The sequence below is a fragment of the Allobosea sp. 117 genome (assembly GCF_000702305.1).
Taxonomy (GTDB): Bacteria; Pseudomonadota; Alphaproteobacteria; order Rhizobiales; family Xanthobacteraceae; genus Ancylobacter.
The window spans coordinates 1-54,507 of the sequence record NZ_JNLC01000017.1; the positions used below are offsets into that span (position 1 = coordinate 1).

Consider the following 54,507-nt stretch of genomic DNA (forward strand, 5'->3'; position numbering starts at 1 on the left):
TGGCCAAAGAGAAGTTTAACCGTTCGAAGCCGCACTGCAACATTGGGACGATTGGGCATGTTGACCATGGCAAGACGTCCCTGACGGCGGCGATCACGAAGGTATTGGCGGAGTCGGGCGGGGCGACGTTCACCGCGTATGACCAGATCGACAAGGCGCCGGAAGAGAAGGCGCGTGGGATCACGATCTCGACGGCGCATGTGGAGTACGAGACGACGAACCGTCACTACGCGCATGTCGACTGCCCCGGCCACGCGGACTATGTGAAGAACATGATCACCGGTGCGGCGCAGATGGACGGCGCGATCCTGGTGGTTTCGGCGGCGGACGGCCCGATGCCGCAGACCCGCGAGCACATCCTTCTGGCGCGCCAGGTCGGCGTTCCGGCGCTGGTGGTGTTCCTGAACAAGTGCGACATGGTGGACGATCCGGAGCTTCTGGAGCTGGTCGAGCTCGAGGTCCGCGAGCTTCTGTCGAAGTACGACTTCCCGGGCGACGACATCCCGATCATCCGCGGCTCGGCGCTGGTTGCGCTGGAGAACGGGGATCCGGAGCTGGGCAAGAACGCGGTGCTGAAGCTGATGGAGGCGGTTGACGCCTACATCCCGCAGCCGGAGCGCCCGATCGACCAGCCGTTCCTGATGCCGATCGAGGACGTGTTCTCGATCTCGGGCCGCGGCACGGTGGTGACGGGGCGCGTCGAGCGCGGCATCGTGAAGGTCGGCGAGGAAGTCGAGATCGTCGGCATCCGCCCGACGGTGAAGACCACGGTGACCGGCGTCGAGATGTTCCGCAAGCTTCTGGACCAGGGCCAGGCGGGTGACAACATCGGCGTGCTGCTGCGCGGCACCAAGCGCGAGGACGTGGAGCGCGGCCAGGTTGTGTGCAAGCCGGGTTCGGTGAAGCCGCACACCAAGTTCAAGGCCGAGGCGTACATCCTGACCAAGGAGGAGGGCGGCCGCCACACGCCGTTCTTCACCAACTACCGTCCGCAGTTCTACTTCCGCACGACCGACGTGACGGGCGTGGTGACGCTGCCGGAAGGCACGGAAATGGTGATGCCGGGCGACAACATCTCGGTTGACGTGCAGCTGATCGTGCCGATCGCGATGGAAGAGAAGCTGCGCTTCGCCATCCGCGAAGGCGGCCGCACCGTCGGCGCCGGCGTCGTCGCCGCCATCATCGAGTGAGCGGAAAAGTCCCGAGGGGCGCCTCGGCCTGCCGGCGCGCCCCTTTTTCGTGGAGCTCAAGGGAGCTCCCTCTGGGAGCCTGAAGAGAAATGAACGGCCAGAACATCCGGATCCGCCTCAAGGCGTTCGACCATCGCATCCTGGACGCCTCGACCCGCGAGATCGTGAACACGGCGAAGCGCACCGGTGCGCAGATTCGCGGACCGATCCCGCTGCCGACGCGGATCGAGAGGTTCACGGTCAACCGCTCGCCCCACGTGGACAAGAAATCCCGTGAACAGTTCGAGATGCGCACGCATAAGCGCCTGCTCGACATCGTTGACCCGACGCCCCAGACGGTGGACGCGCTGATGAAGCTCGACCTCGCCGCCGGCGTCGACGTCGAGATCAAGCTCTGAGAGAAGGCGAAGGGACACGGCCATGCGGTCAGGCGTCATCGCCCAGAAGGTCGGAATGACCCGCATCTTTACGGATGCAGGTGAACACGTTCCGGTCACTGTGCTGAAAGTCGATAATTGCCAGGTGGTTGCCCACCGGACCCTCGACAAGAACGGTTATGTGGCTCTGCAGCTCGGCGTCGGCCGGGCCAAGCCGCAGAACACCACGCGCGCCATGCGCGGGCACTTCGCGGTGGCGAAGGTCGAGCCCAAGCGCAAGCTCGCGGAGTTCCGCGTCGAGGAAGACGGGCTGATCCCGGTCGGTGCGGAGCTGACGGCGGACCATTTCGTGGTCGGCCAGTTCGTCGACGTGACAGGCACCTCCACCGGTAAGGGTTTTGCCGGCGGCATGAAGCGCCATAATTTCGGCGGCCTTCGCGCCACCCACGGCGTGTCGATCTCGCATCGTTCGATCGGTTCGACCGGCGGTCGTCAGGACCCCGGCAAGACCTTCAAGAACAAGAAGATGCCCGGTCACATGGGTGTCGAGACGGTGACCACGCAGAACCTCAAGGTGGTTCTGACGGATGTCGAGCGCGGCCTGATCGCGGTCGAGGGCGCCGTCCCCGGCCACAAGGGCGGCTGGATCTTGGTCGCCGACGCGGTGAAGAAGAAGCTGCCGGCCGAAGCGCCGAAGCCGGGCAAGTTCCGGCTGCCGGGCGCCGACGGCGACGCGACCGAAGGTTCGGCGACCGAGGCTCCGGCCGACGTCGCTGCGGCCGAGGCCGCTGCTGAGGAGGCTGTGTGATGGAAATCGCCGTCAAGACGCTGGAAGGGACCGAGGCCGGTTCCGTCACGCTGTCGGATGCCATCTTCGGCCTCGAGCCGCGGCAGGACATCCTGCACCGCTGCGTGGTGTGGCAGCTCTCGCGCCGACAGGCCGGCACGCACTCGACGCTCTCGCGCTCGGAAGTCAACCGCACCAAGCGGAAGATGTACAAGCAGAAGGGCACCGGCGGCGCCCGCCACGGCGCGGCTTCCGCTCCGCAGTTCCGCGGCGGCGCCAAGGCCTTCGCGCCGGTCGTCCGCAGCCATGCGAGCGAGCTGCCGAAGAAGGTCCGCGCCCTCGCGCTGAAGCATGCGCTGTCCTCCAAGGCGAAGGACCAGCAGATCATCGTCCTCGACGATGCGACGCTGGCCGAGCCGAAGACCAAGCTGCTCAAGGAGCGTCTGGCGGGACTCGGCCTGTCCAACGCGCTGATCGTCTCGGGTGCCGAGGTCGATGCCAATTTCGGTCTCGCCTCGCGCAACATCGTCCATCTCGACGTGCTGCCCGTCCAGGGCATCAACGTCTACGACATCCTCCGCCGTCAGACCCTCGTGCTGACCAAGGCGGCTGTCGACGCTCTGGAGGCGCGCTTCAAATGAGTCTCGATCCGCGCCACTACGACGTGATCGTGTCCCCGGTCATCACCGAGAAGGCCACGACCGCGTCCGAGCACAACCAGGTCGTCTTCAAGGTCGCTCTGACGGCTACCAAGCCGCAGATCAAGGAGGCGGTCGAGAAGCTCTTCGACGTCAAGGTGAAGAGCGTCAACACGCTGGTCCGCAAGGGGAAGACGAAGTTCTTCAAGGGCCGCAAGGGCGTGCAGAACGACGTGAAGAAGGCGGTCGTGACCCTCGTCGAGGGCCACACCATCGACATCACGACGGGTCTGTGAGCCGGGAGTAGGGAACAGAGTCATGGCACTCAAGACCTTCAAGCCGGTTACCCCTGGTCTGCGCCAGCTGGTCATCGTCGACCGTGCGGGCCTCTACAAGGGCAAGCCGGTCAAGACGCTGACCGAGGGCAAGAACGAGGCCGGCGGTCGCAACAACACCGGTCGGGTGACCGTCCGCTTCCGCGGCGGCGGCCACAAGCAGGCCTATCGTCTGGTCGACTTCAAGCGCGCCAAGCGTGACGTGCCGGCCGTGGTGGATCGGATCGAATACGACCCGAACCGCACCGCCTTCATCGCGCTGATCAAGTACGAGGACGGCGATCTCGCCTACATCCTCGCGCCGCAGCGCCTGGCGGTCGGTGATACCGTGGTCGCCGGCAAGAGCGTCGACGTGAAACCCGGCAACGCGGCTCCGCTCGGCAACCTGCCGGTCGGCACGATCGTGCACAATGTCGAGCTGAAGATCGGCAAGGGCGGCCAGATAGCCCGCTCCGCCGGCTCGTATGCGCAGATCGTCGGCCGCGACCAGGGTTATGTGATCATCCGCCTCAACTCGGGCGAGCAGCGCCTGGTGCACGGCGAGTGCTTCGGCACGGTGGGCGCGGTCTCGAACCCTGACCACATGAACACGAGCCTCGGCAAGGCCGGCCGCAAGCGCTGGCTGGGCCGTCGCCCGCACAACCGCGGTGTCACCATGAACCCGGTCGACCACCCGCATGGCGGCGGCGAAGGCCGCACCTCGGGCGGCCGTCATCCGGTCACCCCGTGGGGCTTCCCCACCAAGGGCAAGAAGACCCGGAAGAACAAGTCGACCGGCAAGTTCATCGTGTCCAGCCGGCACGCACGCAAGAAGTGAGCGAGGGAACCTGAATTATGTCTCGTTCGGTCTGGAAAGGTCCGTTCGTCGACGGCTACCTCCTCAAGAAGGCGGAAGCCGCCCGTTCGTCCGGGCGTCATGACGTGGTCAAGATCTGGAGCCGTCGCTCCACGATCCTCCCGCAATTCGTGGGCATCACGTTCGGCGTCTATAACGGCAACAAGCATGTCCCGGTCTCGGTGAACGAGGACATGGTCGGCCACAAGTTCGGCGAGTTCGCCCCGACCCGTACCTATTACGGGCACGCGGCGGACAAGAAAGCCAAGCGGAAGTAGAGGCAAGGGTCATGGGTAAGGCAGCTCGTCCGCGCGCGCTCGCGGATACGGAAGCCAAGGCGGTTGCGCGGAATCTCCGCGTCAGCCCCCAGAAGCTCAACCTCGTCGCCGGGCTCATCCGCGGCAAGAAGGTCGCGACTGCGCTCGCCGACCTGCAGTTCTCGCGCAAGCGGATCGCCGGCGACGTGAAGAAGTGCCTGGAATCGGCGATCGCCAATGCCGAGAACAATCATGAGCTGGACGTCGACGATCTGATCGTCGCCGAGGCGCATGTCGGCAAGGGCCTCGTCATGAAGCGGTTCGCCGCGCGTGCCCGTGGCCGCGCCAGCCGGATCGAGAAGCCGTTCTCGCATATCACCATCGTGGTGCGTGAAGTCGGGGAGAAGGCCTGATGGGTCAGAAGGTCAATCCGGTCGGGCTGCGGCTCGGCATCAACCGCACCTGGGACTCGCGCTGGTTCGCCGGCAAGGGCGAGTACGGCCAGTTGCTGCACGAGGACATCAAGATCCGCGAGATGCTGATGAAGCTGCTGAAGCAGGCGGCCGTCAGCAAGATCGTGATCGAGCGTCCGCACAAGAAGTGTCGCGTCACCATCCACTCGGCGCGTCCGGGCGTGGTGATCGGCAAGAAGGGCGCCGACATCGACAAGCTGCGCAAGAAGGTCGCCGAGATGACCAACTCGGAGGTCTTCATCAACATCGTCGAGATCCGCAAGCCGGAAATCGACGCGCGCCTCGTCGCCGAATCGATCGCCCAGCAGCTCGAGCGTCGCGTCGCTTTCCGCCGCGCCATGAAGCGCGCGGTGCAGTCGGCGATCCGTCTCGGCGCCGAAGGCATCCGTATCAACTGCTCCGGCCGCCTCGGCGGCGCGGAAATCGCGCGTCTGGAATGGTATCGTGAAGGGCGCGTGCCGCTTCACACCTTGCGCGCGGACGTGGATTACGGTACGGCCACCGCCTTCACGACCTACGGCACCTGTGGTGTGAAGGTCTGGATCTTCAAGGGCGAAATCCTCGAGCACGATCCGATGGCGCAGGACAAGCGCCAGGCGGACTCGGAGCCGTCGGGTGGTCGCTCCTCGCGCCGCGACGCGGCGTGAGGCGAATAAAGGAATAAGAGGCGCGACATGCTGCAACCGAAGCGCACGAAGTTCCGCAAGCAGTTCAAGGGCCGTATCCACGGCGCTGCGAAGGGTGGAACTGACCTCAATTTCGGCCAGTTCGGCCTGAAGGCCCTGGAGCCGGAGCGCGTCACCGCGCGGCAGATCGAAGCTGCCCGCCGCGCGCTCACCCGTCACATGAAGCGCGCGGGCCGCGTGTGGATCCGCGTGTTCCCGGACGTGCCGGTTTCCAAGAAGCCGACCGAAGTCCGCATGGGTAAGGGCAAGGGCGCTCCCGAGTTCTGGGCGGCCAAGGTGAAGCCCGGCCGCATCATGTTCGAGATCGATGGCGTGAGCCAGGAGATCGCCAAGGAAGCGCTGACGCTGGCGGCGGCCAAGCTGCCGATCAAGACGCGCTTCGTCGAGCGCATCGCCGAGTGACGGAGGGAATCATGACGAAGGCTTCCGACATTCGGACGAAGACGGCCGACGAGCTCGCCGACGAGCTGCTGGCCCTCAAGAAGGAGCAGTTCAACCTGCGCTTCCAGCGCGCGACGGGACAGCTTGAGAACACGGCGCGGGTGCGTCAGGTCCGCCGCGACATCGCGCGGATCAAGACCGTCGCCGCGCAGAAGGCCGCTTCCGCGGCCAAGGCGAAGTGAGGAGATAACGATGCCGAAGCGTTTGCTGCAGGGCGTCGTGGTGAGCGACAAGCAGGACAAGACCGTCGTGGTCCGTGTCGAGCGTCGTTTCACGCATCCGCTGCTGAAGAAGACCGTCCGCCGCTCCAAGAAGTATCACGCCCATGACGAGGGCAATGCTTGGAAGGAAGGCGACACGGTGTGGATCGAGGAGAGCCGTCCTCTGTCCAAGCTGAAGCACTGGGTCGTGGTCCAGGGCGAGAAGCGCGTAGAAGTCTGAGGTTTCCCGGAAACGGGACGGTAGTGCGCCGGTCTGACTGAGCGCGCAGGATTACGAGAAAAAGGTGCGTCATGATCCAGATGCAGACCAATCTCGACGTGGCGGACAATTCCGGCGCGCGTCGCGTCATGTGCATCAAGGTGCTCGGCGGTTCGAAGCGTAAGTACGCCCATGTCGGCGACATCATCGTGGTGTCGGTGAAGGAGGCGATCCCGCGCGGCCGCGTGAAGAAGGGCGACGTGATGAAGGCGGTCGTGGTTCGCACGGCCAAGGACATCCGTCGCGCCGATGGTTCGGTCATCCGTTTCGACCGCAACGCGGCTGTTCTGATCAACAATCAGAAGGAGCCGGTCGGCACCCGTATCTTCGGGCCGGTGCCGCGCGAGCTGCGCGCCAAGAACCACATGAAGATCATTTCGCTGGCGCCGGAGGTGCTGTGATGGCCGCGAAAATCAAGAAGGGCGACAAGGTCGTCGTTCTCGCCGGCCGCGACAAGGGCCGCACCGGCGAGGTGTTCGAAGTGCTTCCGAAGGACGGCACCGCGAAGGTTCGCGGCGTCAACCTGGTGAAGCGCCATCAGCGTCAGACCGCGAACCAGGAAGGCGGGATCATCTCCAAGGAGGCCCCGATCCACCTGTCGAACATCGCGATCGCCGACCCCAAGGACGGCAAGCCGACCCGCGTCGGCTTCCTCGTGCAGGCGGACGGCAGCAAGGTCCGGGTCGCCAAGCGCTCGGGGGAGAAGATCGATGGCTGAGACCAGCTACACCCCGCGGATGAAGTCCCTCTATGAGGACGTCGTCCGCAAGCAGATGATCGAGCAGTTCGGCTACAAGAACCCCATGGAAGTGCCGACGATCGAGAAGATCGTCATCAACATGGGCGTGGGCGAAGCCACCGCCGACACCAAGAAGGTGCAGACCGCGGCGGGCGACCTCGCGCTGATCGCCGGCCAGAAGCCGGTTGTGACGCGTGCGCGCAAGGCGATCTCGAACTTCAAGCTGCGCGAGAATCAGCCGGTCGGCGCCAAGGTCACTCTGCGCAAGACCCGCATGTACGAGTTCGTGGACCGTCTCGTGAACATCGCGCTGCCGCGCGTTCGCGACTTCCGCGGTCTCAACCCGAAGAGCTTCGACGGCCGCGGCAACTATGCCCTTGGCATCAAGGAGCACATCGTGTTCCCCGAGATCAACTACGACAAGGTTGATCAGATGTGGGGCATGGACATCATCGTCTGCACGACGGCGAAGACGGACGAGGAAGCGCGTGCGCTTCTGAAGGCCTTCAACTTCCCGTTCCGGCAGTAAGCATCCCCTTCCGGCCGTGGGGCGACAGCCCCAAACGCGGAGAGCTAGGAGCAAGAGCATATGGCGAAGAAGAGCGCGGTCGAGAAGAACGAACACCGCCGCCGGCTTGTGAAGAACAATGCGGCGAAGCGGGCTCGTCTGAAGGCCCTGGTCAACAACAAGGAACTGCCGATCGAGGAGCGCTTCGCCGCGGTCCTCAAGCTGGCTGAGCTTCCGCGCAACTCGGCGAAGGTCCGCATCCGCAACCGCTGCGAGGTGACCGGCCGTCCGCGTGCGTTCTATCGCAAGCTGAAGATGTCGCGCATCGCGCTGCGCGAACTCGGTTCGCAGGGCCAGATTCCTGGCCTCGTGAAGTCGAGCTGGTGAGGGAGGGCTGATCCATGTCCACGACCGATCCGATCGGCGACCTGATCACCCGCATCCGCAACGCGCAGATGCGGCGCAAGGAAAAGATCTCGACCCCGGGCTCGCGGCTGCGCGCCTCGGTGCTCGACGTGCTGGCCTCCGAGGGCTTCATCCGCGGCTATTCCGCCTCGGAGCCCGTCAACGGCCGCACCGAGTTCGAGATCGAGCTGAAGTACTATGACGGCGAGCCGGTGATCCGCGAGATCTCGCGCGTCTCCAAGCCGGGCCGCCGGGTGTATTCCTCGGTGAAGACCCTTCCGCGCGTCGCCAACGGTCTCGGCGTCGCTGTCGTCTCCACGCCCCAGGGCGTGATGGCGGACCACGAAGCCCGCGACAAGAACGTGGGCGGCGAAGTCCTCTTCACGGTCTTCTGATCGGGAGGCAGAGAGCATCATGTCCAAGATCGGCAAAGCCACCATCACCGTCCCGGCCGGCGTCACCGCCGCCATCGACGGCCAGACCGTCAAGGTCAAGGGTCCGAAGGGCGCGCTGCAGGTGCAGCTCGTCGAGGAGATCGGCGCGAAGCTGGACGGCAACGTCATCGCCTTCGCGCCGCGCGGCGAGACCAACCGCCACAAGGCGATGTGGGGCCTGTCCCGCACGCTGGTGGCCAATCTCGTCGAAGGCGTCACCAAGGGCTTCGAGAAGAAGCTGGAGATCAACGGCGTCGGCTACAAGGCGGCGGTGCAGGGCAAGAACCTGAACCTCTCGCTCGGCTACAGCCACGACGTGATCTATCCGATCCCGGAGGGGATCCAGATCGTGACGCCGAAGCCGACCGAGATCGTCGTCACCGGCATCGACCGCCAGAAGGTCGGTCAGGTCGCCGCCGAGATCCGCGAATTCCGCGGTCCCGAGCCCTACAAGGGCAAGGGCGTGAAGTACGCGGGTGAGTTCATCTTCCGCAAGGAAGGCAAGAAGAAGTAACGGAACCGAACCATGGCTCAGTACAAGGACGCTACCGAGCGCCGCAAGGCGCGTGTCCGTCGTGCTCTCCGCACGGCGGCGAACGGGCGGCCGCGCCTTTCGGTGCATCGCTCGTCGAAGCACATCTATGCGCAGGTCATCGACGACGCGCGCGGGGTCACCGTGGCCTCCGCCTCGACGCTCGAGAAGGATCTGCGCGCCAGCCTGAAGACCGGCGCGGACGTCGCGGCGGCTCAGGCCATCGGCAAGCTCGTGGCCGAGCGTGCCGTCGCTGCCGGCGTGAAGGACGTGGTGTTCGACCGCGGCGCCTTCATCTATCACGGCCGCGTCAAGGCGCTCGCCGATGCCGCCCGTGAGGGCGGCCTCAACTTCTGATCACGAGCGGGTCGACCGCGGAAAGACGAGGATAAGATCATGGCTCGTGAACGTGAGCGTGAACGCGAGGATCGCGACAATACGTTCGTGGACAAGCTGGTCCACATCAACCGCGTCGCCAAGGTGGTGAAGGGCGGCCGGCGCTTCGGCTTCGCCGCCCTCGTCGTCGTCGGCGACCAGAAGGGCCGCGTGGGCTTCGGCCACGGCAAGGCCCGCGAGGTGCCGGAGGCCATCCGCAAGGCGACGGACGCCGCCAAGCGCGCGCTGATCCGCGTGCCGCTGCGCGAGGGCCGTACCCTGCACCACGACGTGCATGGCCATCATGGCGCCGGCAAGGTGGTGCTGCGCGCCGCCCCGGCCGGTACCGGCATCATCGCCGGCGGCCCGATGCGCGCGGTGTTCGAGACGCTCGGCATGCAGGACGTGGTGGCCAAGTCGTTCGGCTCGTCCAACCCGTACAACATGGTCCGCGCGACCTTCGAGGCGCTGAAGAACCAGGACAGCCCCCGCCTCGTGGCGGCGCGCCGCAGCCTGAAGGTCTCGCAGCTCCAGGCCCGCCGCCGCGTCGACGACGCCGAAGCGACCGACTGATCAGGAGCGCGCATCATGGCGAAGGAAAAGACCATCACGGTCGAGCAGGTCGGCTCTCCGATCCGCCGTCCGGGCGACCAGCGGGCGACGCTCGTCGGTCTCGGCCTCAATAAGCTCGGGCGTCGTTCCACGCTCGAAGACACTCCGGCTGTACGCGGCATGATCGCCAAGGTCGGCCACCTCGTGCGCGTCGTCGAAGCGTGACGCGGGCAGGGACGGGAGACAGACCATGACCAGCCTCAACGGCATCAAGGACAACGAAGGCGCGCGCAAGAAGCGCATGCGCGTCGGTCGCGGCATCGGTTCGGGCAAGGGCAAGACCGGCGGCCGCGGCGTGAAGGGTCAGACCTCGCGCACCGGCGTCGCGATCAAGGGCTTCGAGGGCGGCCAGATGCCGCTGCATCGGCGCCTGCCGAAGCGCGGCTTCAACAACATCTTCGCGCTCGACTGGAACGAGGTCTCGCTCGGCCGTATCCAGACCGCGATCGACGCCGGCAAGCTCGACGCCAAGGCGCCGGTCACAGAAGCCGCGCTGGTTGCGGCGGGCGTGCTGCGCCGTGCCAAGGCCGGCGTGCGCGTGCTCGGCTCCGGCGAGCTGAAGGCGAAGATCGCGCTCGAAGTGGCGCATGCCACCAAGTCGGCAGCCGCGGCGGTCGAGAAGGCGGGCGGCACTGTGACGCTGCTCAATCCGGCGGCGGACGCTGGCGAAACGGCTGCCTGACGCTTAAGTCAGGCATTCCGATTCTGATTAAGGGCACAGGCGAGGAGCGAAGCCATCATGGCCTCGGCAGCAGAACAACTCGCGGCTAACCTCAATTTCGGTGCCCTCGCGAAGGCCGAAGAACTGAAGAAGCGCATCTGGTTCACGCTGGGTGCGCTTCTCGTGTATCGGCTCGGCACCTACATCCCGATGCCCGGAATCAATCCGGACGCGCTCGCGGACGTGTTCCGCACCGCGCAGCAGGGCATCATCGGCCTGTTCAACATGTTCTCGGGCGGCGCGGTTTCGCGCATGGCGATCTTCGCCCTGAACATCATGCCGTACATCTCCGCCTCGATCATCGTGCAGTTGCTGACCACCGTGTCGCCGCAGCTCGAGGCGCTGAAGAAGGAAGGCGAGTCCGGCCGCAAGCAGATCAACCAGTACACGCGCTACCTGACCGTGGTGCTCGCGGTGTTCCAGTCCTACGGCATCGCCGTGGGCCTCGAAGGCTCGGGCGCCGTGGTCTCGGATCCGGGCTGGTTCTTCCGCATCTCGACGGTGCTCACGCTGACCGGCGGCACCATGTTCCTGATGTGGCTCGGCGAGCAGATCACCTCGCGCGGCATCGGCAACGGCATCTCGCTGATCATCTTCGCCGGCATCGTCGCCGAGCTGCCCTCGGCGATCGCCGGCACTCTGGAGCTCGGCCGTCAGGGCGCGCTGTCCACCGGCTTGATCCTGGCGGTGATCCTGATGGCGGTCGCCGTGATCATGTTCATCGTGTTCATGGAGCGCGCCCAGCGCCGGCTGCTGATCCAGTATCCGAAGCGCCAGGTCGGCAACAAGGTGTATGAGGGCCAGTCCTCGCACCTGCCGCTGAAGCTGAACTCGTCGGGCGTCATCCCGCCGATCTTCGCCTCCTCGCTGCTGCTGATCCCGACCACGGTCGCCAGCTTCTCGCAGGGGCAGGGGCCGGCATGGCTCACCACGGTGACGTCGCTGATCGGGCACGGGCGGCCGCTGTTCATGCTGCTTTATGTGCTGCTGATCGTGTTCTTCTGCTTCTTCTACACCGCGATCGTGTTCAACCCGACCGAGACCGCGGACAACCTGAAGAAGCATGGCGGCTTCATCCCGGGCATCCGGCCGGGCGAGCGCACGGCGGAATATATCGACTATGTGCTGACTCGCATTACCGTGATCGGTGCGGCTTACCTTGCGATAGTGTGCCTGTTCCCGGAGATCCTGATCTCCTACGCCGCGGTGCCGTTCTATTTCGGCGGCACCTCCCTGCTGATCGTGGTCAGCGTGACCATGGACACGGTGGCGCAGGTCCAGGGGCATCTGCTGGCGCATCAATATGAAGGCCTGGTCAAGAAGGCCAAGCTCAGGGGGAAGCGTCGATGAGGCTGATATTGCTGGGCCCGCCGGGGGCGGGGAAGGGAACTCAGGCCCAGCGGCTGGTGGCCCGGCACGGCATCATCCAGCTCTCCACCGGCGACATGCTTCGTGAAGCGGTCGCCAACGGCACGCCGATCGGCCTCAAGGCCAAGGCAGTGATGGATGCCGGCAAGCTGGTCTCCGACGACATCGTGATCGGCATCGTCGCCGACCGCATCGAGCAGCCCGATGCCGCCAGGGGGTTCATCCTCGACGGCTTCCCGCGCACCGTGCCGCAGGCCGAGGCGCTCGACAGCATGCTCGCCGAGAAGGGCCTCAAGCTCGACGCCGTGATCGAGTTCAAGGTCGACCAGACGAAGCTGGTCGAGCGCATCCTGAAGCGCGCCGAGGAAACCCGCGCGCGCGGCGAGCCGGTGCGCAAGGACGACGACCCGGAGGTCTTCAAGACCCGGCTCGAGGCCTTCAACCGCGACACCGCCGTGGTCGCTCCCTACTACGCGGAGCGCGGGCTGCTGGTCGCGGTCGACGGCATGAAGCCGATCGACGAGGTCACGCGGGACATCGCGGACGTTCTCGAGACCGTCTGATCGGCCGCGCGGCCGTTCACGATGCGGCGTTCTGAAGGTTGCGCGGCTTGACACGGGCCGCGATTCCTTTTATGTGCGCCGCTTCATTTCATCGAGCGCAGCGTTTCGACGTCTGTCACGGATGTCGGGAAATACCTGTGCGCTCATCCCTGCAGGGGCCGGCCTCCACCGGACGCAGGGCTAACCCCGTGCCGCGGCTCGTCGCCCGGCGATACATGGAGAAGACGGCGTGGCCCGTATAGCAGGCGTCAATATCCCGACCAACAAGCGCGTCGTCATTGCGCTCCAGTACATCCACGGCATCGGCCCGAAGAATGCGGCCGAGATCGTCGAGAAGGTCGGCATCCCGTCCGAGCGTCGCGTGAACCAGCTCACCGACCAGGAAGTGCTGCAGATCCGCGAAGCGATCGACCGCGACTACGTCGTGGAAGGCGATCTGCGCCGCGAAGTCGCGATCAACATCAAGCGTCTGATGGACCTCGGCTGCTATCGCGGTCTGCGCCATCGCCGCGGTCTGCCGGTGCGCGGCCAGCGCACCCACACCAATGCCCGTACCCGCAAGGGTCCGGCCAAGCCGATCGCCGGCAAGAAGAAGTGAGTTCCGGCGGGCCGCGTGCCCGCCGCTTTCCCGACGGCAGGCGGGGACGGCCTCAGGCACGTTCCTCCTGCCGGTCTGATTGTTTCATCCCGAGCGCCTGGCAATACGGGCGCGCCCGAAGGATCAAGGACCTATGGCCAAAGAAGCAGCCCGCGTGAAGCGCCGTGAGCGCAAGAACATCGCCTCCGGCGTCGCCCACGTGAACGCGTCGTTCAACAACACCATGATCACCATCACCGATGCGCAGGGCAACACCATTGCCTGGTCGTCGGCCGGCGCCATGGGTTTCAAGGGGTCGCGCAAGTCGACCCCGTATGCCGCGCAGGTCGCGGCGGAGGATTGCGCCCGCAAGGCGGCGGACCACGGCATGCGGACCCTCGAAGTCGAGGTGTCGGGCCCCGGTTCCGGCCGCGAGTCGGCGTTGCGCGCCTTCCAGGCGGCGGGCTTCACCGTCACGTCGATCCGCGACGTCACGCCGATCCCGCACAATGGCTGCCGTCCGCGCAAGCGCCGGCGCGTGTGACGCTATTTTCCTGTCCCCGCGGTGCCCCGGCGTCGCGGGTTCAGTTGCGTTTGGCATTCCTTCCCGCGTTGCGCGGGGGCGGTAATCCGGCGAATGGCCGGGTCCCGTCGAGAGCAAGGGTGACGTCGTGATTCAGAAGAACTGGCAAGAGCTGATCAAGCCCGAGAAGCTCGAGGTCGCCACCGGCAGCGACCCGAAGCGGCTTGCGACCGTGGTTGCCGAACCGCTCGAGCGCGGCTTCGGCCAGACGCTCGGCAATGCGCTGCGCCGCATCCTCCTTTCCTCGCTGCAGGGCGCGGCGGTGACCTCGGTGCACATCGACGGCGTGCTGCACGAGTTCTCCTCGATCCCGGGCGTGCGCGAGGACGTGACCGACATCGTCCTCAACATCAAGGACATCGCCATCAAGATGCAGGGCGACGGCCCCAAGCGCATGGTGGTGAAGAAGCAGGGTCCGGGCGTCGTCACCGCCGGTGACATCCAGACCGTGAACGACGTGCAGGTGCTGAACCCCGAGCTCGTGCTCTGCACCCTCGACGAGGGCGCGGAGATCCGCATGGAGTTCACCGTCGACACCGGCAAGGGCTATGTCGCGGCCGACCGCAACCGCCCCGAGGACGCGCCGATCGGCCTCATCCCGGTCGACAGCCTCTACTCGCCGGTCAAGAAGGTCTCCTACAAGGTCGAGAACACCCGCGAGGGCCAGATTCTCGACTATGACAAGCTCACGCTCTCCATCGAAACCAACGGCTCGGTCGGTCCCGAGGACGCGCTCGCCTATGCCGCGCGCATCCTGCAGGACCAGCTTGAGATCTTCGTGAACTTCGAGGAGCCGAAGCGCGAGACCGAGAGCCCGGCCATGCAGGAGCTGCCGTTCAACCCGGCCCTGCTGAAGAAGGTCGACGAGCTCGAGCTGTCGGTGCGTTCGGCCAACTGCCTGAAGAACGACAACATCGTCTACATCGGCGACCTGATCCAGAAGACCGAGGCGGAGATGCTCCGTACCCCGAACTTCGGCCGCAAGTCGCTGAACGAGATCAAGGAAGTTCTCGCCAGCATGGGCCTGCATCTCGGCATGGAAGTGCCGGGCTGGCCGCCGGAGAACATCGAGGATCTCGCCAAGCGTTTCGAAGATCACTACTGAGCATCAGGCGCGGCATTCGAGCCGCCTCACCCCCAATCGGCTCGAAAGCCGTCGCATTGTAGGAATGTTGCCATGAACCACGGCAAGGCCCATCGCCGGTTCAACCGGTCCGCCGAGCACCGCAAAGCCATGTTCGCCAACATGGCGCAGGCGCTCATCACCCACGAGCAGATCGTCACCACCCTGCCGAAGGCGAAGGATCTTCGCCCGGTCGTGGAGAAGCTGATCACCCTCGGCAAGCGCGGCGACCTGCACGCGCGCCGCCAAGCGATCGCCGAGGTGCGCGACGTCGTCGTCGTGCGCAAGCTGTTCGACGTCATCGGCCCGCGCTACAAGGAGCGCAACGGTGGCTACACCCGCATCATCAAGGCGGGCTTCCGCCATGGTGACTCGGCTCCGGTCGCGGTGATCGAGCTGGTCGACCGCGACGTCGAGGCCAAGGGCGCCGCCGATCTCGCCCGCCACGAGGCGACCAAGGCCGCCACCGAGGAGACCGCCGCGGCCTGAGCCGCGCGTCTTCCGGATCAAGATCAGGGCGGCCTTCGGGCCGCCCTTTTTGTTTGGCGCACGGGGACTGTCGAGAGCAGGGGCGCGGCCCTATCGAAGCCATGCTCGCGCGTCTATATCTCGCCGCATGAGACATGCTGCGAATCTCCTGTTTGCCCTTCTGTTCGCCGCCAGCCTCGCCGTGCCCGCGGCGCAGGCCGAGACGCCGCGCGTGCCGACCTCCCGCGCCGAGATTGGCCTCTCCTTCGCGCCGGTCGTGGCGCAGACGGCACCGGCGATCGTCAACGTCTATGCCGAGAAGACTGTGCAGCAGCGGCGCAACCCGCTGATGGACGATCCGTTCTTCCGCCGCTTCTTCGGCGGTCCCGGCGGCCCGGGCGGGCCCGGCTTCAGCACGCCGAACGAGCGGGTGCAGCGTTCGCTCGGCTCCGGTGTGATCGTCGGCGCGGCCGGTATCGTGGTGACCAACAACCACGTGATCGACGGTGCCGACGAAATCCGCGTCTCGCTCGCCGACAAGCGCGAGTTCGAGGCGGAGATCATGCTGCGCGACCCGCGCACCGATCTTGCCGTGCTGCGCCTGAATGCGAAGGGGCAGAGCTTCCCGGCGGCGACGCTCGGCAGCTCGGACGATCTCGCCGTCGGCGACATCGTGCTCGCCATCGGCAACCCGTTCGGCGTCGGCCAGACGGTGACGCAGGGCATCGTGTCGGCGCTCGCCCGCACGCAGGTGGGCATCAGCGACTACCAGTTCTTCATCCAGACCGATGCCGCCATCAATCCCGGCAATTCGGGCGGCGCGCTGGTCGACGGGGCGGGCCGGGTGGTCGGCATCAACACCGCGATCTTCTCGCGTTCCGGCGGCTCGCAGGGCATCGGCTTCGCCATTCCCGCCGACATGGTGCGGGTGGTGCTGCAATCGGCGATGAGCGGCGGCAAGGCGGTGCGTCGGCCCTGGCTCGGCGCCCGGCTGCAGAAGGTGACGCCGGATATCGCCGACGGGCTCGATCTGCCGCGTCCGGTCGGCGCGCTGGTGCAGAGCGTCTCGCCGGGCAGCCCGGCCGCCAAGGCGGGCCTGAAGACCGGCGACCTCATCGTCGGCGTCGAAGGGCTGGAGGTCGACGACCCCGACGCCTTCGGCTACCGCTTCGCCACCCGTCCGCTCGGGGGGGAGGCGAAGGTGAAGATCATCCGCCAGAAGCGCGAGATGGCGCTCGCCATCGCCCTGGAGGCGGCGCCGGAGACGACCCCGCGCGACGAGATCACGGTGACCGGTCGCACGCCGCTCACTGGGGCGACGGTGGTGAATCTGTCGCCGGCGGTCGCCGAGGAGCTGCGCACGGTCGATCTCGACAAGGGCGTGGTGGTGACGGCGGTTGCCGAGGGCACGCCGGCGGATGCCACCAACCTCAAGCCCGGCGACGTCATATTGGAGGTCAATGGCGAGACCATATCCGACACCGGCGATCTCGCGCGCGCAACGCGGCAGCCCTCGCGGGTCTGGCGCATCACGGTGCAGCGCGGCGGGCGCAAGGTGACCGCCATGCTGCCGGGCTGACCGGCGTGGCCGACCTCTTCTCCAGTGCCGGCCTCGACGACAGCGCGCCGCGCCCGCTGGCCGACCGGTTGCGCCCGGCCAAGCTGGAGGACGTGGTCGGCCAGGAGCACCTTACGGGACCCGACGGGCTGCTCAGCCGTATGCTGGCGACCCGCTCGCTCGGCTCGCTGATCTTCTGGGGGCCGCCCGGTACCGGCAAGACAACCGTCGCACGGCTGCTGGCGCAGGGCACCGACCTGTCCTTCGAGCAGGTCTCGGCGATCTTCACCGGGGTGGCCGAGCTCAAGAAGGTGTTCGACGCCGCCCGCGCGCGCCGCGTCATCGGCAAGGGCACGCTGCTCTTCGTCGACGAGATTCACCGCTTCAACAAGGCGCAGCAGGACAGTTTCCTGCCGGTGATGGAAGACGGAACCATCACGCTCATCGGCGCCACCACCGAGAATCCGTCCTTCGAGCTCAATGCGGCGCTGCTCTCCCGCGCGCGGGTGCTGGTGTTCCGCCCGCTCGACGAGGCGGCAATCGGCCGGCTGCTGGTCCGCGCCGAGGAACTCGAGGGCAGGGCCCTGCCGCTCGACGCCGAGGCCCGCGACATGCTCGCCCGCATGGCGGACGGCGACGGGCGGGCGGCGCTCACGCTGGCGGAGGAGGTGTGGCGCGCCGCGCGGCCGGACGAGATGTTCGATTCCGCGCAGCTCCAGGAGATCGTGCAGCGCCGCGCGCCGATCTACGACAAGAGCGAGGACGGCCACTACAACCTCATCTCCGCCTTGCACAAGTCGGTGCGCGGCTCGGACCCGGACGCGACGCTCTATTATCTCGCGCGGATGCTGGATGCCGGCGAGAACCCGCTGTTCCTCGCCCGCCGGCTGGTGCGCATGGCTTCCGAGGACATCGGCAATGCCGACCCGCAGGCGCTCGTCGTCGCCAATGCGGCGAAGGATGCCTATGACTTCCTCGGCACGCCGGAAGGCGAGCTCGCCTTGGCGCAGGCCGCCGTCTATCTCGCCACCGCGCCGAAGTCGAATGCGGTCTATACCGCCTGGAAGCAGGCTCTGCGCGTCGCCAAGGAGGGCGGCTCGCTGGTGCCGCCCAAGCACATCCTCAACGCGCCGACCAAGCTGATGAAGGGCGAGGGCTACGGCTCGGGTTACCGCTACGACCACGACCAGCCCGATGCCTTCTCCGGCCAGGACTATTTCCCCGAGAAGCTCGGTCGCCAGCATTTCTACGAGCCGGTGGAGCGCGGCTTCGAGCGCGAGATCAGGAAGCGGCTCGACTATTGGGCGAAGCTCCGGGCCGAGCGTGGCGGGCGGTGATCGCGTGGATGCTGGTCCCGTTCATCAGGCGTCGCCGTCAAGCTGGGCCGCAGCCGTGGTCTGGCGATTGCGTATTCGCCATAGCTGCACGACCATTCCGCGAATGTTCCAACCTCGATCCGATCGCATCATGCTCCCCATCCTTCTCGTCTTCGTCGGTGCCGGCATTGGCGGCGTGCTGCGCCATTTCGTGAACGTGCTCGGGCCGCGCGTCTTCGGCGCCGGATTCCCGGCCGGAACCATGCTGGTCAACATTTCGGGCTCGCTGCTCATCGGCGTCATCGTCGGCTGGCTGGCCTTCCGGGTGCAGTCGCCGTGGTCGCCGAACCTCAGGCTCTTCGCGGTGACGGGGATGCTCGGCGGTTTCACCACCTTCTCCGCCTTCTCGCTCGATTTCGCACTGCTGGTGGAGCGCGGCGAGCTCGGCGCGGCGGTGGTCTACGTCGCCGGCTCGGTCGGGCTCTCGCTCGTCGCCGTGTTTGCGGGGCTTGCCTTCGTGCGCGCTATGGCGTGAGCGGCGCGGCTCGTCTATCTCCTGAAGCTGAGGAGATATTCACATGGCCGTCGAGACACGCAGCGTCGATCGCGACGAGGAGGGGATGCGGCTGGACCGCTGGTTCAAGACGCATTTCCCCGATCTCGCCTTCGGTCATCTGCAGAAGCTGCTGCGCAGCGGGCAGGTGCGGGTCGATGGCGGGCGGGTGAAGAGCAATACGCGCCTTTCCGCCGGCCAGAGCATCCGCATTCCGCCGCTGGAGGAGAAGCCGCAGGCCTCCGCCGCCGATTTTCTCGACGCGCAGGAGGCCGAGGCGCGCGGCGAAGCGCCGCCGCGCGTGCCGCGTGCGGTGGCGCAGGGCGGCTTCCGTCCGGCGGCGCCGGCTGTGAAGCGCGCCGTGGCCGACGACAAGGACGCGGTCTTCCTCAAATCCATCACGCTCTACGAGGATCGCGATGTGATGGTGCTGAACAAGCCCTATGGCCTCGCCGTGCAGGGCGGCTCGGGCACCTATCGCCATATCGACGGTCTGATGGAATCGCTGCGCACCGAGGATGGGCAGAAGCCGCGCCTTGTGCACCGCATCGACAAGGACACCTCCGGCATCCTGCTCATCGCCAAGTCGCGGCTCGCCGCCTCGACGCTCGCCAAGACGTTCCGTTCGCGCGCCGCCCGAAAGATCTACTGGGCGCTGGTACCGGGCGTGCCGAAGCCGCGGCAGGGGCGCATCTCGACCTATCTCGCCAAGGACGAGGGCGCCGAGAGGATGCGCGTCGCTCGCCATGGCGACGACGAGGCGAGCCACGCCGTCTCCTACTACGCCGTGGTCGACCAGGCGGCGCAGAAGCTCTCCTGGCTGTCGCTGAAGCCGGTGACGGGGCGCACGCACCAACTGCGCGCCCATGCCGCCCATATCGGCCATCCGATCGTCGGGGACCCCAAATATTTCGACATCGAGAACTGGCCGCTGCCCGGCGGGCTGCAGAACCGGCTGCATCTTCTGGCGCGCCGGCTGGTCATCCCGCACCCGCGCGAGGGGGTGATCGACGTCTCCGCGCCGCTGCCTCCGCACATGCAGCAGAGCTGGGCGGTGCTGGGCTTCGACGCCTCGCACTACGACCCGATCGTCGACGCGCCGGAGAGCTGAGCGCGCGAAACCCGGCGCCGATCAGGGCAGGGAAACGAATCACCCGCTTTGTTCCTAAGTCGTTCTAATTCTTTTGTTCTATCCACCGGCCCGGCCACGATTGGTAACCGCTCGGTAACTTCCGCCCCGCAAAATTGCTTAAAATCCTATAAAGCGGAGGCTCTCCCGTGAGCGAGCAGTTCAGCAGGCGGTGCGGTCGTGGCTCGGTCGGCGCGGCGGCAGCCGCCGACGTCGCCTATTTGAGCCGGTCCATGTTCGAGGGCGGCGCGGCGAACCCGGCGGATGTCGCCGATCTCATCGCCTTCGACCGCCTGGTGGCGGCGGATGCGCCGGAATGGGCGGCGTTCTTCGCCGAGGCGGTTTCCTCCTATCTGCTCCGGCAGGCGAGCCCGGTCGACATCGTCGATGTCGAGAAGGCGGACTGGCTGATGAGCGAGCTGGCGCCAAACGGCAGCCTCGTCGAGAGCCCGCGGGGACTTCCGCTTCTCCTGCGCGTGATGGAAGGTGCGCGTTCGGTCGCGCCGTCGCTGCCTGCCTTCGCGTTGCGGCAGTTGCGCACCGCCATCATCACCGGCGAGGGGCCGCTGGCGGCGGGCCGCGTGCATTTCAGCCGGGTGGTCGATGCGGGTGACGTCGCGCTCATGCGCCGTATCCTGATCGCCGGCGGCGGCGGGGAGGGGCGCCCGGTCTCCCGCGCCGAGGCGGATGCGCTGTTCGACATCCACGACGCTACCATCGATGCCACCAACGACGCCGATTTCGAGCCGCTGTTCCTGCGCGCGCTGATGCAGCACCTGCGTGCCGCCTCCGGCCATGGCGTCGGCTCGCGTCGTGGCGCGCTGCAGGCCGAGATCTCGCGCAACCTGCTGCCGGGCCTTGATCTGCTCGCGGCGGCTGGCTATCGGCCGGATCCCGCCAGCCTGGTCGAGTCGGTGTCGCTTTCGCCGGGCAGCGCCAACTGGCTCGCCGAGCGCATCCTGCGCGACGGGCGGGTGAGCCGCGCGACGCGGGCGCTCAAGACGCTTCTGGTCACCGAGACGGTAATGCTGGAGGATTCGCTCCGCGCCCTGCTCGACCGCGCCGCCTGAGATCGTTCCGATCGGCCATGTCGCGCGGGGCCTCGGCGTCGCGCGGAGGCTTGAGACCATTTGCGCGCTGGCCGTGACGGCGCCCATGGCTTATGGGGTGTGCAGCGCAAATGGATGGACAGCCGATGTCTCGCCTCGCGCGGCGCGCCGCGCTTTTTCTCGTTCTTTTCAGTAGCTTGATCCTGAGCGCTGAACATGCCCGGGCGGCGCAGGCCTGCGAGGGCCGGCTCGGCACCGCGCGCACGCTCGCCATCGAGCCGGCCGGCCAGCAGCTCGGCCTCAAGCACTTCCCACAGAGCCTGCCGCTGGAGCAGGGCGAGGTGGTGCTCACCTTCGACGACGGTCCGCTGCCCAACCTCACGCCCAAGGTGCTGAAGGCGCTGGCGGATGAGTGCGTGCACGCCACCTTCTTCCTTGTCGGCCAGAACGCGGCAGCCCATCCGGCGCTGGCAAAGCGCATTGTCGCGGAAGGACATACGCTCGGCCATCACAGCATGACGCATCCGATGACGCTGGCTGACCTGCCGTTCGACAAGGCGGTCGCCGACATCGAGCGCGGCATCTCGGCTGACGAGAAGGCGGCCTATGGCAGCGTCTCGGCGCAGGCACGGGTGCCGTTCTTCCGCTTCCCCGGATTCGGTTCCTCCCCGGCGCTGCTGGACTACATGACGAAGCGCGGATTCGCGGTGTTCGGCGCCGACCTGTGGGCCAGCGACTGGAACCCGATGACACCGGAGGAGGAGCTCAAGCTGGTGATGGAGCGCCTCGACCATGCCGGCCGCGGCATCATCCTGTTCCATGACACGCGGGCGCAGACGGTGAAGATGCTGCCGGCCTTCCTGCATGCCTTGAAGGAGCGCGGCTACAGGATCGTGCACGTCGTGCCGAACGCCCCCATGGCCGCGAGCGGCATCGCGCAATAGCCCAAACGACGACGGCGGCCCGAGGGCCGCCGTTCCTGTCTGCTTATTCCTGAAATGGTGCGGTCGAGAGGACTCGAACCTCCACGGTGTTACCCACTGCCACCTCAAGGCAGCGCGTCTACCAATTCCGCCACGACCGCATTCCCGAATGCCGGGGCCGCCAAAGGCGGGGCCCGGCGCGGGCGGCCATCGTCTAACAGATCGACTCCGGCTCCACAAGGCCCGCGGCGGTGGTTCGATCGCGCTTCACGGCCCTATGCAGACATTCGCGAAGCGGATGATTATCTGTGCGCCATGAGCCATCTCGATATTCCGGCGCGACAGGCGCGCGACGATCTCGAAACGACCTTCCGTGCGCTCGACGGCTCGCCGCCGGTACGCTGGCGCGTGTCGGAGGGGCTGGTCGCCTATCCTGACGCGCTCGCCGAGATGGACCTTCTCGTCGACGCCATCGCCGCGGGGCGGGGGAAGGAGACGGTATGGCTGCTGGAGCACCCGCCGCTCTACACGGCGGGCACCAGCGCGCGGCCGGAAGATCTCGTGGAGGCGAACCGCTTCCCGGTGTTCCAGAGCGGGCGGGGCGGGCAGTTCACCTATCACGGCCCGGGCCAGCGGGTCGCCTATGTGATGCTTGACCTGAAGCGCCGTGGCCAGGACCTCCGCCGCTATGTCGCGGCGCTGGAGGAATGGCTGATCCGCGCGCTCTGGTCGTTCCATGTCCGCGGCGAGCGGCGCGAGGACCGCGTAGGCGTCTGGGTGCGCCGGCCGACCAAGCCGGGCGAGGCCGAGGACAAGATCGCCGCGATCGGCATCCGCGTGCGCCGCTGGGTGACGCTGCACGGCGTCGCGCTGAACGTCGATCCCGATCTCTCGCATTTCGGCGGCATCGTGCCCTGCGGCGTGCGCGAGCACGGCGTGACGAGCCTTGTCGATCTCGGCCTGCCGGTCGGGTTGAGCGAGGCGGATGCCGCGCTGCGGGCGGCGTTCGAGGAGGTGTTCGGCCCGACCTCGGACGCCTGAGGGGGTTAGAGGGTGGGCAGGACGCCGAAGCGGGTTCCGGCGGGGCGCAGGGCGGCCGAGGCGGCGTCGGCCCGGTGCGTCTCGATATCCGTCACCTGAGCCGCCGGCGGCCCCTCGCGACACACGTCAAGAAGCTGGTCGATGGCCGCATCCGCGCCGCCGAGCACGGCCTCGACGGTGCCGTTGGAGCGGTTGCGCGCCCAGCCCTCGATGCCGCGCCGGCGCGCCTCCTCGGCCAGCCATGCGCGATAGCCGACACCCTGCACGCGGCCGTGCACGACGATTCGCAGATGCCGCATCGCGTGCCCCCCGGCGCATGCTGTGAACTGGAATGCCAGCATCATTCGCGAGTGCAGCGAAACCCGCAAGACAATATCCGACCTGACGTTGCGCAGCGCACCATTCGTGCCGTCGGGCGCATTGCGTTTCGCCGTACGGCTCCATAGAAGGGCGCTGTTCCTCCGCGGTGCTTCCCGTTCGGGCGGAACCGCCTGAACGACAGGAAGTGCTCTCTCTCAACGGGTTGGAGCATGCTCTCGTCGCAAAAGCCCTTCATTTTTGCGCAACATGATCCGGTCCCGGGTTCGAGCTGGAGAGCGGTATGGCCGAAGAGACCGAGCTTGCCGTCCCGCCGCCGCGTCCGCCCGAAGAGAATCGGCCGGCGGGTGACGATCCGGCTTTCGTCGAGCGCGTATCGGAGGCGATCGCGCGCGAGGACGCGGCGGCGCTGCGTGCTCACGTCGCCGACCTGCACGAGGCCGATGTCGGCGCGCTGATCGAGGCGCTTCCGGCCGCCGACCGGCCGAAGCTGATCACGCTGCTCGGCGCCGATTTCGACTTCACCGCGCTGACCGAGCTCGACGAGACGGTCCGCGTGCAGATCCTCGAGGAACTGCCCGTCGAGACGGTGGCGGAAGGCGTGCGGGACATCGATTCCGACGACGCCGTCTACATCCTTGAGGACCTCGACGACGCCGAGAAGCAGGAGATTCTCGGCCAACTGCCCATGCTGGAACGCGCGGCGCTGCAGCGCAGCCTCGATTATCCCGAGGAGAGCGCCGGCCGCCGCATGCAGACCGAGTTCATAGCGGTGCCGCCGTTCTGGACCGTCGGTCAGACGCTCGACTACATCAGCGAGACGGAGGGCCTGCCGGAGACCTTCTTCGAGGTCTTCGTCGTCGATCCGACCTATCGTCTCACCGGCTCGGTGCCCCTCGACCGGCTGCTGCGCACCAAGCGCGGCGTGAAGCTCGCCGAAGTGGTGATGCCGGACCGGCATGTGGTGAAGGCGACCGACGACCAGGAGGACGTGGCGCGGGTCTTCGAACGCTACAACCTGATCTCGGCGCCGGTCGTCGACGATGCCAGCCGGCTGGTCGGCGTGCTGACGGTCGACGACATCGTCGACGTCATCCAGGAGGAGGCCGACGAGGACCTGAAGGCGCTGGGCGGCGTGGCCGGCGACGAGGAGCTCTCCGACAGCTTCTGGTACATCGCCAAGAGCCGCTTCTCCTGGCTCCTGCTCAACCTGATCGCCGCCAATGTCGCCTCCTTCGTCATCGCGCTGTTCGAGGGCGAGCTGCAGCGCATGGTCGCCCTCGCGGTGCTGATGCCGATCGTCGCCAGCCAGGGCGGCAATGCGGGCACGCAGACCATGACGGTCGCGGTGCGCGCGCTCGCGACCCGCGAATTGCGCCCCAGCAACGCCGGCCGGGTCATCGCGCGCGAGCTGCTGGTCGGCCTGTTCAATGGCGTCGCCTTCGCTGTCATCATGGCGGTGGTGGTGTTCGCACGGTTCGGCATCGCGGATCTCGGCTTCGTCATCGCTCTGGCGATGATCATCAATCTGATCGCGGCGGCGCTGGGCGGCATCCTCATTCCGCTCGCGCTGGCGCGGATTAAGGTCGATCCGGCGGTAGCCTCCGGGCCGTTCGTGACGACCATCACCGACGTCGTCGGCTTTTTCGCCTTCCTCGGCATCGCATCGCTCTGGTTTTGATGCGGCGGATCGGCTGACATTTACAATGCCACGGTTTAGTCGTTAGCGACGATTCGAATTTCGTGGCATCGGAAGCCGTGATGAACCTTGGCGAAGCCTCAGGCGGCGATGAGCCGGCCGCCTCGCCCAAGGGCAGGAAGCGGGCCGCGATACCCCGTTTTGCCGGGCCCGGCGATCGCATCATCATCGCGGTGGCGCTCGTGGTGGTGGCGGCCATCGCGGCGATGGGCGCCTTCTCGCTGGTGGCGGCCGAGCGCATCGACGCGGCGTCGCGGCAGCGCTGGAGCGAGCTCGTCACCGAGACGCTGGAGCGTCGGGCCGCATCGCTGGAGCGCGATCTGGCGAGCTTCGCGCATTGGGACGAGTCGGTGCTGCGCACCGCCTATTTCCTCGACGTCGACTGGGTACACCGCAATTTCGGGCGCTGGCTGCACGATTCGCAGAAGCACGACCGTTCCTACATCGTGCTCGACAGCCGGGTCGGATACGCGGCGATCGACGGCGAGCTTGTGCCTCCGGAGAAGGCCCCCTTCGACGCGGCGGCGATCATGCCGCTCGTCCGCCAAGTGCAGGACGCCTATATGGCGAACGCGGCGCGGGTGGCGGCCGAGGTGGAGCAGCGGGGCGACCCGCCCGACGCCAGCGCCAGCCCGACCGTCCCGCCGGTGTTCCGCGCCGGCTATGTGCGCCACGAAGGCCGGCCGGTGCTGATCGGCGCCATCAGCATCACGCCGGACTATGGCCGGGTGATTTCCCCCACCCGGTCGCCGCCGGTCGCGGTGACGGTCCTGTTCCTCGAGGGCAAGTTCCTCGGCGGGCTGGCGAGCGAGCTGCACGTCACCGGGCCGCAACTGGCGGAAGCGATGCCGGCGGACGACCGGATGGGCGTGCCCATTCCGTTCGCCGATCCCAACGCGCGGCCCGCCTGGCTCACCTGGATTCCCGAAAATCCCGGCAGCCTTCTGCTGGGGGCGCTACTACCCGCCCTCATCGGCACCGCCGTCCTCCTGCTCGCCGCCGCGGCGATCGTGCTGTGGTATGCCCGGCGGGCGACCTACGACCTCGCCGAGAGCGAGGCGCTGGCCTCACGGCTCGCCTATATCGATCCGCTGTGCGGCCTCGCCAATCGCGCGATGCTCATGCGCGTGCTGGCCGACCGGCTCACGCAGGTGACGCCCTGCAGCCGCCTCGCCCTGTTCTTCGTCGACCTCGACGGCTTCAAGGACATCAACGACACGCTCGGCCACCATTTCGGCGACCTGCTGCTCGCGGAGGTCGGCAGCCGCCTGAACGCGCGGGTCGGCAAGGGCGGGCTTGCCGCCCGCTTCGGCGGCGACGAGTTCGTGCTGCTCATTCCTGTCAGCAGCGACGACGCCGAGATCGAGCGTCACGGCGAGGCCCTCCTCGCGACCCTGGCCGAACCCATTCAGGTGGCCGGCCAGACGCTGATGATCGGCGGCTCGATCGGCGCCACGGTGGCGCCGGACCACGGCCTGTCGGCCAATGAGCTGATCCGGCTCGCCGACATCGCCGTCTACCGGGCGAAGGCGGAGGGGCGGGGGGCGTTCCGCCTGTTTCAGCCGGAGATGGAAAGCGATCTGCGCCACCGCCGCGAGGTGGAGATCGAGCTCGCCCACGCGCTCAAGCATGGTGGGCTGGAGGTCCACTATCAGCCGCAGCTCGCCGCGGACGGCGAGACCCTGATCGGCTGCGAGGCGCTGGTGCGCTGGATGCACCCGACCCGCGGGGCGATCCCGCCGGCTGAGTTCATGCCCATCGCCGAGCAGGCCGGGCTGGTGACCGAGCTCGACATGTGGGTGCTGCGCCGAGCCTGCCAGCAGGCGCGCAACTGGGGAAATCTCAAGCTCGGCGTGAATCTCTCGCCGGTCGATTTCCGCCTGCGGAACCTCACGCTCCGCATCGGCGAGATCCTCGAGGAGACCGGCTTCGATCCGCGCCGGCTGGAGATCGAGATCACCGAGAACCTGTTGTTCGGCAATCATCCCGACGCGTTCAACGAGCTCGCGGGGCTGCGCAGCCGCGGCGTGCGCATCGCGCTCGACGATTTCGGCAGCGGCTATTCCTCGCTCGGCTACATCCGCCGCTTCCGCGTCGATTCCATCAAGATCGACAAGAGCTTCACCCAGAACATCGGTCGCAGCGACGATGCGCCGGCCATCATCGACTGCGTGGTGCGCCTTGCCCGCGCGCTCGGCATCACCGTCACCGCCGAGGGCGTCGAGACCCGCGAGCAACTGCGCTACCTGCAGACGGTCGGCTGCCACAATGTCCAGGGTTTCCTGTTTGGGGCGGCGGCACCCGCGTCGCATATCGAGACGCTGATCGCCCGGACCGCGAATGTGTCGGGCGATACCGTACCGCGGCAATGGGTGCGCGGAACCGTGACGAGCTCCGCACGGTAGGCGCCGGTGTTCTTCCACGTCTCAAAGATCGTCTGGCTGCTGATCGTCCCATCGACCTTCCTGACGCTGCTCGCCTGTCTCGGGCTTGTGCTGGCGCCCTGGCGGCGTCGCGCCGGACTTTCGCTCGCGGCGGTGGGCGCCTTCGGCCTGCTGGCAGGCGGCCTGCTTCCCGTCGGCGCGCTCCTGACGAACGCGCTCGAGGAGCGCTTTCCCACCTTCATCGACGATGGACGGCCGGTCGACGGCGTCGTGCTGCTCGGCGGCGCCGAGCTGCCGGCGATCACCGCAGCGCGCGGGCAGCCGGCCTTTCAGGAGGCCGGCGAACGGGTGATCGCCTTTGCCGACCTCGCGCGGCGCTACCCATCCGCGCGGCTGCTGTTCACCGGCGCCAGCGGTTCGCTGGAGGAACAGCCGCCGAAGGAAAGCGAGACGATGCGGCTGGCACTGCCGGCGCTCGGCATTCCGGTCGGGCGGGTGATGATGGAGGAGCAGGCGCGCAACACCGACGAGAATGCACGCCTCGCCAAGGCTCTGGCGCAGCCGAACGCCGGCGAGCGCTGGCTGCTGGTCACCTCCGCCTATCACATGCCGCGCGCCGTCGGCAGCTTCCGCGCGGCCGGGTTCGAGGTGGTTGCCTATCCCGTCGATTACCGCACGACCGGCGGTGCCGGGCTGTGGAAGCTCAACCGCTCGGTCGCGGGCGGGCTCGCCGAGCTGGACCTCGCGGTCAGGGAGTGGATCGGGCTGATCGTCTACTGGATGAGCGGCCGGTCATCGAGCCCGGTTCCCGGCCCCACGCCTTGATATTGGACCGGCTCTAGCGCCGCGCCTGCATGAAGCCGACCTCGGTACCCTCGATGATCGCGGCGGTGAGGCGTCCGGTGCGGAAGGCCCCGGTGTCGACATTGATCTGGTTCCGGCGTCGCTCGGGCAATGGCACCGGCGTGTGGCCGTGCACCACGACCTTGCTGAAATCCGCGCGGCTGGACAGGAAAGGCTCGCGGATCCACAGTAGGTCCTCCGGCTCCTGCCGGTCGAGCGGCACGCCGGGCCGGACGCCGGCATGGCAGAAGAAATAGTCGCCGATCACCGCCTGGTCGCCGAGGCTGTCGAGAAAGGCCAGATGTTCGGGCGGCAGCGCGTCGAGGAAGGCCCGGTGCATCTGCCGGAACGCGGCGTCATTGAGCACGCCCGGCGGCGCGATGCCGTAGGAGGCGAGCGTTTCGATGCCGCCGAAGGCCTGCCAGTGCAGCATCACCAGCGGGTCGGCGACGAAGGCGCGCAGCACCTGCTCGTGATTGCCGCGCAGCATGATGCGCTCGTCGCCGAGCCGGGTGTACCGGAGACGCTCGATGACGCCCGCCGAATCCGGCCCGCGATCGACATAGTCGCCGAGATAGACGATCACGCTGTGCTCGACCGGGCGCCGGTCGAGGTCCTGCGCGATGCCCTCATGCATCATGTCGAGCAGGTCGGCGTGGCCGTGAATGTCGCCGATCGCATAGACGCGCATGCCCGGCGGGATGGCGGCCATCGCCGGCACGCTCTCGGCGGAATGCGGGGTGCCGTCCATTGCCATCAGAAGGCCGTCGCCATGCTCGGCGCGTAATAGGCACAGTACCATTCCACGAATCGACGGGTGCCTTCCTCGATGGAAGTGCGCGGGGCGAAGTCGACCGCTTCGGCGAGATCGTGGACGTCGGCGAAGGTCGCGCGAACGTCGCCCGGCTGCATGGGAAGGAACCGCTTGCGGGCCGTCCTGCCGGTCGCCTTCTCCAGCGCGGCGACGAGGGTCATCAGCTCGACCGGATCGCTGTTGCCGATGTTGTAGAGCCGGTAGGGGGCGAGCGAGGTGCCGGGATCGGGCGCCGCGCCGTCCCATGAGGGATTCGGCGTCGCCGGCCGGTCGACGAGCCGCACCACCGCCTCGACGACATCGTCGATATAGGTGAAGTCGCGCAGCATGGCGCCGTTGTTGAAGATGTCGATGGTGCGGCCAGCGAGGATCGCGTCGGTGAAGAGGAACATCGCCATGTCCGGCCGTCCCCACGGCCCGTAGACGGTGAAGAAGCGCAGCCCGGTCGTCGGCAGGCCGTAGAGATGGCTGTAGCTGTGCGCCATGAGCTCGTTCGCCTTCTTGGTCGCGGCGTAGAGGCTCACGGGGTGATCGACATTCTGGTGGATCGAGAAGGGCAGGGCGGTATTGGCGCCGTAGACCGAACTGGACGAGGCATAGAGCAGATGCCCGACCTCGGCGTGGCGGCAGCCCTCGAGCAGGTTGAGGAAGCCGACAAGATTCGAATCGACATAGGCGTGCGGGTTGGCGATCGAATGGCGCACGCCCGCCTGGGCGGCCATGTGAACCACCCGGCGTGGCGCGAGGCGGGCGAACAGGTCGGCGGTACTGGCACGGTCGGCGAGATCGAGCCGCTCGAAGCTGAAGCCCGGCAGCTTGCCCAGCTCGGCGAGGCGCGCGCGCTTCAGCGCGGGGTCGTAATAGTCGTTGAGGTTATCGACGCCGTGGACCGGCGTGCCCGCCTGCAGCAGCCTGCGCGCGATGTGAAAGCCGATGAAGCCCGCCGCGCCGGTGACGAGGACCGGCGCACCATGCGCGGAACGGGTGTAGGACACTGGGTTCATGCCGCGCGGAGCCTTGAGCTGCGCCGGATTTCCGGCGCCCGCGCAAGCTTATCAGCCTGCAATGTGATGCGGGAGTGTCGGCGCCTTGCGGCGTTTCGTCGGGGCCGGACGGCCCCCCCGCTCAGCCGGCCTTGGCGACGGCGTCGAAGGCCTGCAGCCGCGCCACCAGCGCAGCGAAATCCTTCAGCGGCACCATGTTCGGCCCGTCCGAGGGCGCGTGGTCCGGATCGGGGTGGGTCTCTATGAAGACGCCAGCGACGCCGACCGCCACTGCCGCGCGGGCCAGCACCGGCACGAATTCGCGCTGGCCGCCCGAGGAGGTACCCTGGCCGCCCGGCTGCTGCACAGAGTGGGTGGCGTCGAAGATCACCGGCGCGCCGGTCTTCTCCGCCATGATCGGCAGCGCCCGCATGTCGGTGACCAGCGTATTGTAGCCGAAGGAGACGCCGCGCTCGGTGACCAGCACGTCGGGATTGCCGCTGTCGGTCAGCTTGGCGACCACGTTCGCCATGTCCCATGGCGCGAGGAACTGGCCCTTCTTCACATTGACCACGCGTCCGGTCCGCGCCGCGGCGATCAGCAGGTCGGTCTGGCGGCAGAGGAAGGCGGGGATCTGCAGCACGTCGACCGCCTCGGCGACCGGGGCGCATTGCTCGATCTCGTGCACATCGGTCAGCACCGGCATGCCGTAGGTCTCGCGGATCTCCGCGAAGATCGGCAGGGCAGCCTCGAGGCCGATGCCACGCGCGCCCTTGATCGAGGTGCGGTTGGCCTTGTCGAAGGAGGTCTTGAAGACGACGCCGACGTTGCGCGCCGTCGCGATCTCCTTGATCGCCGCGGCACATTCGAGCGCGTGCTGCCGGCTTTCGAGCTGGCAGGGGCCGGCGATGAGCGCGAGCGGCAGGGCATTGCCGAAGCGCACGCCGCCGACGGTGACGACCGGATTGGCGCCGATTGCGCTCATGTCGAGGCTCCTGAAGAAGACGGGTTGCGCGGCTCAGACCACGCCGGCGCGCAGAACATCATGGATGTGGAGCACGCCTACGGGGGCGCCTTCGCTCACGACGAACAAGACGGTGATCTTGCCGCGGCTCATCATGCCGAGCGCGGCGCTGGCGAGCTCGCCGGGGGCGACCGAGTGCGGCGAGCGGGTCATGACACCGTCCACCGGCTGGCCGAGGAGGTCCGTGCTCATATGCCTGCGCAGGTCACCGTCGGTGACGATCCCGCACAGCCGGCCGGCTGTGTCGACCACGCCACAGCAGCCGAAGCGCTTGCCGGTGATTTCGATGAGCGCCTCGCTCATCGGCGTGCCGATCGCAACCAGGGGTATAGCGTCGCCGTGGTGCATCAGGTCGGAGACCTTCAGGAGCCTGGCGCCGAGCTTGCCCCCCGGGTGGAAGATGTGGAAGTCCGAGGCGGTGAAGCCGCGCCGTTCGAGCAGGGCCACGGCCAGCGCATCGCCGAAGGCGAGCTGCATCAGGGTCGAGGTGGTCGGTGCGAGCCCGTTCGGGCATGCCTCCTCGACGCGGGGCAAGGTCAGCTCGACATCGGCGGCGCGGCTCAGCGAGCTGTCGCCATTCGAGGTGATGGCCAGCAGCGGAACGGCGAAGCGCTTGCAGTAGTGCACGATGTCGCTGAGCTCGGCGGTCTCGCCGGACCAGGAGAGAGCGAGAATCACGTCGTCCGGCGTCACCATGCCGAGGTCGCCATGGCTCGCCTCGCCGGCGTGCATGAACAGGGCAGGGGTGCCGGTGGAGGCGAGCGTTGCGGCGATCTTGCGGCCGATGTGGCCGCTCTTGCCCATGCCGGTGACGATGACGCGGCCGCGCGCCTGCTCGATCAGCGCGATCGCCCGGCCCGTCGCTTCGCCGAGCGGGCCGTCAAGCAGCTCGTCCAGCGCGGCAAGCCCCTTCGCCTCGATCCGAAGCGTCCGGCGCAGGCTCGTCTGGAGCGGATCGACGTCCGCTTGAGGGGTCGAGGTATCGACGGATTTCTGCAGGCTCACCGTGGCCAATCTCGATTCCTTCGCGGGTCAGGCAAACGCAGGATGCGCCGGCTGCCGGTCATTTGTATGGAGCGTCAATAAGGTTCCTGTGCCCCGGATGCAATCCGCACGATCCCGGCGACCCGGCTCACGCGGTAGGCTGGGGACGCCCCACGCTCTCATAGACGAAGCCGTGCGCGGCCATTTCCTGCGGCCGGTAGATATTGCGCAGGTCGACCACCACGGGACGTTTCAGAAGCTCCTTGATGCGCTTGAAATCCAGTGCCCGGAAGGCGTCCCACTCGGTCACGAGGACCAGGGCGTCGGCGCCCTCGGCGCAGTCATAGGCATCCTTCGCATAGGTGACCTCGCCGGGCAGCACCTTGCGCGCCTCCGCCATGCCCTCGGGGTCATAGGCGCGCACGCGGGCGCCTTTGTCGAGCAGCGAATGGACGATGGCGATGGAGGGCGCCTCGCGCATGTCGTCGGTGTTGGGCTTGAAGGTGAGCCCGAGCATCGCCACGGTGGCGCCCTGCACCTCGCCGTTCAGGGCCTGCACCACCTTGCGCGCCATGGCCGACTTTCGCGCGTCGTTGACGCCGACCACGGTCTCGACAAGGCGCAGCGGCGCTCCCGATTCCTGCGCGGTGCGCACCAGAGCCAGCGTGTCCTTCGGAAAGCAGGAACCGCCATAGCCGGGGCCGGCGTGCAGGAACTTGGAGCCGATGCGGTTGTCCAGCCCGATGCCGCGCGCCACGTCCTGCACGTTGGCGCCGACCTTCTCGCACAGATCGGCGATTTCGTTGATGAAGGTGATCTTGGTCGCGAGGAAGGCGTTGGCCGCGTATTTGATGAGCTCGGAGGTGCGCCGGCTGGTGAACAGCAGCGGCGACGCGTTCAGGAACAGCGGCCGGTAGAGCTCCGTCATCACTGCGCGGGCGCGCTCGTCCTCAGTGCCGACGACGATCCGGTCCGGGCGCTTGAAGTCCTGTATCGCCGCGCCCTCCCGCAGGAATTCGGGATTGGAGACCACCGCGATGTCAGCGTCGGGGGCCACCTCGTGCGCGATGCGCTCGACCTGATCGCCGGTGCCGACCGGCACGGTCGACTTCGTCACGATGACGGTGAAGCCGCGGCAGGCCTTGGCGATCTCCCGCGTGGCCGCGTGGACATAGGAGAGGTCCGCGTGGCCGTCGCCGCGCCGCGAGGGCGTGCCGACCGCGATGAACACCGCATCGGCGGCGGCGACGGCGGGGGCGAGCTCGGTCTGGAAGGTGAGCCGCCCCTGCCGCACATTGCGCGCGACGAGGTCGTCGAGGCCGGGCTCGTAGATCGGCATGACGCCCCGCCTGAGCGCGTCGATTTTGGTCTCGTCACGGTCGACGCAGACGACCGAATGGCCGAAATCGGCAAAGCAGGCTCCCGACACGAGGCCGACATAGCCGGTGCCGATCATCGCGACGTGCATGCGTGGTGCCCCGGGAGCGGCCCGCCTTCAGGAGGGCTCAGCTACGGTTGTAGACATCCTCGAAGCGGACGATGTCGTCTTCGCCGAGATAGGAGCCAGTCTGCACCTCGATGAGCTCCAGCGGGATCTTGCCGGGATTGGCAAGCCGGTGGACGCCGCCGAGCGGCAGATAGGTCGACTCGTTCTCCCGCACCTCGAACACCTTGTCGTCCAGAGTCACCTCGGCGGTGCCCTTGACCACGATCCAGTGCTCGGCGCGGTGGTGATGCTTCTGCAGCGACAGGCGTCCGCCCGGCTCGACGACGATCTTCTTCACGTGGAAGCGGTCGCCGCGGCAGATGGTCTGGTAGGTGCCCCAGGGGCGATGCGCCTTGATGTGCTCGGAGGCGGCATTGTGGCGCTCGGATTTCAGCTTGGCGACCAGCGGCTTGACGTCCTGCGCGCGGTTGGACGGCATGACCAGCACCGCGTCCTCGGTCGCCACGATCGACATGCCCTCGAGGCCGATGCCGGCAATCAGCGGGCCTTCGGAGTGCACATAGGAATTCGTGCTGTCGAGCAGCGTGACCGGGCCGCGCGTGACGTTGCCGGCGGCATCGCCGGGCGTGAGGCCGTGCAGGGCGTCCCAGCTACCGATGTCCGACCAGCGGAAATTGCCGGCGACCACGGCGGCGCGGTTGGTCCGCTCCATCACCGCATAGTCGATCGACTTGGCGGGAGAGGCGCCGAACGCCTTGGCGTCGAGGCGGATGAAGCCGAGGTCGTCATTGGCGGTCTCGACCGCTTCGCGCACCGCCGCGACGATCTCCGGCTCGAAGCGCTCGGCCTCCTCGATGAGCAGGGACGCCGGGAACAGGAAGTTGCCGGAGTTCCAGAGATAGCCTTCCTCGACATAGCGGGCGGCGACGGCCGCGTCCGGCTTCTCGACGAAGGCATCGACCGCGTGCGCGCCGGCCTGCTCGAGGGCGGCGCCGGTGCGGATGTAACCGTAGGAGGTGCGCGGCTCGGTCGGGTTGATGCCGAAGGTGACGATATGACCGTCGCTGGCGGTGAGGGCGGCGGTGCGGCAGGCGTCGACGAAGCGGTCGTGATCGAGCACGACGTGATCGGCGGCCAGCGCCAGCACGAGGCAGTTCTCGCCGGCGAGCCGCTGGGCGATCAGCGCCGCGGCGATGAGGGCGGGACCGGAGTCTCGGCGCGCCGGTTCCAGCGCCACGGTGACGTCGATGCCGATCTCGGCGGCCTGACGGCGGGCGAAGAAGCGGAAATCCTCATGCGTCAGCACCAGGGGCGCGGCGAACAGCGAACGATCCGACACCCGCTCCAGCGTCTCCTGGAACAGCGTGCGTTCGCTCGCCAGCGGCTGGAACTGCTTCGGCAGGCTGTCGCGGGAGACCGGCCACAGGCGCGAACCGCTGCCGCCGGCGAGGATGACTGGGACGACCGGGGAAGGACTAAGCATGATACTCTCCGTCTACTCTCCGTCGCCGCACCTTGCCGTCTATTCGGCCAAATCCCGGGGCCGAGAAGGCCCGTACCCTGCGCACGCCGCGGCGCGATAAGCATGCAGGATTTATGCGACCAGGCCAAGACAGCGGCCGGCGAGGCGTTCGAGGGCGCCGAATGCGAGTGTTTGCACTGCACAAAGCTTATCTGCGATGCAATATCAGAGGGCGGGCGGATCGTCGCATGTCGCCGGATGGTTAATTGCGCGCATCGGAACCGCCGACGCTGCCCAGTGTTCTAGCCGGGCAGGAACATGCCACCGCTGCCATCCTGCTCGGCTTCGGGGGACGACATGGATGCGCGATACGATTTGCCGGCCCAGACGCGCTCGACCCTCGGCGTGACGGAGGCGGGATCGCATGCGGAGCATGTCGAGCGGCTCTGGGGGCGCCTCACCCAGATCGCGATCATGGTGATCGCGGTGCTGGCGCTGTGCGCGGCACTCGCCGCGGCGCGGGCGGTGCTGATACCGGTGGTCGCGGCGGTCATCATCGGCAGCGTGATCGGGCCGGGGATCGAGGCCTTGAGCCGGCGGGGCATTCCCACCTGGCTCGCTTCCACCCTCATTGTGCTGCTGCTGGCCAGCCTGTTCTACGGCGTCGCCGCCATGGTCACCGCGCCGCTTTCCGACTGGATCGGCCGGGCGCCGGAAATCGGCAGCGCCATGCGCGAGCGCTTCCGGTCGCTGCAGCCGATTCTCCAGACCGTCTCGTCTTTCGTCGATGCGGTGGAATCCATCGGGCGGCCGGCGAAGGCGCCGCTTCAGGTCGACATCGCCGATTCGACCGTGTTGCAGAGCATGATGAGCGTGGTGACGCCCGCCATCGGTGAATTCGTGCTGTTCTTCGGCTCGCTGCTGTTCTTCCTCGCCGGTCGGGTGCAGATCAAGCGCAAGCTGGTGCAGGCGATGAATCCTCGGCCGATGCGGCTGGCGACCCTGCGCATCTTCCGCGCCATCGAGCAACGCCTCGGCACCTATCTCGTCGTCGCCACCTGCATCAATATCGGCCTCGGCCTCGCGACCATGCTGCTGACCTGGGTGCTCGGAATGCCCAACCCGGTGCTGTGGGGCGTGCTGGCCTGCGTGCTGAACTACATCCCCTATGTCGGGCCGGCGGCGATGACCGTCATATTGGCGGCGGTGGGCCTGATCACCTTCCCGACCATCCTGCACGGCGTGGCGGCGGCGGCGATCTTCGTTCTCATCACCAGCATCGAGGGGCACTTCCTGACGCCGCTGATCGTCGGCCGGCGGGTGTCGCTCAATCCGTTCAGCGTTTTCCTGTCGATGGCGGTGTGGACCTGGCTGTGGGGGCCGGTCGGCACCTTCCTTGCCGTGCCGCTGCTTATCGCCGGCAAGACCCTGGCGGAGGAAGTGCTGGCGTCGCGTCGGCCGCAACTGCCCGGCTGAGGGACAATCCCCTGCAAAGGCACCCGCCGTGCTTGACACCCCCGAAGCCGTGCCTTAACACGCGCCGCACTCGACGCGAGGTCACATGACCCGTCGTTCGGGGGTGTAGCTCAGTTGGTTAGAGCGCCGGCCTGTCACGCCGGAGGTCGCGGGTTCGAGCCCCGTCACTCCCGCCATTTCCAAATGACATCGTTAAAGCTGCCTGCCGCGCGGTTCGTGCGGGAAGGCCCATTCCGTTTTCGTCGCCGCGTGCGCGGCATCGTCATCGAAGATTCGGCGCCGCGGGCAGGGGCGATGTCCTGCCGGGCAAGGTCCGTCGTCCGTCCGGTCAGTTGCGCAGGCCGGGTGCTTCCTGGCCGGTGCGGGCGACATATTCGGTGTAGCCGCCGCCATATTGGTGGACGCCGTCGGGGGTGATCTCCAGCACCCGGTTCGACAGCGCCGCGAGGAAGTGGCGGTCGTGCGAGACGAACAGCATGGTGCCCTCATAGGCCGCCAGCGCGGCGATCAGCATCTCCTTGGTGCCGATGTCGAGATGGTTGGTCGGCTCGTCCAGCACGAGGAAATTCGGCGGATCGTAGAGCATCCTGGCCATCGCCAGCCGGGCCTTCTCGCCGCCGGAAAGCACCCGGCAGCGCTTCTCGACATCGTCGCCGGAGAAGCCGAAGCAGCCGGCGAGCGTGCGCAAGGAGCCCTGTCCGGCCTGCGGGAAGCTATCCTCCAGCGTCTCGAAGACGGTGCGCTCGCCATCCAGCACGTCCATGGCGTGCTGGGCGAAGTAACCCATCTTCACGCTGCCGCCGACGCTGACGGAGCCGGTGTCGGGATCGGTCGCGCCCGCCACCAGCTTCAGCAGCGTCGACTTGCCGGCGCCGTTGACGCCCATCACGCACCAGCGCTCGCGGCGGCGGACGTGGAAGTCGAGCCCTTCATAGATGCGCCGGCTGCCATAGCCCTTGTGCACGGCCTTAAGGCTGACGACGTCCTCGCCCGAGCGCGGCGCCGGGGGGAAATCGAAGGCGACGCTCTGGCGCCGGCGCGGCGGCTCGACGCGCTCGATCTTGTCGAGCTTCTTCACGCGGCTCTGCACCTGCGCGGCGTGGGAGGCGCGCGCCTTGAAGCGCTCGATGAAGGCGATCTCCTTGGCGAGCATCGCCTGCTGGCGCTCGAACTGCGCCTGCTGCTGCTTCTCGTTCAGCGCGCGCTGCTGGGCATAGAACTCGTAGTCGCCGGAATAGGTGGTGAGGGCGCCGCCGTCGATCTCCACCACCTTGGTAACGATGCGGTTCATGAAGGCGCGGTCATGCGAGGTCATCATCAGCGCGCCGTCATAACCTTTAAGGAACTGCTCCAACCAGATGAGGCTCTCGATGTCGAGATGGTTGCTCGGCTCGTCGAGCAGCATGACATCGGGACGCATCAGCAGGATACGGGCGAGCGCAACGCGCATCTTCCAGCCGCCGGACAGCTTGCCGACATCGCCGTCGATCATCTCCTGCGAGAAGCCGAGGCCGGCGAGCACCTCGGCGGCGCGGCCTTCCAGCGCGTAGCCGCCGAGCTCCTCGAAGCGCGCCTGCACCTCGCCATAGCGCTCGATGAGGCTGTCCATATTGTCCGCCTGCTCGGGATCGACGAAGGCGGCTTCGATCTCCTTCAGCTCGGCCGCAACCGCGCTCACCGGGCCAGCGCCGTCCATCACCTCGGCGGCGGCGCTGCGGCCCGACATCTCGCCGACATCCTGGCTGAAATAGCCGATCGTCACGCCGCGATCGATCGACACCTGTCCCTCGTCGGGAGCCTCCTCGCCGGTGATCATGCGGAACAGCGTCGTCTTGCCCGCGCCATTGGGGCCGACAAGGCCGATCTTCTCGCCTTTGAGCAGCGTGGCCGCGGCCTCTATGAAGACGATCTGCTTGCCGTTCTGCTTGCTGATGGAATCGAGACGGATCATGCGCGTGCGAAAACCTGATGGGAGCCCGCGCGGCGCTTAGGCCATTTAAGTGGCGGGGGGAAGAGCGGGAGGTCGGAGCAGGGCCGTCGTTCGGCGCCCTTTGTCGCGCCCGGTGACTACGACGATGCGACGGCGCGCCCGTATCGCTTTTCGGACCGCTGCCGCAATAGTGCGGCACATTGTTCCGTGCCCGCCGGCGGTATCCCGCCCCGCCCCGCGATTTGTTGCATGACGGGTCGGGAGACCCCATATCAGGGCGGCGTCAGGTTGCCGTTGCGGCGGCACGGTTCGGCCATTCCGAAGGCAAAAATGCGCTCGCCGCGCAATTTGTGAATTCTGTATGCCAGACGCTCAGGAAGCCCTTCGGATGCCCTTGCCTCGCATAGTGCGGTGCGTTAAGCCTGCCGTGCTTTGAATTTTTCGCAACTGCGGAATGGCGAAGCAGAAAGCGTACGCTGGCCGCGGAGAATGCTGTCCATGAGCAGCCTGCTTCAGGAATACCTGCCGGTGGTGATCTTCATCGGCGTGTCGGCCGTCATCGGCCTGGCGCTGCTGATCTCGCCGTTCCTTCTGGCCTATAGCCGGCCCGATCCGGAGAAATTGTCGGCCTACGAATGTGGCTTCAATGCGTTCGACGATGCGCGGATGACGTTCGACGTCCGGTTCTATCTGGTGTCGATCCTCTTCATCATCTTCGACCTCGAAGTCGCCTTCCTGTTTCCCTGGGCGATCACCTTCGGGGAACTCGGCGCGTTCGGCTTCTGGTCGATGATGGTGTTCCTCGCGGTTCTGACCGTTGGTTTCGTGTATGAGTGGAAGAAGGGAGCGCTCGAATGGGATTGAGCGCCACTGACCCCGCCGCCGGCCCGCTGGTCGCTCCTGCGGCCCGGGGGATCATCGATCCGAATACCGGCAAGCCGGTGGGTGCGAACGATCCGTTCTTTCTCGAGGTGAACGACGAGCTCGCCGACAAGGGCTTCCTCGTCACCGCGACCGACGAGCTCATCAACTGGGCCCGCACCGGCTCGCTGATGTGGATGACGTTCGGCCTCGCCTGCTGCGCCGTGGAGATGATGCAGACCTCCATGCCGCGCTACGATGTGGAGCGCTTCGGCTTCGCGCCCCGCGCGTCGCCGCGCCAGTCGGACGTGATGATCGTCGCCGGCACGCTGACCAACAAGATGGCTCCCGCGCTCCGCAAGGTCTACGACCAGATGCCGGAGCCGCGCTACGTCATCTCCATGGGTAGCTGCGCCAATGGCGGCGGCTATTACCACTACTCCTATTCCGTGGTGCGCGGCTGCGACCGGATCGTTCCGGTCGACATCTACGTGCCGGGCTGTCCGCCGACGGCGGAGGCCCTGCTCTATGGCGTGCTGCTGCTGCAGAAGAAGATTCGCCGCACCGGCACGATCGAGCGCTGAGCGACGGGACGACGAGGGACGCGCGAGAGCGAGATGGACGAGACCCTGAAGGAACTTGGCGCGCACGTCGCGGATTCCCTGACCGGCGCGGTCGAGGCGGTGAACATCGCCTATGGCGAGCTCACCGTGACCGCGGCCGCCTCCGAGATCCTCAAGGTTCTCTCTTTCCTGCGCGACGACCCGTCCTGCCGGTTCGTCAGCTTCATCGACGTATGCGGGGTCGACTACCCCAAGCGCGAGAAGCGCTTCGATGTGGTCTACCACCTGCTCTCGCCGACGCTGAACGCGCGCATCCGGATCAAGGTGGAGACCGACGAGACGACGCCCGTTGCATCGGCGACCGGCGTGTTTCCCGGCGCGCTGTGGTTCGAGCGCGAGGCCTATGACCTCTACGGCATCCTGTTCTCCGGCCATCCGGAGCTGCGCCGGCTGCTGACCGACTACGGCTTCGACGGCTATCCGCTGCGCAAGGATTTCCCGACCACGGGCTTCGTCGAGGTGCGCTATGACGACGAACGCAAGCGGGTGGTCTATGAACCGGTGAAGCTCAATCAGGAGTTCCGCAACTTCGACTTCCTGTCGCCGTGGGAGGGGCCGGACTACGTGCTCCCGGGCGACGAGAAGGCAACCGCCCCGAAGGCGGGCTGAGGCGGAGGCGAGAATCATGAACGCGCCGGCGAAAATCGACCACAGCGTCCGCAACTTCCAGATCAACTTCGGGCCGCAACATCCTGCGGCACATGGCGTTTTGCGCCTTGTGCTGGAGCTGGATGGCGAGGTGGTCGAGCGCGTCGATCCGCATATCGGCCTGCTGCATCGCGGCACCGAGAAGCTGATCGAGACCAAGACCTACCTACAGGCGATGCCCTATTTCGACCGGCTCGACTATGTCGCGCCGATGAATCAGGAGCATGCCTTCTGCCTCGGCGTCGAGCGGCTGCTCGATATCGAGGTGCCGAAGCGCGGCCAGCTCATCCGCGTGCTCTATTCCGAGATCGGCCGCATCCTCTCGCACATGCTCAATGTGACGACGCAGGCGCTCGACGTCGGTGCGCTGACCCCGCCGCTGTGGGGCTTCGAGGAGCGCGAGAAGCTCATGGTGTTCTATGAGCGCGCCTCCGGCTCGCGCATGCACGCGGCCTATTTCCGGCCCGGCGGCGTGCACCAGGACCTGCCGACCAAGCTGGTCGAGGACATTCTGGCCTGGACGCATACCTTCCCGGCCTTCATGGACGACCTCGAAGGGCTGCTCACCGACAACCGCATCTTCAAGCAGCGCAATGTCGACATCGGCATCGTGTCGCTGGCCGACGCCTTCGCCTGGGGTTTCTCGGGGGTGATGGTGCGCGGCTCCGGCGCGGCGTGGGACCTGCGCCGCGCGCAGCCCTACGAGTGCTATTCCGAGATGGAATTCAGCATTCCGGTCGGCAAGAACTGCGACAATTACGACCGCTATTGCATCCGCATGGAAGAGATGCGGCAGTCCGCCCACATCATGCGCCAGTGCTGCGAGCGCCTGCTGAAGGAGCCGGGCCCGGTCTCTGCGGTCGACAACAAGATCGTGCCGCCCAAGCGCGGCGAGATGAAGCGCTCGATGGAAGCGCTCATCCACCATTTCAAGCTCTATACCGAGGGCTTCCACGTGCCGGCCGGCGAGGTCTACGCCGCGGTCGAGGCCCCGAAGGGCGAGTTCGGCGTCTATCTCGTCGCCGACGGCACCAACAAGCCCTATCGCTGCAAGATCCGCGCGCCCGGCTTCGCGCATCTGCAGGCGATGGATTTCCTTTGCCGCGGCTACATGCTCGCGGACATCTCAGCGATCCTCGGATCGCTGGACATCGTGTTCGGAGAAGTGGACCGCTGAGCCTTTGGCCAGGCGGTTCGATCGGAAGGGTTCGGCATGTCCGTCCGCAGGCTAGCGCCGCAGGAGGTTCAGCCCGAGGGCTTCGCCTTCACGGCGGAGAATCTCGACTGGGCCAGGAAGACGATCGAGAAGTATCCGCCCGGCCGGCAGGCCAGCGCGGTCATTCCGCTGCTGATGCGCGCGCAGGAGCAGGCCGGCGGCTGGGTTTCCGAGCCGGCGATGCGTTATGTCGGCGAGATGCTGGATATGGCGCCGATCCGCGTCTACGAGATCGCGACCTTCTATACGCAGTTCCAGCTCCAGCCGGTCGGCCGCAAGGCGCATATCCAGGTCTGCGGCACCACGCCCTGCATGCTCAAGGGCGCCGAGGACCTCATCAAGGTCTGCAAGAAGCATATCCATCCCGAGCCTTTCCATCTCTCCGCCGACGGCGATCTCTCCTGGGAGGAGGTCGAGTGCGCCGGCGCCTGCGTGAACGCGCCGATGGTGCAAGTGGTGAAGGACGTCTACGAGGACCTCACGCCGGAGGACCTCGAGGCGATCATCGAGGCCTATGCGCGCGGCGAGAAGCCGGCGCCGGGCCCGCGCAACGGGCGCCGTTCGTCCGAACCGATCACCGGCCTTCGCGTGCTGACCTCGCCCGATCTCTATGACGGCTCGATGGTGGGGCAGGGCGCCGGCCTCGCCGCCGCCCGCGAGGCGATCGCCGCCCGCGCGGCCGGCAACGCGCAGCCCAAGCCGCCGGAGCCCGCTCCGGTCGCCGCGCCGCCGCCCCCGCCCAAGAGCGACCCCGCGCCCGCCAAGCCGCCGGTCGCCGAGGCGGTGAAGGCCGCCGGCGACGCCGATTCGGAGAAGGTGCCGGACAGCTTCAAGCCGGAGGTGCTGACCGCCGCGCGCGACGGCAAGCCGGACGACCTCACGCTCATCTGGGGCGTCGGCGAGAAGCTGGAACAGGTTCTGCATGGTCTCGGCATCTATCACTTCGCGCAGATCGCGGGGTGGACCGAGGAAAACCTGAAGTGGGTCGACCAGAACCTCGAAGGTTTCCGCGGCCGCGCCTCGCGCGACAAGTGGATCGAGCAGGCGGCCAAGCTTGCGACCGGCTGGCGTCCGTCGGACCCCGACGGCGAGAAGCCGAACTGAGGAGCGGGCGATGCTTGCCGACAAGGACCGCATCTTCACCAATATCTACGGCTACCACGACTGGGGCCTGCAGGGCGCGCTGAAGCGCGGCTCATGGGACGGCACCAAGACGTTCCTCGACGCCGGGCGCGACTTCATCATCGATCATATGAAGGCCTCCGGCCTGCGCGGGCGCGGCGGCGCCGGCTTCCCGACCGGGCTGAAGTGGTCCTTCATGCCCAAGCAGTCGGATGGCCGGCCGCATTATCTCGTGGTGAACGCCGACGAGTCCGAGCCTGGCACCTGCAAGGACCGCGAGATCCTGCGCCACGATCCGCACCATCTCGTCGAGGGATGCCTGATCGCCGGCTTCGCCATGGGCGCGCATGCCGCCTACATCTATGTGCGCGGCGAGTTCATCGTCGAGCGCGAGCACCTGCAGGCGGCGGTCGACCAGGCCTATGAGGCGAAGCTCATCGGCAAGAACAATGTCCATGGCTGGGACTTTGACATCTATGTCCACCATGGTGCCGGCGCCTATATCTGCGGCGAGGAGACCGCGCTGCTCGAGAGCCTCGAGGGCAAGAAGGGCCAGCCGCGCCTGAAGCCGCCTTTCCCGGCGAATGTCGGCCTCTATGGCTGCCCGACCACCGTCAACAACGTCGAATCCATCGCGGTGGCGCCGACCATCCTGCGACGCGGTGCGGCGTGGTTCGCCGGCATCGGCCGGCCGAACAATGTCGGCACCAAGCTGTTCGGCATTTCCGGCCATGTGAACACGCCCTGCATCGTCGAGGAGGCGATGGGCATCCCGTTCAAGGAGCTTATCGAGAAGCACGGCGGCGGCGTGCGCGGCGGCTGGGACAACCTGCTCGCCATCATCCCCGGCGGCGCCTCCTGTCCGATCATTCCGGCCGAGCAGTGCGAAGAGCTGATCATGGACTTCGACGGCACCCGCGCGGTGAAGTCGAGCCTCGGCACCGCCGGTGTGCTGGTGATGGACAAGTCCACCGACGTCATCAAGGCGATCGCCCGCATCTCCTATTTCTTCCGGCACGAGAGCTGCGGCCAGTGCACGCCCTGCCGCGAGGGCACGGGCTGGATGTGGCGCGTCATGGATCGCATGGTCGCGGGGCGTGCGCAGAAGCGCGAGATCGACCTTCTCCTGCAGGTCACCACGCAGGTCGAGGGTCACACCATCTGCGCGCTCGGCGACGCGGCGGCCTGGCCGATCCAGGGCCTGATCCGGCATTTCCGCCCGGAGATCGAGAAGCGCATCGATCAGTACGCAGCGAACCCGCATTCCGACGCCGTTCCTGTTCCTGTCGCGGCGGAGTGAGAGAGCATCATGGCCAAACTCATCGTCGACGACATCGAGGTCGAGGTACCGCCGGAGTACACGCTCCTGCAGGCCTGCGAGGCCGCGGGCGCCGAGATCCCGCGCTTCTGCTTCCATGAGCGGCTCTCCATCGCCGGCAATTGCCGCATGTGCCTCGTCGAGGTGAAGGGCGGGCCGCCCAAGCCGCAGGCGAGCTGCGCGATGAATGTGCGCGACCTGCGCCCCGGCCCGAACGGCGAGCCGCCTGTCGTGCTCACCAAGAGCCCGATGGTGAAGAAGGCGCGCGAAGGGGTGATGGAGTTCCTGCTCATCAACCACCCGCTGGATTGCCCGATCTGCGACCAGGGCGGCGAGTGCGACCTGCAGGACCAGGCGATGGCCTATGGCGTCGACACGTCGCGTTATGCCGAGAACAAGCGCGCGGTCGAGGACAAGTATATCGGCCCGCTGGTGAAGACCTCGATGACGCGCTGCATCCAGTGCACGCGCTGCGTCCGCTTCACCACCGAGGTCGCCGGCGTCGCCGAGCTCGGCGCCATCGGCCGCGGCGAGGACATGGAGATCACCACCTATCTCGAGGCGGCGCTGACCTCCGAGCTGCAGGGCAACGTGGTCGATCTCTGTCCGGTCGGCGCGCTCACGCAGCGCCCCTATGCTTTCCATGCCCGCCCGTGGGAGCTGGTGAAGACCGAATCCATCGACGTGATGGACGCGGTCGGCTCCAACATCCGCGTCGACACGCGCGGCCGCGAGGTGATGCGCATCCTGCCGCGTCTGCATGAGGACGTGAACGAGGAGTGGATCTCCGACAAGACCCGCTACATCTGGGATGGGCTGAAGACCCAGCGGCTCGACCGCCCCTATGTGCGGCTCGACGGCCGGCTGCGCCCGGCGAGCTGGCCGGAAGCCTTCGCCACCATCGCCGCGAAGCTGCAGGGCGTCGCGCCCAACCGCATCGGCGCGTTGGTCGGCGATCTCGCCTCCGTCGAGGAGGTGTTCGCGCTCAAGGACCTGATCACCCGCCTCGGCTCGTCCAACATCGACAGCCGGCAGGACGGGGCGGCGCTCGATCCCGCGCTCGGCCGCGCGTCCTATCTCTTCAATCCGGGCATCGCGGGAATCGAGGCGGCGGACGCTCTGCTGATCATCGGCGCCAATCCGCGCCGCGAGGCCTCGGTGCTCAACGCCCGCATCCGCAAGCGCTGGCTGCGCGGCGGCTTCCCGGTCGCGCTGATCGGCGAGCAGGTCGATCTCACCTACCCCTATGACTATCTCGGCGCCGGGCCGGAGACGCTGGCCGAGCTGGTCGGCAACGGCACCTTCGCCGAGACGCTGAAGAAGGCCGAGCGCCCGCTGATCCTGATCGGGCAGGGCGCCATCACGCGGCCGGACGGCGCCGCCGTGCTCTCGCTCGCCGCGCGCGTGGCGGTGGCGGTCGGCGCGGTGAAGGAAGGCTGGAACGGCTTCGGCGTGCTGCATAGTGCCGCCGCCCGGGTCGGCGCGCTCGATGTCGGCGCGGTGCCGGGCGAGGGGGCGCTCGATGCCGCGGCGCTGACGGCGCCGGGCGGGGCCGATGTCCTGTTCGCGCTCGGCGCGGACGAGGTCGAGATCGCTCCCGGCGCCTTCGTGGTCTATATCGGCACCCATGGTGACCGCGGCGCGCACCGCGCCGACGTCATCCTGCCGGGCGCCGCCTATACCGAGAAGTCAGGCACCTATGTGAACACCGAGGGGAGGGCGCAGCTTGCCAACCGCGCGGCGTTCCCGCCCGGCGAGGCGCGCGAGGACTGGGCGGTGCTGCGCGCGCTGTCCGACGTGCTCGGCAAGCGGCTGCCCTATGACTCGCTGGCCCAGCTCAGGGCGGCGCTCTATGCGCAGTTCCCGCATCTCGCCCGCCTCGACCATGTCGCTCCGGCCGATCCGGCCGGCGTCGTGGCCCTCGCCGAGCGCGGCGGCACGCCCGACCGGGCGCCGTTCCATCCGGCGGTGACCGAGTTCTACCTGACCAATCCGATCGCCCGCGCCTCGGCCGTGATGGCCGAATGCGCCGCGCTCGCCCACGGCCGCCTGGCCGTCGCCGCCGAGTGAGGGAGCCCGACCTATGACCGACCCCTCCTGGCTCGACACGCTGCTGCAGGTGCTGCTGATCGCACTGCAGAGCGTCGTGCTGCTCGTCGCGCTGCTTCTGGTGGTGGCCTATGTGCTGCTCGCCGACCGCAAGATCTGGGCGGCGGTGCAACTGCGGCGCGGCCCCAACGTGGTCGGGCCGTTCGGCCTGTTCCAGTCCTTCGCCGACCTTCTGAAGTTCGTGCTGAAGGAGCCGGTGATCCCGGACGGCTCGAACAAGGGCCTGTTCCTGCTTGCGCCCTTCGTCACCTGCCTGCTGGCGCTCGCCGCCTGGGCGGTGGTGCCGCTCGATGCCGGCTGGGTGGTAGCCGACATCAATGTCGGCGTGCTCTACATCTTCGCCATCTCCTCGCTCGGCGTGTACGGCGTGATCATGGCCGGCTGGGCTTCGAACTCGAAGTACCCGTTCCTCTCCGCGCTGCGCGCGGCGGCGCAGATGGTCTCCTACGAGGTCTCGATCGGCTTCGTGATCGTCACCGTGCTGATGTGCGCCGGCTCGCTGAACCTCTCGGCCATCGTGGAGGCGCAGAACGGGGCGTGGGGGCTGTTCGGCTGGTACTGGCTGCCGCTGTTCCCGATGTTCGTGATCTTCTTCGTCTCGGCGCTGGCCGAGACGAACCGCCCGCCCTTCGACCTTGGCGAGGCGGAGTCGGAGCTCGTCGCCGGTTTCATGGTTGAATACGGCTCGACTCCCTACATGATGTTCATGCTCGGCGAATACGTGGCGATCATGACCATGTGCGCCCTCACGACCATCCTGTTCATGGGCGGCTGGCTGCCGCCCTTCCCGGTCGCGCCCTTCACCTGGGTGCCGGGGATCGTGTGGTTCCTGCTCAAGGTCCTGTTCGTCTTCTTCATGTTCGCCATGGTCAAGGCAATGGTCCCGCGCTACCGCTACGACCAGCTCATGCGCCTCGGCTGGAAGGTGTTCCTGCCCATCTCGCTGTTCATGGTCGTCGCGGTCGCGGGCGTGCTGCACTTCACGGGCACGGCGCCCGTGGGAGGTGGATGATGGAAGACACCGCACTTATCGGTCTGTTCGAAGCCTCGATGATCGGCTGGGTCGGGGCGGCCGCCGGCGCCCTGTTCGGCGCCGTCGAGTGGTTCGTGCTGCCCGGCCTGATGGAAAGCTCGATCCGCTCCTCCAAGGAGGGGCGGAAGCTCTCGGCCTCCGAGCTCGAGGGCGTGGTCAAGTGGTGGAAGACGGTGATCCGGGTCGGCGCGGTCAGCATGCCGCTGCTCGGTTTCGGCGTCGCCGTGGCGATGGCGGAATGAGGGACGCGTCATGAGACTGGACCAAGCTGCGCGCTCGCTCTTGCTGACCGAGTTCGTCTCGGCCTTCTTCCTCGCCATGCGGTACTTCTTCAAGCCGAAGGCGACGCTCAACTACCCGTTCGAGAAGGGGCCGGTCTCGCCGCGCTTCCGCGGCGAGCACGCGCTGCGCCGCTACCCGAACGGCGAGGAGCGATGCATCGCCTGCAAGCTGTGCGAGGCGATCTGCCCGGCGCAGGCGATCACCATCGAGGCCGGTCCGCGCCGCAACGACGGCACGCGCCGCACCACGCGCTACGACATCGACATGGTGAAGTGCATCTATTGCGGCTTCTGCCAGGAGGCCTGCCCGGTCGATGCGATCGTCGAGGGACCGAACTTCGAGTTCGCCACCGAGACGCGCGAGGAACTCTATTACGACAAGGCGAAGCTGCTCGCGAATGGCGACCGGTGGGAACGCGAGATCGCGCGCAACATCGCGCTCGACGCGCCCTATCGCTGATCGCGCGGGGACATGAGGTGGACGACGTGACGACAAGGGCCGCACAGGCGCCGGCAGAACGGCGCGCCGGGGCTGAGAGGGGATGCCGGGGATGAGTGTCGCCGCGTTGTTCTTCTATCTTTTCGCGGGGATCGCGGTGGCGTCGGCCTTCATGGTCATCGCCTCGCGCAACCCCGTGCATTCGGTGCTGTTCCTCATCCTCACCTTCGTGAACGCGGCGGGGCTGTTCATCCTGATCGGCGCGGAATTCCTCGCGATGATCCTGGTGGTGGTCTATGTCGGCGCCGTTGCCGTGCTGTTCCTGTTCGTGGTGATGATGCTCGACGTCGACTTCGTCGAGCTGCGGCAGGGCTTCCTGCAGTACCTGCCGATCGGCGCGCTGGTCGGCCTCGTCTTCCTCGCCGAGCTGGTGCTGGTGTTCGGCTCCTGGACCTTCGGCGAGGGCGTGACCGGGGCGGTGGTCGCCACCCCCTCGGACGTGACCAACACGGTGCAGATCGGCCGCGTGCTCTACACCGACTACGTCTATTTCTTTCAGGCGGCGGGGCTGGTGCTCCTCGTCGCGATGATCGGCGCCATCGTGCTGACGCTCCGCCACAAGGAGAACGTCAAGCGCCAGAGCATCGCGGCCCAGAACGCGCGCACCAGGGCGATGGCGATCGACGTCGTCAAGGTACCTTCGGGGAAGGGGCTCTGAGCCATGGTGATCGGCCTCTCCCACTACCTCACCGTCGCGGCGATCCTGTTCACGCTGGGCACGCTCGGCATCTTCCTCAACCGGAAGAACGTCATCGTCATCCTGATGTCGGTCGAGCTGATCCTGCTGTCGGTGAACATCAATTTCGTGGCGTTCTCGACCTTCCTCGGCAACATCACCGGACAGATCTTCGCGCTGTTCGTGCTGACGGTCGCCGCCGCGGAGGCCGCCATCGGCCTCGCCATCCTCGTGGTGTTCTACCGCAACCGCGGTTCGATCGCCGTCGAGGACATCAACACGATGAAGGGCTGAGGGGAGCCGCTCCATGTATCAGGCGATCGTCTTCCTCCCCCTGGCGGGCTTCCTCGTCGCGGGCCTGTTCGGCCGCGTGATCGGCGCGCGGGCCTCCGAGCTCGTCACCACCTGCCTTCTGTTCCTCTCCTGCCTTTTGTCGTGGATCACCTTCATCGACACCGGCTTCAGCCATCACGACGGCACGGTCGAGCTGTTCACCTGGATGGCCGCGGGCGGGCTCGACGTGAAGTGGGCGCTGCGCGTCGACACGCTGACCGCGGTCATGCTGATCGTGGTGACGACGGTGTCCTCGCTCGTGCACCTCTATTCGATCGGCTACATGCACGAGGATCCGAGCCGGCCGCGCTTCTTCGCCTATCTCTCGCTGTTCACTTTCGCCATGCTGATGCTGGTGACGGCGGACAACCTCGTCCAAATGTTCTTCGGCTGGGAGGGCGTCGGTCTCGCCTCCTATCTGCTGATCGGCTTCTGGTACGACAAACCGTCGGCCTGCGCGGCGGCGATGAAGGCTTTCATCGTCAACCGCGTCGGCGATTTCGGCTTCGCGCTCGGCATCTTCGCCGTGTTCTTCATGACCGGCGCGGTCAGCTTCGAGCAGGTGTTCGCCGCGGCGCCCTCGCTCGCCGGCAAGACGCTGCACTTCCTCGGCCATGACTGGGACGCGCCGACCATCATCTGCCTGCTGCTGTTCGTCGGCGCCATGGGCAAGTCGGCGCAGCTCGGCCTGCACACCTGGCTGCCGGACGCGATGGAAGGCCCGACCCCGGTTTCCGCGCTGATCCACGCCGCCACCATGGTGACCGCCGGCGTGTTCATGGTGGCGCGCCTCTCGCCGCTGTTCGAGCTGTCGCAGACGGCGCTGACCGTGGTGGTGTTCTTCGGCGCCTCCACCGCCTTCTTCGCCGCGACGGTCGGCCTCGTGCAGACCGACATCAAGCGGGTGATCGCCTATTCGACCTGCTCGCAGCTCGGCTACATGTTCGTTGCGCTCGGGGTGGGGGCCTATTCGGTGGGTATCTTCCACCTGTTCACCCATGCCTTCTTCAAGGCGCTGCTGTTCCTCGGTGCCGGCTCGGTGATCCACGCCATGCACCACGAGCAGGACATGCGGCACATGGGCGGGCTCTACAAGAAGATCCCGTTCACCTACGCCATGATGCTGATCGGCACGCTGGCGCTGACAGGCTTCCCGTTCACCGCCGGCTACTACTCGAAGGACGCGATCATCGAGGCCTCCTATGCGAGCCATAATCCGCTCGCGACCTACGGCTTCGTGATGACGGTGGTGGCGGCGCTGCTCACCTCGTTCTATTCGTGGCGCCTGGTGTTCCTCACCTTCCACGGCCCGACGCGGGCGGATCACCACACCTTCGACCATGCGCATGAATCGCCGCTGACGATGACCATCCCGCTCGCCGTCCTCGCGGTCGGCGCGCTGGTGGCGGGCGCGGTGTTCTTCCAGTTCTTCGCCGGTCACAGCGTGGAGGAGTTCTTCCGCGAATCCATCTTCATGGGCCCGGAGAACAAGATCCTCGAGGAGATGCACCATCTGCCGGGCTGGGTGCCGTGGGCGCCGACCGTGATGATGGTGATCGGCTTCCTGATCGCCTACTGGATGTACATCCTCCAGCCGGGCGTGCCGGTGGCGCTCGCCAGGCAGAACGACGTGCTGTACCGCTTCCTGCTCAACAAGTGGTACTTCGACGAGATCTACGACTTCCTCTTCGTGCGCAGCGCCAAGTGGCTCGGCCGCTTCCTGTGGAAGGAAGGCGACGGGCGGGTCATCGACGGCTTCGGGCCGGACGGCGTCTCGGCGCGCGTGCTCGACGTCACGCGCAGCGTCGTGCGGCTGCAGACCGGCTATCTCTATCACTACGCGTTCGTGATGCTCGTCGGGGTCGCCGCCCTCATCACCTGGTTCATGTTCGGGGGGGCGCACTGATGTACGACTGGCCGATCCTTTCCGTCGTCACCTTCCTGCCCCTAGTCGGTGCGCTGCTGATCGTGCTGATGATCCGCGGCGACGACGAGGCCGCCAAGCGCAACGCCCGCTGGGTAGCGCTGTGGGCGACGCTGGTCACCTTCGTCATCTCGCTGCTGCTGCTCACCGGCTTCGATCCGGCCGACACCGGCTTCCAGTTCGTCGAGGAACGGGCCTGGCTCGGCGACATCGCCGCCTATCGCATGGGCGTCGACGGCATCTCGCTGCCCTTCGTGCTGCTCACCACCCTGCTCATGCCGATCTGCATCCTCGCTAGCTGGGAGTCGATCCAGGTCCGGGTGAAGGAGTACATGATCTGCTTCCTGGTGCTCGAGACCCTGATGGTCGGCACCTTCTCCGCGCTCGATCTGCTGCTCTTCTACATCTTCTTCGAGGGCGGCCTGATCCCGATGTTCCTGATCATCGGCATCTGGGGCGGCAAACGGCGCATCTACGCGACCTTCAAGTTCTTCCTCTACACGCTCGCCGGCTCGGTGCTGATGATGCTCGCCATCATGGCGATGTACTGGCAGGCCGGCACCACCGACATCCAGGTGCTGCTCACCCACGGCTTCCCGTCCGGCATGCAGCACTGGCTATGGCTTGCCTTCTTCGCCTCCTTCGCGGTGAAGATGCCGATGTGGCCGGTGCACACCTGGCTGCCCGACGCGCATGTCGAGGCGCCGACCGCCGGCTCGGTGATCCTGGCCGGCATCCTCCTGAAGATGGGCGGCTACGGCTTCCTGCGCTTCAGCCTGCCGATGTTCCCCGAGGCCTCGGCCTATTTCGCGCCCTTCGTGTTCACCCTGTCGGTCGTCGCCATCGTCTACACCTCGCTGGTGGCGATGATGCAGGAGGACATCAAGAAGCTGATCGCCTATTCCTCCGTCGCCCATATGGGCTACGTGACCATGGGCATCTTCACCCTGACCCAGGAAGGCATCCAGGGCGCGGTGTTCCAGATGGTGAGCCACGGCTTCGTGTCGGGCGCGCTGTTCCTGTGCGTCGGCGTCATCTACGACCGCATGCACACCCGCGAGATCGCCGCCTATGGTGGGCTCGTGCACCGCATGCCGATCTACGCCACGGTGTTCATGATCTTCACCATGGCCAATGTCGGCCTGCCGGGCACCTCCGGCTTCGTCGGCGAGTTCCTGACGCTGATCGCCACCTTCGGGCGCAACAACTGGGTCGCCTTCTTCGCCACCTCCGGAGTCATCCTCTCGGCCGCCTACGCACTCTGGCTCTATCGCCGGGTGATCTTCGGGCCGCTGGAGAAGGACAGCCTGAAGGACATTCTCGACCTCGACCGGCGCGAGATGACGGCGCTGTTCCCGCTGGTGTTCTTCACCATCCTGTTCGGCGTCTGGCCGGGACCGGTCCTCGACGCGTGCAACGTCGCCGTGCAGGCGATCGTTGCCCGCGCCGACACGCTCGCCGGCACCGTGAAGGCTGCGAGCCTGGTGCTGCCGTGACCATGAGACCGACGCCTGCCCACCCGACGCTTGCGGAGCCTGCCCGATGAACTTCCTTCTGTCCGCCATCGGCCCGGCCCTGCCGGAGGTGCTCATCGCCCTGGCGGCGATCCTCCTGGTACTCTACGGCGCCATCGCCGGCGAGAAGTCCGTCGACACCGTCAACGGACTTGCGCTGGCGGCGCTGTTCGCCGCCCTCGTGCTGGTGGTGCTGGCGCCGTCGCAGGAGGCGGTCGCCTTCGGCGGCAGCTTCCGCGTCGACGCCTTCGGCCGCTTCCTCAAGGTGCTGGCGCTGATCGGCGCGGGCGCGGCGCTGGCCATGTCTGTGGACTGGCTGAAGGTCGAGAAGCAGAGCCGCTTCGAATATGCCGTGCTGGTGCTGCTCTCCACGCTCGGCATGATGATGATGATCTCGGCCGGCGACCTCATCGCGCTCTATATGGGTCTCGAGCTGATGAGCCTCGCGCTCTACGTCATCGCCGCCAACAACCGGGATTCGGTGCGCTCGACTGAAGCGGGCCTGAAGTACTTCGTGCTCGGCGCGCTCTCCTCCGGCATGCTGCTCTACGGCGCCTCGCTCATCTACGGCTTCACCGGCAGCGTGAATTTCGAGCGCATCGCGGAAGCCGCCCGCGAGCCCTCGCTCGGGCTGATCTTCGGCATCGTGTTCCTGTTCGCGGGGCTCGCCTTCAAGGTCTCCGCCGTGCCGTTCCACATGTGGACGCCGGACGTCTATGAGGGCGCGCCGACGCCGGTCACCGCCTTCTTCGCCTCGGCGCCGAAGGTGGCCGCCATCGCGGTGTTCATGCGCGTCGCCATCGAGGCGCTGCCGAACGTCGCGCATCAGTGGCAGCAGATCGTCGTCTTCATCTCGCTCGCCTCGATGGTGCTCGGCGCCTTCGCCGCGATCGGCCAGCGCAACATCAAGCGCCTGATGGCCTATTCCTCGATCGGCCACATGGGTTATGCGCTGGTCGGGCTTGCCGCCGGCACGGAGGAGGGCATCCGCGGCGTGCTGGTCTACATGGCGATCTACATGGCGATGACGCTCGGCACCTTCGCCTGCATCCTCGCCATGCGCCGCAAGGAGGGGACGGTCGAGACCATCGACGACCTCGCCGGCCTGTCGCGCACCCGGCCGATGATGGCCTTCCTGCTGGCGGCGCTGATGTTCTCGCTGGCCGGCATCCCGCCGCTCGCCGGCTTCCTGGCGAAGTACTACGTGTTCCTCGCGGCCATCAAGGCGGGGCTCTATATGCTCTCCGTGGTGGGTGTGCTGGCGAGCGTGGTCGGCGCCTATTACTATCTGCGCATCGTCAAGCTGATGTATTTCGACGAGCCGGCGGCGGCGTTCGAGCCCATGCCGACCGAGCTGCGCGCGGTGCTGGGCATCTCCAGCCTGTTCATCATCCTGCTCTTCGTCTATCCGGCGCCGCTGCTGTCGGCGGCGGGCGCTGCGGCGAGGGCGCTCTTCTGAACATGGGGCGCCCGCACCGGGCGACGCCGGTCGTCCATTTCTCGGCGATCGGCTCGACCAATGCCGAAGGCCTCGCCCGCGCGGAAGGGCCGGCGCCGCTCTGGATCGTCGCCGAGCGGCAGACCGCGGGCAGGGGGCGTCGCGGGCGCCCCTGGAGCTCCGAGCCCGGCAATCTCTATGCCTCGCTGCTGCTGCGCGACGCCGGCCCGCGCGAGCGTCTGCCGGAGCTCTGCTTCGTCTCGGCGCTGGCGCTGCACGACGCGGTCCGCGCGGTGACCGGCATCGATCCCCTGCGCATCGCGCTGAAATGGCCGAACGACGTGCTGGTCGACGGCGGCAAGCTCGCCGGCATCCTGCTCGAAGGCACCACGACGCGCGACGGCGCGACCGCCACGGTGATCGGCTTCGGCGTCAATTGCGCCCATGCCCCGTCCGACACACCCTATCCCGC

Annotated in this window: 63 protein-coding genes and 2 tRNA genes (1 of these 65 only partly in view); 56 read left to right on the top strand and 9 right to left on the bottom strand. The window is 67.0% G+C overall.

Features of this window, described 5'->3' with window-relative positions; genetic code table 11:
* The 34 genes from tuf to U742_RS0118565 all read left to right on the top strand — a co-directional run.
* The coding region (gene tuf, locus U742_RS0118400) for an elongation factor Tu (RefSeq protein ID WP_029355689.1) at positions 1-1,190 on the top strand (1,190 nt) is incomplete at its 5' end.
* Between the two features lie 89 nt (positions 1,191-1,279).
* Complete coding sequence (rpsJ, locus tag U742_RS0118405) at positions 1,280-1,588, top strand: 30S ribosomal protein S10 (RefSeq protein WP_029355690.1); 309 nt, start codon at positions 1,280-1,282, stop codon at positions 1,586-1,588.
* A gap of 22 nt (positions 1,589-1,610) precedes the next feature.
* Positions 1,611-2,375, top strand: coding sequence for a 50S ribosomal protein L3 (gene rplC, locus U742_RS0118410; RefSeq protein WP_029355692.1), 765 nt, complete (start codon positions 1,611-1,613; stop codon positions 2,373-2,375).
* Complete coding sequence (gene rplD, locus U742_RS0118415; RefSeq protein WP_029355694.1) at positions 2,375-2,995, top strand: 50S ribosomal protein L4; 621 nt, start codon at positions 2,375-2,377, stop codon at positions 2,993-2,995. The genes rplC and rplD overlap by 1 nt, the downstream gene beginning before the upstream one ends.
* Positions 2,992-3,288, top strand: coding sequence for a 50S ribosomal protein L23 (locus U742_RS0118420; protein ID WP_029355696.1), 297 nt, complete (start codon positions 2,992-2,994; stop codon positions 3,286-3,288). Before rplD ends, U742_RS0118420 begins: the two co-directional genes overlap by 4 nt.
* 22 nt (positions 3,289-3,310) lie before the next feature.
* Positions 3,311-4,144 carry a 50S ribosomal protein L2 gene (rplB, locus tag U742_RS0118425; protein WP_029355699.1) on the top strand — a complete coding sequence of 278 codons (834 nt, stop codon included), beginning with the start codon at positions 3,311-3,313 and terminating at the stop codon, positions 4,142-4,144.
* 17 nt (positions 4,145-4,161) lie between these two features.
* The gene (rpsS, locus tag U742_RS0118430; RefSeq protein ID WP_029355702.1) at positions 4,162-4,440 is read left to right on the top strand and encodes a 30S ribosomal protein S19; all 279 of its coding nucleotides are present in this window, start codon (positions 4,162-4,164) and stop codon (positions 4,438-4,440) included.
* A gap of 11 nt (positions 4,441-4,451) precedes the next feature.
* Positions 4,452-4,832 carry a 50S ribosomal protein L22 gene (gene rplV / locus U742_RS0118435; protein ID WP_029355704.1) on the top strand — a complete coding sequence of 127 codons (381 nt, stop codon included), beginning with the start codon at positions 4,452-4,454 and terminating at the stop codon, positions 4,830-4,832.
* Positions 4,832-5,539: a 30S ribosomal protein S3 gene (rpsC, locus tag U742_RS0118440; protein ID WP_029355705.1), complete on the top strand. Its 708-nt coding sequence runs from the start codon at positions 4,832-4,834 to the stop codon at positions 5,537-5,539. Before rplV ends, rpsC begins: the two co-directional genes overlap by 1 nt.
* 27 nt (positions 5,540-5,566) lie before the next feature.
* Positions 5,567-5,980: a 50S ribosomal protein L16 gene (gene rplP, locus U742_RS0118445; RefSeq protein WP_029355707.1), complete on the top strand. Its 414-nt coding sequence runs from the start codon at positions 5,567-5,569 to the stop codon at positions 5,978-5,980.
* A gap of 11 nt (positions 5,981-5,991) precedes the next feature.
* Entirely contained in the window at positions 5,992-6,201 is a 210-nt protein-coding gene (gene rpmC / locus U742_RS0118450) for a 50S ribosomal protein L29 (RefSeq protein WP_029355709.1), read from the top strand.
* 10 nt (positions 6,202-6,211) lie between these two features.
* Positions 6,212-6,460 carry a 30S ribosomal protein S17 gene (gene rpsQ, locus U742_RS0118455; RefSeq protein WP_029355710.1) on the top strand — a complete coding sequence of 83 codons (249 nt, stop codon included), beginning with the start codon at positions 6,212-6,214 and terminating at the stop codon, positions 6,458-6,460.
* A gap of 71 nt (positions 6,461-6,531) precedes the next feature.
* Complete coding sequence (gene rplN, locus U742_RS0118460) at positions 6,532-6,900, top strand: 50S ribosomal protein L14 (RefSeq protein WP_029355712.1); 369 nt, start codon at positions 6,532-6,534, stop codon at positions 6,898-6,900.
* Positions 6,900-7,217, top strand: coding sequence for a 50S ribosomal protein L24 (gene rplX / locus U742_RS0118465; RefSeq protein ID WP_029355714.1), 318 nt, complete (start codon positions 6,900-6,902; stop codon positions 7,215-7,217). Before rplN ends, rplX begins: the two co-directional genes overlap by 1 nt.
* Positions 7,210-7,767, top strand: coding sequence for a 50S ribosomal protein L5 (rplE, locus tag U742_RS0118470; RefSeq protein WP_029355715.1), 558 nt, complete (start codon positions 7,210-7,212; stop codon positions 7,765-7,767). Before rplX ends, rplE begins: the two co-directional genes overlap by 8 nt.
* A 60-nt stretch (positions 7,768-7,827) precedes the next feature.
* On the top strand, positions 7,828-8,133 hold the full coding sequence (gene rpsN, locus U742_RS0118475) for a 30S ribosomal protein S14 (RefSeq protein WP_029355717.1): 306 nt from the start codon (positions 7,828-7,830) through the stop codon (positions 8,131-8,133).
* A 14-nt stretch (positions 8,134-8,147) separates the two neighbouring features.
* On the top strand, positions 8,148-8,546 hold the full coding sequence (gene rpsH / locus U742_RS0118480) for a 30S ribosomal protein S8 (RefSeq protein ID WP_029355718.1): 399 nt from the start codon (positions 8,148-8,150) through the stop codon (positions 8,544-8,546).
* 19 nt (positions 8,547-8,565) lie between these two features.
* A complete protein-coding gene (rplF, locus tag U742_RS0118485) occupies positions 8,566-9,099 on the top strand; it encodes a 50S ribosomal protein L6 (protein WP_029355720.1) in 534 nt (177 codons plus the stop codon).
* Between the two features lie 12 nt (positions 9,100-9,111).
* Positions 9,112-9,474, top strand: coding sequence for a 50S ribosomal protein L18 (gene rplR, locus U742_RS0118490; protein WP_029355721.1), 363 nt, complete (start codon positions 9,112-9,114; stop codon positions 9,472-9,474).
* 39 nt (positions 9,475-9,513) lie between these two features.
* Complete coding sequence (gene rpsE, locus U742_RS0118495) at positions 9,514-10,065, top strand: 30S ribosomal protein S5 (RefSeq protein ID WP_029355723.1); 552 nt, start codon at positions 9,514-9,516, stop codon at positions 10,063-10,065.
* Between the two features lie 15 nt (positions 10,066-10,080).
* Positions 10,081-10,269: a 50S ribosomal protein L30 gene (gene rpmD / locus U742_RS0118500; protein WP_029355726.1), complete on the top strand. Its 189-nt coding sequence runs from the start codon at positions 10,081-10,083 to the stop codon at positions 10,267-10,269.
* Positions 10,270-10,294: 25 nt separating this feature from the next.
* Positions 10,295-10,786 (top strand): 50S ribosomal protein L15, encoded by a 492-nt coding sequence (rplO, locus tag U742_RS0118505; protein WP_029355728.1) that lies wholly within the window; start codon positions 10,295-10,297, stop codon positions 10,784-10,786.
* 57 nt (positions 10,787-10,843) lie between these two features.
* Positions 10,844-12,175, top strand: a complete 1,332-nt coding sequence (gene secY / locus U742_RS0118510; RefSeq protein WP_029355730.1) for a preprotein translocase subunit SecY — start codon at positions 10,844-10,846, stop codon at positions 12,173-12,175.
* Positions 12,172-12,756: an adenylate kinase gene (locus U742_RS0118515; RefSeq protein ID WP_029355732.1), complete on the top strand. Its 585-nt coding sequence runs from the start codon at positions 12,172-12,174 to the stop codon at positions 12,754-12,756. The genes secY and U742_RS0118515 overlap by 4 nt, the downstream gene beginning before the upstream one ends.
* 229 nt (positions 12,757-12,985) lie before the next feature.
* Entirely contained in the window at positions 12,986-13,354 is a 369-nt protein-coding gene (rpsM, locus tag U742_RS0118520; RefSeq protein WP_029355733.1) for a 30S ribosomal protein S13, read from the top strand.
* Between the two features lie 133 nt (positions 13,355-13,487).
* The gene (gene rpsK, locus U742_RS0118525; RefSeq protein ID WP_029355735.1) at positions 13,488-13,877 is read left to right on the top strand and encodes a 30S ribosomal protein S11; all 390 of its coding nucleotides are present in this window, start codon (positions 13,488-13,490) and stop codon (positions 13,875-13,877) included.
* A gap of 127 nt (positions 13,878-14,004) precedes the next feature.
* Positions 14,005-15,021 (top strand): DNA-directed RNA polymerase subunit alpha, encoded by a 1,017-nt coding sequence (locus tag U742_RS0118530; RefSeq protein WP_029355737.1) that lies wholly within the window; start codon positions 14,005-14,007, stop codon positions 15,019-15,021.
* 72 nt (positions 15,022-15,093) lie between these two features.
* Positions 15,094-15,528, top strand: coding sequence for a 50S ribosomal protein L17 (gene rplQ, locus U742_RS0118535; RefSeq protein ID WP_029355739.1), 435 nt, complete (start codon positions 15,094-15,096; stop codon positions 15,526-15,528).
* A gap of 127 nt (positions 15,529-15,655) precedes the next feature.
* Positions 15,656-17,086, top strand: a complete 1,431-nt coding sequence (locus U742_RS0118540; protein ID WP_029355741.1) for a DegQ family serine endoprotease — start codon at positions 15,656-15,658, stop codon at positions 17,084-17,086.
* A 5-nt stretch (positions 17,087-17,091) separates the two neighbouring features.
* Positions 17,092-18,402 carry a replication-associated recombination protein A gene (locus U742_RS0118545; RefSeq protein WP_029355743.1) on the top strand — a complete coding sequence of 437 codons (1,311 nt, stop codon included), beginning with the start codon at positions 17,092-17,094 and terminating at the stop codon, positions 18,400-18,402.
* A gap of 130 nt (positions 18,403-18,532) precedes the next feature.
* On the top strand, positions 18,533-18,916 hold the full coding sequence (crcB, locus tag U742_RS0118550) for a fluoride efflux transporter CrcB (protein ID WP_029355745.1): 384 nt from the start codon (positions 18,533-18,535) through the stop codon (positions 18,914-18,916).
* Between the two features lie 43 nt (positions 18,917-18,959).
* Complete coding sequence (locus U742_RS0118555; protein ID WP_029355747.1) at positions 18,960-20,045, top strand: RluA family pseudouridine synthase; 1,086 nt, start codon at positions 18,960-18,962, stop codon at positions 20,043-20,045.
* 167 nt (positions 20,046-20,212) lie between these two features.
* Entirely contained in the window at positions 20,213-21,133 is a 921-nt protein-coding gene (locus tag U742_RS0118560) for a hypothetical protein (protein WP_156034271.1), read from the top strand.
* A gap of 176 nt (positions 21,134-21,309) precedes the next feature.
* On the top strand, positions 21,310-22,056 hold the full coding sequence (locus U742_RS0118565) for a polysaccharide deacetylase family protein (protein ID WP_248310420.1): 747 nt from the start codon (positions 21,310-21,312) through the stop codon (positions 22,054-22,056).
* 55 nt (positions 22,057-22,111) lie between these two features.
* Here U742_RS0118565 and U742_RS0118570 read toward each other — a convergent pair.
* Positions 22,112-22,196, bottom strand: a tRNA-Leu gene (locus U742_RS0118570).
* A gap of 154 nt (positions 22,197-22,350) precedes the next feature.
* On the opposite strand from U742_RS0118570, the gene lipB reads away from it, so the two are divergent.
* Positions 22,351-23,076: a lipoyl(octanoyl) transferase LipB gene (gene lipB, locus U742_RS0118575; RefSeq protein ID WP_029355752.1), complete on the top strand. Its 726-nt coding sequence runs from the start codon at positions 22,351-22,353 to the stop codon at positions 23,074-23,076.
* A 5-nt stretch (positions 23,077-23,081) separates the two neighbouring features.
* Here the strand turns inward: lipB and U742_RS0118580 are convergent, their stop codons facing one another.
* Positions 23,082-23,375 carry an acylphosphatase gene (locus tag U742_RS0118580; RefSeq protein ID WP_029355754.1) on the bottom strand — a complete coding sequence of 98 codons (294 nt, stop codon included), beginning with the start codon at positions 23,373-23,375 and terminating at the stop codon, positions 23,082-23,084.
* Positions 23,376-23,677: 302 nt separating this feature from the next.
* Between U742_RS0118580 and mgtE the strand changes: the two genes are divergently transcribed.
* The 3 genes from mgtE (at position 23,678) to U742_RS0118595 (ending at position 28,302) form a co-directional block, all read left to right on the top strand.
* Positions 23,678-25,075, top strand: a complete 1,398-nt coding sequence (gene mgtE, locus U742_RS0118585; RefSeq protein WP_029355756.1) for a magnesium transporter — start codon at positions 23,678-23,680, stop codon at positions 25,073-25,075.
* Between the two features lie 80 nt (positions 25,076-25,155).
* The gene (locus U742_RS22670; RefSeq protein WP_051661328.1) at positions 25,156-27,498 is read left to right on the top strand and encodes a putative bifunctional diguanylate cyclase/phosphodiesterase; all 2,343 of its coding nucleotides are present in this window, start codon (positions 25,156-25,158) and stop codon (positions 27,496-27,498) included.
* Between the two features lie 6 nt (positions 27,499-27,504).
* Positions 27,505-28,302 (top strand): YdcF family protein, encoded by a 798-nt coding sequence (locus tag U742_RS0118595; protein ID WP_029355760.1) that lies wholly within the window; start codon positions 27,505-27,507, stop codon positions 28,300-28,302.
* Between the two features lie 13 nt (positions 28,303-28,315).
* Here the strand turns inward: U742_RS0118595 and U742_RS0118600 are convergent, their stop codons facing one another.
* The 6 genes from U742_RS0118600 to U742_RS0118625 form a co-directional block, all read right to left on the bottom strand.
* On the bottom strand, positions 28,316-29,077 hold the full coding sequence (locus tag U742_RS0118600; RefSeq protein ID WP_248310421.1) for a metallophosphoesterase family protein: 762 nt from the start codon (positions 29,075-29,077) through the stop codon (positions 28,316-28,318).
* Positions 29,077-30,129: an NAD-dependent epimerase gene (locus tag U742_RS0118605; RefSeq protein ID WP_029355764.1), complete on the bottom strand. Its 1,053-nt coding sequence runs from the start codon at positions 30,127-30,129 to the stop codon at positions 29,077-29,079. Before U742_RS0118605 ends, U742_RS0118600 begins: the two co-directional genes overlap by 1 nt.
* Before the next feature lie 130 nt (positions 30,130-30,259).
* On the bottom strand, positions 30,260-31,102 hold the full coding sequence (gene kdsA, locus U742_RS0118610) for a 3-deoxy-8-phosphooctulonate synthase (protein WP_029355766.1): 843 nt from the start codon (positions 31,100-31,102) through the stop codon (positions 30,260-30,262).
* 33 nt (positions 31,103-31,135) lie between these two features.
* The gene (locus U742_RS0118615; protein WP_282568334.1) at positions 31,136-32,029 is read right to left on the bottom strand and encodes a KpsF/GutQ family sugar-phosphate isomerase; all 894 of its coding nucleotides are present in this window, start codon (positions 32,027-32,029) and stop codon (positions 31,136-31,138) included.
* A gap of 244 nt (positions 32,030-32,273) precedes the next feature.
* Positions 32,274-33,593, bottom strand: a complete 1,320-nt coding sequence (locus tag U742_RS0118620; RefSeq protein WP_029355770.1) for a UDP-glucose dehydrogenase family protein — start codon at positions 33,591-33,593, stop codon at positions 32,274-32,276.
* A 37-nt stretch (positions 33,594-33,630) separates the two neighbouring features.
* A complete protein-coding gene (locus U742_RS0118625) occupies positions 33,631-35,055 on the bottom strand; it encodes a mannose-1-phosphate guanylyltransferase/mannose-6-phosphate isomerase (protein ID WP_029355772.1) in 1,425 nt (474 codons plus the stop codon).
* Between the two features lie 336 nt (positions 35,056-35,391).
* Between U742_RS0118625 and U742_RS0118630 the strand changes: the two genes are divergently transcribed.
* Positions 35,392-36,510: an AI-2E family transporter gene (locus U742_RS0118630; RefSeq protein WP_029355774.1), complete on the top strand. Its 1,119-nt coding sequence runs from the start codon at positions 35,392-35,394 to the stop codon at positions 36,508-36,510.
* 99 nt (positions 36,511-36,609) lie between these two features.
* Positions 36,610-36,686 (top strand) — tRNA-Asp (locus U742_RS0118635).
* Between the two features lie 152 nt (positions 36,687-36,838).
* Here the strand turns inward: U742_RS0118635 and U742_RS0118640 are convergent.
* Positions 36,839-38,461: an ABC-F family ATP-binding cassette domain-containing protein gene (locus tag U742_RS0118640; protein WP_029355776.1), complete on the bottom strand. Its 1,623-nt coding sequence runs from the start codon at positions 38,459-38,461 to the stop codon at positions 36,839-36,841.
* A gap of 477 nt (positions 38,462-38,938) precedes the next feature.
* On the opposite strand from U742_RS0118640, the gene U742_RS0118645 reads away from it, so the two are divergent.
* The 16 genes from U742_RS0118645 to U742_RS0118720 all read left to right on the top strand — a co-directional run.
* Complete coding sequence (locus tag U742_RS0118645) at positions 38,939-39,304, top strand: NADH-quinone oxidoreductase subunit A (RefSeq protein WP_029355778.1); 366 nt, start codon at positions 38,939-38,941, stop codon at positions 39,302-39,304.
* The gene (locus U742_RS0118650; protein ID WP_029355780.1) at positions 39,295-39,885 is read left to right on the top strand and encodes a NuoB/complex I 20 kDa subunit family protein; all 591 of its coding nucleotides are present in this window, start codon (positions 39,295-39,297) and stop codon (positions 39,883-39,885) included. The genes U742_RS0118645 and U742_RS0118650 overlap by 10 nt, the downstream gene beginning before the upstream one ends.
* A gap of 33 nt (positions 39,886-39,918) precedes the next feature.
* Positions 39,919-40,533: an NADH-quinone oxidoreductase subunit C gene (locus U742_RS0118655; RefSeq protein ID WP_029355782.1), complete on the top strand. Its 615-nt coding sequence runs from the start codon at positions 39,919-39,921 to the stop codon at positions 40,531-40,533.
* A gap of 16 nt (positions 40,534-40,549) precedes the next feature.
* Positions 40,550-41,749, top strand: coding sequence for an NADH-quinone oxidoreductase subunit D (locus U742_RS0118660; RefSeq protein ID WP_029355784.1), 1,200 nt, complete (start codon positions 40,550-40,552; stop codon positions 41,747-41,749).
* Between the two features lie 36 nt (positions 41,750-41,785).
* Entirely contained in the window at positions 41,786-42,892 is a 1,107-nt protein-coding gene (nuoE, locus tag U742_RS22255) for an NADH-quinone oxidoreductase subunit NuoE (RefSeq protein WP_029355786.1), read from the top strand.
* Positions 42,893-42,902: 10 nt separating this feature from the next.
* On the top strand, positions 42,903-44,210 hold the full coding sequence (gene nuoF / locus U742_RS0118670; protein WP_029355788.1) for an NADH-quinone oxidoreductase subunit NuoF: 1,308 nt from the start codon (positions 42,903-42,905) through the stop codon (positions 44,208-44,210).
* A 9-nt stretch (positions 44,211-44,219) separates the two neighbouring features.
* Positions 44,220-46,298: an NADH-quinone oxidoreductase subunit NuoG gene (gene nuoG, locus U742_RS0118675; protein WP_029355790.1), complete on the top strand. Its 2,079-nt coding sequence runs from the start codon at positions 44,220-44,222 to the stop codon at positions 46,296-46,298.
* Positions 46,299-46,311: 13 nt separating this feature from the next.
* Positions 46,312-47,349: an NADH-quinone oxidoreductase subunit NuoH gene (gene nuoH / locus U742_RS0118680; RefSeq protein ID WP_029355792.1), complete on the top strand. Its 1,038-nt coding sequence runs from the start codon at positions 46,312-46,314 to the stop codon at positions 47,347-47,349.
* Positions 47,349-47,612, top strand: coding sequence for a hypothetical protein (locus tag U742_RS0118685; protein ID WP_029355794.1), 264 nt, complete (start codon positions 47,349-47,351; stop codon positions 47,610-47,612). Before nuoH ends, U742_RS0118685 begins: the two co-directional genes overlap by 1 nt.
* Before the next feature lie 10 nt (positions 47,613-47,622).
* On the top strand, positions 47,623-48,111 hold the full coding sequence (gene nuoI / locus U742_RS0118690) for an NADH-quinone oxidoreductase subunit NuoI (RefSeq protein ID WP_029355795.1): 489 nt from the start codon (positions 47,623-47,625) through the stop codon (positions 48,109-48,111).
* Positions 48,112-48,202: 91 nt separating this feature from the next.
* Positions 48,203-48,808, top strand: a complete 606-nt coding sequence (locus tag U742_RS0118695) for an NADH-quinone oxidoreductase subunit J (RefSeq protein WP_029355796.1) — start codon at positions 48,203-48,205, stop codon at positions 48,806-48,808.
* A 3-nt stretch (positions 48,809-48,811) separates the two neighbouring features.
* Positions 48,812-49,120 (top strand): NADH-quinone oxidoreductase subunit NuoK, encoded by a 309-nt coding sequence (gene nuoK / locus U742_RS0118700; RefSeq protein WP_029355797.1) that lies wholly within the window; start codon positions 48,812-48,814, stop codon positions 49,118-49,120.
* 13 nt (positions 49,121-49,133) lie between these two features.
* Positions 49,134-51,065, top strand: a complete 1,932-nt coding sequence (gene nuoL / locus U742_RS0118705) for an NADH-quinone oxidoreductase subunit L (RefSeq protein WP_029355799.1) — start codon at positions 49,134-49,136, stop codon at positions 51,063-51,065.
* Positions 51,065-52,579, top strand: coding sequence for an NADH-quinone oxidoreductase subunit M (locus U742_RS0118710; RefSeq protein ID WP_029355802.1), 1,515 nt, complete (start codon positions 51,065-51,067; stop codon positions 52,577-52,579). The genes nuoL and U742_RS0118710 overlap by 1 nt, the downstream gene beginning before the upstream one ends.
* 46 nt (positions 52,580-52,625) lie before the next feature.
* Complete coding sequence (gene nuoN / locus U742_RS0118715; RefSeq protein WP_029355804.1) at positions 52,626-54,056, top strand: NADH-quinone oxidoreductase subunit NuoN; 1,431 nt, start codon at positions 52,626-52,628, stop codon at positions 54,054-54,056.
* Between the two features lie 2 nt (positions 54,057-54,058).
* Positions 54,059-54,507: the 5' portion of a biotin--[acetyl-CoA-carboxylase] ligase gene (locus U742_RS0118720; RefSeq protein WP_029355806.1), read on the top strand. The gene runs 301 nt beyond the window's last position; 449 of the gene's 750 nt are visible here — the first part of the coding sequence; its start codon is at positions 54,059-54,061; the stop codon falls past the right edge of the window.

What these genes read in the sequence shown, in the direction of transcription:
- rpsJ (WP_029355690.1), top strand. Translation starts at nt 1,280, where the DNA reads ATGAACGGCCAGAACATCCGGATCCGCCTCAAGGCGTTCGACCATCGC.
- rplC (WP_029355692.1), top strand. Translation starts at nt 1,611, where the DNA reads ATGCGGTCAGGCGTCATCGCCCAGAAGGTCGGAATGACCCGCATCTTT.
- rplD (WP_029355694.1), top strand. Translation starts at nt 2,375, where the DNA reads ATGGAAATCGCCGTCAAGACGCTGGAAGGGACCGAGGCCGGTTCCGTC.
- U742_RS0118420 (WP_029355696.1), top strand. Translation starts at nt 2,992, where the DNA reads ATGAGTCTCGATCCGCGCCACTACGACGTGATCGTGTCCCCGGTCATC.
- rplB (WP_029355699.1), top strand. Translation starts at nt 3,311, where the DNA reads ATGGCACTCAAGACCTTCAAGCCGGTTACCCCTGGTCTGCGCCAGCTG.
- rpsS (WP_029355702.1), top strand. Translation starts at nt 4,162, where the DNA reads ATGTCTCGTTCGGTCTGGAAAGGTCCGTTCGTCGACGGCTACCTCCTC.
- rplV (WP_029355704.1), top strand. Translation starts at nt 4,452, where the DNA reads ATGGGTAAGGCAGCTCGTCCGCGCGCGCTCGCGGATACGGAAGCCAAG.
- rpsC (WP_029355705.1), top strand. Translation starts at nt 4,832, where the DNA reads ATGGGTCAGAAGGTCAATCCGGTCGGGCTGCGGCTCGGCATCAACCGC.
- rplP (WP_029355707.1), top strand. Translation starts at nt 5,567, where the DNA reads ATGCTGCAACCGAAGCGCACGAAGTTCCGCAAGCAGTTCAAGGGCCGT.
- rpmC (WP_029355709.1), top strand. Translation starts at nt 5,992, where the DNA reads ATGACGAAGGCTTCCGACATTCGGACGAAGACGGCCGACGAGCTCGCC.
- rpsQ (WP_029355710.1), top strand. Translation starts at nt 6,212, where the DNA reads ATGCCGAAGCGTTTGCTGCAGGGCGTCGTGGTGAGCGACAAGCAGGAC.
- rplN (WP_029355712.1), top strand. Translation starts at nt 6,532, where the DNA reads ATGATCCAGATGCAGACCAATCTCGACGTGGCGGACAATTCCGGCGCG.
- rplX (WP_029355714.1), top strand. Translation starts at nt 6,900, where the DNA reads ATGGCCGCGAAAATCAAGAAGGGCGACAAGGTCGTCGTTCTCGCCGGC.
- rplE (WP_029355715.1), top strand. Translation starts at nt 7,210, where the DNA reads ATGGCTGAGACCAGCTACACCCCGCGGATGAAGTCCCTCTATGAGGAC.
- rpsN (WP_029355717.1), top strand. Translation starts at nt 7,828, where the DNA reads ATGGCGAAGAAGAGCGCGGTCGAGAAGAACGAACACCGCCGCCGGCTT.
- rpsH (WP_029355718.1), top strand. Translation starts at nt 8,148, where the DNA reads ATGTCCACGACCGATCCGATCGGCGACCTGATCACCCGCATCCGCAAC.
- rplF (WP_029355720.1), top strand. Translation starts at nt 8,566, where the DNA reads ATGTCCAAGATCGGCAAAGCCACCATCACCGTCCCGGCCGGCGTCACC.
- rplR (WP_029355721.1), top strand. Translation starts at nt 9,112, where the DNA reads ATGGCTCAGTACAAGGACGCTACCGAGCGCCGCAAGGCGCGTGTCCGT.
- rpsE (WP_029355723.1), top strand. Translation starts at nt 9,514, where the DNA reads ATGGCTCGTGAACGTGAGCGTGAACGCGAGGATCGCGACAATACGTTC.
- rpmD (WP_029355726.1), top strand. Translation starts at nt 10,081, where the DNA reads ATGGCGAAGGAAAAGACCATCACGGTCGAGCAGGTCGGCTCTCCGATC.
- rplO (WP_029355728.1), top strand. Translation starts at nt 10,295, where the DNA reads ATGACCAGCCTCAACGGCATCAAGGACAACGAAGGCGCGCGCAAGAAG.
- secY (WP_029355730.1), top strand. Translation starts at nt 10,844, where the DNA reads ATGGCCTCGGCAGCAGAACAACTCGCGGCTAACCTCAATTTCGGTGCC.
- U742_RS0118515 (WP_029355732.1), top strand. Translation starts at nt 12,172, where the DNA reads ATGAGGCTGATATTGCTGGGCCCGCCGGGGGCGGGGAAGGGAACTCAG.
- rpsK (WP_029355735.1), top strand. Translation starts at nt 13,488, where the DNA reads ATGGCCAAAGAAGCAGCCCGCGTGAAGCGCCGTGAGCGCAAGAACATC.
- rplQ (WP_029355739.1), top strand. Translation starts at nt 15,094, where the DNA reads ATGAACCACGGCAAGGCCCATCGCCGGTTCAACCGGTCCGCCGAGCAC.
- U742_RS0118540 (WP_029355741.1), top strand. Translation starts at nt 15,656, where the DNA reads ATGAGACATGCTGCGAATCTCCTGTTTGCCCTTCTGTTCGCCGCCAGC.
- crcB (WP_029355745.1), top strand. Translation starts at nt 18,533, where the DNA reads ATGCTCCCCATCCTTCTCGTCTTCGTCGGTGCCGGCATTGGCGGCGTG.
- U742_RS0118555 (WP_029355747.1), top strand. Translation starts at nt 18,960, where the DNA reads ATGGCCGTCGAGACACGCAGCGTCGATCGCGACGAGGAGGGGATGCGG.
- lipB (WP_029355752.1), top strand. Translation starts at nt 22,351, where the DNA reads ATGAGCCATCTCGATATTCCGGCGCGACAGGCGCGCGACGATCTCGAA.
- U742_RS0118580 (WP_029355754.1), bottom strand. Translation starts at nt 23,375, where the DNA reads ATGCGGCATCTGCGAATCGTCGTGCACGGCCGCGTGCAGGGTGTCGGC.
- mgtE (WP_029355756.1), top strand. Translation starts at nt 23,678, where the DNA reads ATGGCCGAAGAGACCGAGCTTGCCGTCCCGCCGCCGCGTCCGCCCGAA.
- U742_RS22670 (WP_051661328.1), top strand. Translation starts at nt 25,156, where the DNA reads ATGAACCTTGGCGAAGCCTCAGGCGGCGATGAGCCGGCCGCCTCGCCC.
- U742_RS0118600 (WP_248310421.1), bottom strand. Translation starts at nt 29,077, where the DNA reads ATGGCAATGGACGGCACCCCGCATTCCGCCGAGAGCGTGCCGGCGATG.
- kdsA (WP_029355766.1), bottom strand. Translation starts at nt 31,102, where the DNA reads ATGAGCGCAATCGGCGCCAATCCGGTCGTCACCGTCGGCGGCGTGCGC.
- U742_RS0118620 (WP_029355770.1), bottom strand. Translation starts at nt 33,593, where the DNA reads ATGCACGTCGCGATGATCGGCACCGGCTATGTCGGCCTCGTGTCGGGA.
- U742_RS0118625 (WP_029355772.1), bottom strand. Translation starts at nt 35,055, where the DNA reads ATGCTTAGTCCTTCCCCGGTCGTCCCAGTCATCCTCGCCGGCGGCAGC.
- U742_RS0118630 (WP_029355774.1), top strand. Translation starts at nt 35,392, where the DNA reads ATGGATGCGCGATACGATTTGCCGGCCCAGACGCGCTCGACCCTCGGC.
- U742_RS0118640 (WP_029355776.1), bottom strand. Translation starts at nt 38,461, where the DNA reads ATGATCCGTCTCGATTCCATCAGCAAGCAGAACGGCAAGCAGATCGTC.
- U742_RS0118645 (WP_029355778.1), top strand. Translation starts at nt 38,939, where the DNA reads ATGAGCAGCCTGCTTCAGGAATACCTGCCGGTGGTGATCTTCATCGGC.
- U742_RS0118650 (WP_029355780.1), top strand. Translation starts at nt 39,295, where the DNA reads ATGGGATTGAGCGCCACTGACCCCGCCGCCGGCCCGCTGGTCGCTCCT.
- U742_RS0118655 (WP_029355782.1), top strand. Translation starts at nt 39,919, where the DNA reads ATGGACGAGACCCTGAAGGAACTTGGCGCGCACGTCGCGGATTCCCTG.
- U742_RS0118660 (WP_029355784.1), top strand. Translation starts at nt 40,550, where the DNA reads ATGAACGCGCCGGCGAAAATCGACCACAGCGTCCGCAACTTCCAGATC.
- nuoE (WP_029355786.1), top strand. Translation starts at nt 41,786, where the DNA reads ATGTCCGTCCGCAGGCTAGCGCCGCAGGAGGTTCAGCCCGAGGGCTTC.
- nuoF (WP_029355788.1), top strand. Translation starts at nt 42,903, where the DNA reads ATGCTTGCCGACAAGGACCGCATCTTCACCAATATCTACGGCTACCAC.
- nuoG (WP_029355790.1), top strand. Translation starts at nt 44,220, where the DNA reads ATGGCCAAACTCATCGTCGACGACATCGAGGTCGAGGTACCGCCGGAG.
- nuoH (WP_029355792.1), top strand. Translation starts at nt 46,312, where the DNA reads ATGACCGACCCCTCCTGGCTCGACACGCTGCTGCAGGTGCTGCTGATC.
- U742_RS0118685 (WP_029355794.1), top strand. Translation starts at nt 47,349, where the DNA reads ATGGAAGACACCGCACTTATCGGTCTGTTCGAAGCCTCGATGATCGGC.
- nuoI (WP_029355795.1), top strand. Translation starts at nt 47,623, where the DNA reads ATGAGACTGGACCAAGCTGCGCGCTCGCTCTTGCTGACCGAGTTCGTC.
- U742_RS0118695 (WP_029355796.1), top strand. Translation starts at nt 48,203, where the DNA reads ATGAGTGTCGCCGCGTTGTTCTTCTATCTTTTCGCGGGGATCGCGGTG.
- nuoK (WP_029355797.1), top strand. Translation starts at nt 48,812, where the DNA reads ATGGTGATCGGCCTCTCCCACTACCTCACCGTCGCGGCGATCCTGTTC.
- nuoL (WP_029355799.1), top strand. Translation starts at nt 49,134, where the DNA reads ATGTATCAGGCGATCGTCTTCCTCCCCCTGGCGGGCTTCCTCGTCGCG.
- U742_RS0118710 (WP_029355802.1), top strand. Translation starts at nt 51,065, where the DNA reads ATGTACGACTGGCCGATCCTTTCCGTCGTCACCTTCCTGCCCCTAGTC.
- nuoN (WP_029355804.1), top strand. Translation starts at nt 52,626, where the DNA reads ATGAACTTCCTTCTGTCCGCCATCGGCCCGGCCCTGCCGGAGGTGCTC.